The organism is Metapseudomonas cellulosilytica, assembly GCF_049334135.1.
In the GTDB taxonomy this organism is placed as follows: domain Bacteria; phylum Pseudomonadota; class Gammaproteobacteria; order Pseudomonadales; family Pseudomonadaceae; genus Metapseudomonas.
Genome location: NZ_JBHZGN010000022.1, coordinates 1 through 57,671, shown reverse-complemented (window position 1 = coordinate 57,671; position 57,671 = coordinate 1). Strand labels below are relative to the sequence as shown.

The window sequence follows — 57,671 nt, the reverse complement described above, 5'->3', positions numbered from 1 at the left end:
CTGATCGGCACCTTCTCCGCTGCCGTGGTCGCGGTGCTGGCCTCCAGCCTGTTCCCCTCGACCATCGCCCTGTCCACCGGCGCTGCCGACCTGGCGCCGCCCGGCAATATCTCCGAAGTCCTGCTCAGCCTGCTGGGCAGCGCCGTGGCCAACCCGGTGACCGCGCTGATGGAAGCCAACTTCATTGGCATCCTGGTCTGGGCCATTGGCCTGGGCATCGCCATTCGCCAGGGCAGCGAAACCACCCGCAACGTGTTCAGCGACCTGTCCCATGGCGTGTCCCTGATCGTTCGCGTGGTGATCAGCTTCGCCCCGCTGGGCATCTTCGGCCTGGTGGCGTCCACCCTCGCGGAGAACGGCGTCGGCGTACTGGCCGACTATGCCCACCTGCTGGCGGTGCTGCTGGGCTGCATGCTGTTCGTGGCCTTCGTGGTCAACCCGCTGATTGTGTTCTGGAAGATCCGCCGCAACCCCTATCCGCTGGTGCTGACCTGCCTGCGCGAGAGCGGCATCACCGCCTTCTTCACCCGCAGCTCGGCGGCCAACATCCCGGTCAACCTGCAACTGTCCGAGAAGCTCGGCCTGCACGAGGACACCTACTCGGTGTCCATTCCCCTGGGCGCCACCATCAACATGGCCGGTGCGGCCATCACCATCACCGTGCTGACCCTGGCGGCGGTGAAGACCCTCGGCATCGCCGTCGACATCCCCACCGCCATCCTGCTCAGCGTGGTGGCCTCGATCTGCGCCTGCGGCGCCTCTGGCGTTGCCGGTGGTTCGCTGCTGCTGATCCCGCTGGCGTGCAGCCTGTTCGGCATTCCCAGCGAAGTGGCGATGCAGGTGGTGGCCGTGGGTTTCATCATCGGCATCCTCCAGGACGCCGCCGAGACCGCGCTGAACTCCTCCACCGACGTGCTCTTCACCGCGGCCGCCTGCATGGCCAGCGGCGACGTCGACGAAGTGCGCGCCGAACAGCTCGGCTGATTCCCGCCCACAACGAAAAAGCCCGGCAGATGCCGGGCTTTTTCATGGGCGCACGCTTAGTCGTGGCGATGCTTGTGGTGACGATGACCGTCGCCCTTGCTCAGCTCGGTGGCGATAGCGCCACCGGCTGCACCGCCCAGGCCGGCGCCGATGGCCGAACCGGTGGAGCCACCCAGCGCGCGACCCGCTACGGAGCCACCTGCCGCACCCAGGCCACCGCCGATGGCGGCCTCGGTTTTGCGACCTTTCTTCGCGGTCATGGCGCTACCGGCCGCACCACCCAGGCCGGCGCCGATGGCCGCGCCAGTGCCGCCGCCAATGGCATTGCCGACGACGTTGCCCAGGGCACCGCCGATACCGCCGCCAATGGCGTTGTTGGTGGTCTCGCCGGCCACGACGGCCTGGGTCGCCAGCAGGCTGAGGGCGAGGGCGGTTACTGCTTTGCGCATCTTGCTAAGTCTCCATTTCAATAAGGAAGTCCATGGTCCCGCGGCTTCTCCGGGGCATCCATGACGCAGGTCGGATTATGGTTTCGGGAGGGGGGCGGCTGTCGCTCGACCAGGCCTCAGCCCGCAGAAAAAACCCGCTGGAAGCGGGCTTTTTCAGTTACTGGCGTTGATCAATCATCGTCATCGTCGTGCCAGCGGTGCTTGTGCTTGCGATGGCCCCAGGCATGGCCGCGGCCGGGGTGATCGCGGTAAGCGCGGCGGTAGTGGCGATGATCGTCATCGTAGTCGTCATCGTCGTAGCGATTCCTGTCGCCGTATTCATTGCCCAGCGCGCCGCCTGCGCCACCGCCCAGGGCTGCGCCGATCAGGCCGCCAGTGGTGCCGCCCATCTGCCGGCCGACGACCTGGCCGCCAGCAGCGCCCAAACCGCCGCCGATCGCGGCTTCAGTACGGTTGCGGCGCGAGGCACCTACTGCACCGCCAGCTGCGCCACCCACACCAGCGCCGATGGCTGCACCGGTGCTGCCGCCGACAGCATTGCCGACCACGGAACCCAGGACCCCGCCCAGCGCGCCGCCAACACCGGCTTCGGTATTGTTGCCTGCGAAGACGCTGCCACTGGCCAGGCCAAGAGACAGAAGAAGGATCGAGGTGTACTTCATGATGAGGATCGCCTCACTGGTTTTGGTGAGGCGATATTTACCGTAGGAATTAACTTACGCAAGTGTCTGGCGACGAAAAACACCAGCTTTTCACATTTTTTTCACTTTCGACTTTGAGGCCGGAACTTTTTTTTTGCTTCACAGTCTGAGCTCTGTTCCAGCCCTCTGCAGCCCTGCCTTTCGGGCTTTTTGCATGCTATCAAAGTGCCGTGAAAGTTTCGTTTTCGTTGGGACTTTATATAGCGTTTAAAGCGATGTTTCAAATTGTTTCGTGGAAATAAAGTTCCTCGAAACAAAGTTCCATTATTTCCATTAAAAGTTTATTGCCGTTGTTATTCATATGTAGGGTGCGCCGTGCGCACCGGATATCCGGTGCGCGCAGGCCGTAGGGTGGACCACGCTCCACCGGTCCACCTTTCGGGATTCGGCCGGGCCCTGTTGGTGGATGTAAAGAGCGACATCCACCCTACCGTTCGGTTCAGCGCGGTGGCGGGCCGCACCCTCAGAGGATGCGGCCGTTGTCGCGTGAGGCTTCGAGGCGGATGGCGACGAATTTCGAGGTGGGGGTGTAGCTGCCGTCGCCGTAGCTTTCCAGCGGCACCAGCGGGTTGGTTTCCGGGTAGTAGGCGGCGGCCTGGCCGGCGGGAATATCGAAGGCCAGCAGGCTGAAGCCCGATACGCGCCGCTCCACGCCATCGTCCCAGAGCGTCACCATGTCCACCTTCTGCCCCGGCTCGAAGCCCAGGCGGCGGATGTCCGCCTCGTTGGCGAAGACCACCTCGCGCTGGCCGCGCACGCCGCGGTAGCGATCGTCCAGGCCGTAGATGGTGGTGTTGTACTGGTCGTGGGAGCGCAGCGTCTGCAGGATCAGGTGCGGCGTTTCACCGGTGCTGCGAACCTTCTCGTGGAGCAGGTCCGCCGGCAGCGGGCTGGCCGTGAAGTTGGCGCGACCGCTCGCGGTGCTCCATTCCCGCGCGTTCGCGGTGTTGCCGAGGTAGAACCCCCCTGGATGCTGCACGCGGCGATTGAAATCGTCGAAGCCCGGGATGGTGTCGGCGATCAGCTCGCGGATGCGGTCGTAGTTGGCCACCATGGCGTCCCAATCCACTGGGTGATTGCCCAGGGTGGCCTTGGCGATGCCGGCGATGACCGCCGGTTCCGAACGCATTTCCCGGGAAGAGGGCTCCAGCTGGCCGTAGGACGCGTGGATCATGCTGAAGGAATCTTCCACCGTCACCGCCTGCGGCCCTTCGGCCTGGCGATCGATATCGGTGCGGCCGAGGCATGGCAGGATCAGCGCATCGTGGCCGACGGTCAGGTGGCTGCGGTTGAGCTTGGTGCTGATCTGCACCGTCAGCGCACAGTTCTGCAGCGCCGCGTGGGTGCGCGGGCTGTCCGGGGTGGCTTGGGCGAAGTTGCCGCCCAGACCGATGAAGACCTTGGCCTCGCCTTCCTGCATGGCGTTGATCGCTTCCACCGTGTTGTGGCCGTTCTCCCGTGGCACCTTGAAGCCGAAGCGCTTCTCCAGCGCATCCAGCAGCGCCGCCGGCGGGCGGTCGTTGATGCCCATGGTGCGGTCGCCCTGCACGTTGCTGTGGCCGCGCACCGGGCAGAGGCCGGCGCCGGGGCGGCCGACGTTGCCGCGCAGCAATTGCAGGTTGACGATTTCCTGGATGGTCGGCACCGAGTGGCGGTGCTGGGTGATGCCCATGGCCCAGCAGATGATCACGCTGCCGGCGTCGCGATAGATGCGCGCGGCGGTTTTTACCTCATCCAGGGTCAGGCCGGATTGCTCTTCGATCTGTGCCCAGGAAGTGGCATCCAGTTCTGCCAGGTAGGCGTCGACGCCGTCGGTGTGTTCGGCGATGAAGGCGTGGTCGAACACCGGCGCCTCGCCCTTGCCCTCCGCTTCCCGTTCCCACTGCAGGAGGAACTTGGCGATGCCGCGGATGGCCGCCATGTCGCCGCCCAGGGCCGGGCGGAAGAACGCGGTGTTCAGCGGACGCGAGCCGTTGCTGAGCATCTCCAGGGCGTGTTGCGGGTGCTGGAAACGCTCCAGGCCGCGTTCTTTCAATGGGTTGAAGCAGACCACCTGGGCACCGCGCTTCACCGCCTCGCGCAGCGGTTCGAGCATGCGCGGGTGGTTGGTGCCGGGATTCTGGCCGAGCACGAAGATGGCATCGGCGTGTTCGAAGTCGTGGAAGGTCACGCTGCCCTTGCCCACCCCCAGGCTCTGGCCCAGGGCCACGCCGCTGGCCTCGTGGCACATGTTCGAGCAGTCGGGGAAGTTGTTGGTGCCGAAGGCGCGGACGAACAACTGGTAGAGATAGGCCGCCTCGTTGCTGGCCCGGCCGGAGGTGTAGAACTCGGCCTGGTGCGGGCTTTCCAGGTTGCGCAGATGGCGCGCCACCGTGGCGAAGGCATGCTCCCAGCTGACCGGCACGTAGTGGTCGGTCTGGCGGTCATAGCGCATGGGCTGGGTCAGGCGTCCCTGGTATTCGAGCCAGTAGTCGCTCTGCTGGCGCAACTGGCTGACGCTGTAGCGGGCGAAGAAGGCGGCGTCCACCCGGCGTTTGGTGGCCTCCCAGTTGACCGCCTTGGCGCCGTTCTCGCAGAACTTGATGCGGCCGTCCTCGGGGGAGTCGCCCCAGGCGCAGCCGGGGCAGTCGAAGCCGCCGTTCTGGTTGGTCTTGAGCAGGGCGCGGAGGTTCTTGAACGGCTGTTTGCTGTCCAGCCAGAAGCGGGTGACGCTTTTCAGCGCACCCCAGCCGGCCGCGGCGCCCTTGTAGGGTTTGTAGCGGGGTTGTACGGGTTGCAGGCTCATTCGGTGGGGGCTTTCGGTTGCGGCGCCGGGCTGTAGACCCGTGGGGCGCTGTGGTGGGGCAGATGGATGAGGTTGAGGTGGTGCCGGCGCGCCCATTCCACCGTCAGGGTGGTGGGGGCGGAGAGGCTGACCAGGGTCGACAGGCCGGCGCGCACCGCCTTGTGGATAAGTTCCAGGCTGCAGCGGCTGGTGACCACGGCGAAACCTTCGCGCGGGTCCAGGCCTTGGCGCAGCAGGGCGCCGATCAGCTTGTCGAGGGCGTTGTGGCGGCCGATGTCTTCGCGGCACAGGCGCAGCTCGCCGCGGGCATCGACGAAGAGCGCGGCGTGCAGGGCGCCACTGCGCCGGGCCAGTTCCTGGGCTTCATTGATGCGCTGGCGCAGGTCGACGAAATGCTCGGCGGGCGGCAGCGGGGCCGGGGCCAGGGAACGCAGTTCCGGCAGCGCCTGTTCCAGCGCTTCCACGCCGCAGAGACCGCAGCCGGTGGTGCCGGCGAGGTTGCGGCGCTGCTCCTTGAAGGACCAGAAAGCGCGGTTGCCGATGTCCACTTCGGCATGCAGGGCGATGCCTTCGCCTTCGAGCTGGATGTCATAGATCTCGTCGATTGACTGCACCACGGCGCTGCTCAGGCTGAAGCCGGCGACGAAGTCTTCCAGGGCGCTGGGTGACACCATCATCACCGCGTAGCTGATGCCGTTGTAGGAAATGGCCAGGGCGCATTCTTCGGCCAGCACGGCGTCTTCCACGCGCGCACCGCCGTCCAGCTCGGCATAGGTGTAGCCGGCCGGTGCGGGTGGGTTATCCACAGATTCGAGATGGCGCTTGGCGTCTGGGCGTGACATGGAACTGCCCCTGCGACGGATTGACTCAGCCATCCTAGGCCCGCTTGGCACGGGCGTCTAATCGCTATTCCCGATGCACCGATCGAGCGCGTTTATCAAGAGGCCGAATCGCGCTCCAGCAGGGCCTTCGCCTCGGAAAAGCAGGCATCCGCCAGCGCCGAGCGGGGCGCACTGCGACGCAGGATCAGGCCCAGGGGAGCGAGGGTGCGGGCATCTTCGATGGGGGTAAGCGCCAGGTGCTCGGTGAAGTCATCGAGGCCGCTGTCCAGCGGCATGATGGCGCAGCACAGGCCGGCGCTGACGGCCCGCAGCAGCTGGTGCACGGCGTCGGTTTCCAGCCGTGGCTGGGGCGACAGGCCACGGCTGCGGAAGCCGTGGTCGATGGACTGGCGGAAATGCATGCCGCTGGAGAGCAGGCCCAGGGGCAGGTCCACCAGGCTTTCCCAGGACAGTGCCGGGGTGTCGAAGCTGAAGTGGCGGCGGTCGTGCAACAGGCCCATGCGCGTCTGCGCCAGTTTCAGGCTCTCGAAATGTTCGTGGTCGAGGCGGTCCAGGTAGGACAGGCCGAGGTCCAGCTGGTTGCGCGCCAGGCCTTCGAGGATCTGTTCGGAACTCAGCGAGAACAACTGGAAGCGCAGGTTCGGGTGGGGGATGGAAAAGGCTTCCACCAGGCGCATCGGGTCGAAGCCGGCGAGCGGCACCATCCCCAGGCGCAAGGTGCCCACCAACTGGCCGCGGCAGGCTGCCGCCTCGGCGTAGAGACCATCGTGGGCCGCCAGCAGAGTGCGGGCCCAGGCCAGCACGCGCTCACCGGCGTCGGTGAAACCCTCGAAGCGCTGGCCGCGGATCACCAGGTCCAGGCCCAGCTCCTCTTCCAGGCTGCGCAGGCGCATGGACAGCGTCGGCTGGGTGACGTGACAGCGCGCGGCGGCCTGGCCGAAGTGGCGTGTCTCTTCCAGCGCGAGGAGGAATTTCAGCTGCTTGATGTCCATGGTGGTTCCTCCGCAGGTAGGTTCAGAGTCCCTGGATCAGTGTGCGATAGCACTCCACCGCGGTGAAGTCCTCGGTGTCCTTCGGCCCCTTGCGGCTGTCCGGCTCGCGCACCGCCAGCAGTTGGGCGACGCCGTAACGCCGCGCACTGCGCAGGATCGGCAGGCTGTCGTCGATGAACAGGCTGCGTGCCGGGTCGAAGCCGAAGTCGTGCTGCAGTGCCTGCCAGAACTGCTGGTCTTCCTTGGGGTAGCCGTAGTCGTGGGAGCTGATCAGGCGGTCGAACCAGGGCGCCAGGTGGACCCGCTCCATCTTCAGCGACAGCGAGTCGCGGTGGGCGTTGGTGATCAGCGCCACGCGCTTGCCGGAGCGGCGCAGGGCGGCGAGGAAGAGGTCGGCGTCCGGGCGCAGGGCGATCAGGTGCGCCACCTCGCGCTTGAGATCGCGGATCGACAGGCGCAGTTCGCGGCTCCAGAAATCCGTGCAGTACCAGTTCAGTTGCCCGGCGTTGTCGCGGAACAGCGGCAGCAGCTCGGCGTCGGCCAGTTCGCGGCTGATACCGTGGTGCTCGGCGTAGCGCTGCGGCAGGTACTCCATCCAGAAGTGGTTGTCGAAGTGCAGGTCGAGCAGGGTACCGTCCATGTCGAGCAGGACGGTATCGATTTCGGTCCAGGGCAGTTGTGGCATGGGGCGGCGTCGGTCGTCTGGGGAGTGTTGTCGCCATTGCACTGTTGGTCGTCGCTGGCATGCAATCTCCAGCGGGGACATTCGGCAAAGGCGGGGTATGATAACCCGCCGGTCATGCCAAGGAGTCCGTTATGCGTCAGAAGCCCACGGTGCTCGCTCGCGAAATCGTCGCCAGCAGCCGCCTGTTCCGTGTCGAAGAGCTGCAGTTGCGCTTCGCCAATGGCGTCGAACGCACCTATGAACGTCTGGTGGGCAAGGGCTCCGGCTACGGCGCGGTGATGGTGGTGGCCATGGCCGACGCCGAGCATGTGCTGCTGGTGGAGGAATACTGCGCCGGCACCGACGACTACCAGCTGTCCCTGCCCAAGGGGCTGATCGAGCCGGGTGAAGATGTGCTCGCCGCCGCCAACCGCGAACTCAAGGAAGAGGCCGGGTTCGGGGCGCGTCAGTTGGAGCACCTCACCGAACTGTCCCTGTCCCCCGGCTACATGAGCCAGAAGATCCAGGTGGTGCTGGCCCGCGACCTCTATGAGGAGAGCCTGCCGGGCGATGAGCCCGAACCGCTGCGGGTCGACCGCATCAGCCTGCGCGAGCTGTCCAGCCTCGCCCAGCATCAGCAGTTCAGCGAGGGCCGTGCCCTGGCGGCGCTCTACCTGACCCGTGACCTCCTGACCCAGCGCGGGGAGTACCAACCGTGAGCCATCCCCTGCTACCCGCCGTGATCGACCTGGTGCACCAGGCCGGCGACGTGATCCTGCCCTTCTGGCGCGGCGAACTGACCGTCAACGAAAAGGCCGACGCCTCGCCGGTCACCGCCGCCGACCTGGCGGCGCACCAGGTGCTGGCCAGCGGACTGGCGGCCCTGGATGCGAGCATTCCGGTGCTGTCCGAGGAAGCCGCCGACATCCCGCTGGCCGAGCGCGCCGGCTGGCAGCGCTGGTGGCTGGTGGACCCGCTGGATGGCACCAAGGAGTTCATCGCCGGCAGCGAGGAGTTCACCGTCAACGTGGCGTTGGTGGAGGCCGGCCGCGTGGTGTTCGGCGTGGTCGGCATGCCGGTGGGCGGGCGCTGCTATTACGGCGGTACCGGCCTGGGCGGCTGGCGCCTGGACGTCGGCGGCGCCCCCGAGGAGATCAGTGTGCGCATCGCCCCGGACGAGGCCTTTACCGTAGTCGCCAGCAAGCGTCATACGAGCCCGGCCCAGGAGCGCCTGCTCGCCTGGCTGGGCGAGCGTTTCGGAGACCTGGACCTGGCCAACATCGGCAGCTCGCTGAAGTTCTGCCTGCTGGCCGAGGGTTCGGCCGATTGCTATCCGCGCCTGGCCCCCACTTCCCAGTGGGACACCGCTGCGGCCCAGGGCGTGCTCGAAGGCGCCGGCGGCGAGGTGCTGAGCCTCTCTGGCACGGCCCTGACCTACGAAGCCCGCGCGGACTTCCTCAACCCGTCCTTCCTCGCCTTGCCGGTGGCCGCCGAGTGGCGAGCGGAGCTGATCCAGCTGGCGCGCGCGTTGGACTGAACAACGAGCAATGAAAAAGGGCCCCGAGGGGCCCTTTTTCATGAGATCGACCTGGTGGGACCGCTGCGCGGTCCTTGGCGAATGAATTCGCCCCTACAGAGTTGCGGATCCTTGTAGGGGCGAATTCATTCGCCAAGCAGGCCGAAGGCCTGCCAATGGCTCAATCCAGCCTTGTAGGGTGGGCTTTAGCCCACGCTGACCTCCGATGGTGGGCTGAAGCCCACCCTACGGGCTACGAACTCAATCCAGATGTAGGGTGGAAATCGCGAAGCGATTTCCACCAGGCGGGGCCAGGCGCCGTGCCTGCGGTCAGGCCGTCCGGTGGACAGAAGAGCGTTGTCCACCCTACAGGGCCGTCGAGGATGGCCCCAAGCAGGCCGAAGGCCTGCCAATGGCTCAATCCAGCATATCGGCGAAGCGCTCGTCCTTCTTGTAGCGCAGTGTCTGGGCGAAGCCCGGCACCTGGATGCCTTCGGGGCTCAGCTCGATCTGCTGCTCGTCGATCAGGTCATTGCCGAAGTTGTAGATGATGTCGAACTCACCCAGGCGGGCACGGCGGTCGTATTCCTCGGCGTTGGCGCGGGTCTTCTCGCGCTTGGCGCTGTAGGCGGCGAAGGCCGCTTCGCCGTGGCGCTTCCTGAGCATCTTCTCCACCAGGCGCGGGGAAATCACCACGCCCGTGGCGTTGTTGCCGCCGAAGCCCTTGGAGTTGATGAAGCAGACGTCCAGATGGCGGTCGCCCAGCTCCACGTCGCGGGTCGAGATGGACAGGTGCTGGCGGTGTACGTCATCGGCCACCCGGTCGATGGTCTTGATGCCCGGCAGGATGCCGTACTTGAAGGTTCCCAGGGCGGCGATCACCTGGTCGCCGCTGGCGGTGGCCAGGGAGTGGCCGACGTAGGCCTTGACCGCGGCCACTGGCCAGTTCTCGATGCCGAAGGCGCCAGCGACGCGGTCCAGCAGCTCGGATTCGGTGACACGGTTGGCCGGGGTGCTGGAGCCGTGGGCATGGACGAAGCTGCGCTCGCGCACGCCGTCCGGGCCGATTAGCTGGGAAGCGGCGGCCACGGCCTTGGCCAGGGTCAGGTAGTTGCCCGGGCCGGGGGCGGAAATGGATTTCTTGAAGCCGTCGGCATTGATGAACACGTCGGTCACCGCACCATGGACATCGGCGCCCAGCTCCAGGGCCAGGGCGTCGTCCATCAGCACCACGTACTGGCTGGACTCGGCCAGGGTGAAGCCGCAGTTCTCGCCGAAGGGACGGCTGGCGCGGCGGAAGTCCACATCCTCATGGCCGCCCACCTGGCGCAGGCCTTCCTCGGTGGCCAGGGCGCCCATGGCACCGTAGCCGTCGATGCATTCCTGGGTGAGCGGCGCTTCGGCGTTGCCCACCAGGGCCACGCGGGCCTTGCCGCTGGCGATCAGCTCGATGGCCTTCTGCAGGTTGTAGAGGAAGGTGGCGCAGGCGCCGGTGACGCTGCCGGTGGTGCCGACGCTGCCCAGCACGTAGGCGTTGATGAAGTCGGCCGGCATGGTGTTGAGGCCCAGCGGGCACTGCTTGGCGGTGACGCGGCCGCCCTTGAGGCGCGACTGCATCATGCCGCCGAAGCCGTTCTCGTCGAGCTGGCTCATGATGCTGCCGGAGAACACGGCGATCTCGTCGGGTTGCACGCGGTCGACGATGTCCTTCCAGGGCATGCCGACGGAGCGGATGGCGTCGGTGGCGGCGACCACCGACATCTGCAGCCCGCGCGGGTGGAAGCGCGAGTTGTACAGCTCGCCCGGCTCGAAGCCGGTGGGCAGCTGGCCGGCGGATTTGACCGGCAGCTCGCGGTAGCTGTCCACCTTGAAGTCGCAGCTGCCGTGGATGGCGACGCGCACTTCACCGTTGTCCAGGGCTTCCACGGTCCAGTTGGCCGGCAGCGGCTCGGGCAGCTGCTTGCGCGAGGTGGTGAAGCTGATCGACTGGCCGTCAGCGACCGAGGCGCTGAGGTTCTTCTGCCAATGGGCGGCGTCCACGTCCAGGTGCTGCAGGCCGATGCGGCGCACCAGGGTGGAGTCGAGGATCTCGGCGGCGTAGCGGGTTTCGATCTCGGCCAGGGTCAGGGGCTGGCCCTCGGCGCTGCGGTACTGGCCGTCGACCACCGACACCCGCTTCGTCATGACGGCGAGGCCGGCCAGGGTCTCCTGGCGGGCCTGGGCGTCCAGGGTCTCGATCACGATGCGACGAAAGGCGTGGTGGAACGAGCTTCGCCCAGCCGCGTTGTAGCCGCCAAAACCCACAATCACTGGAAGTCGGGACATCTCTCGGAAACTCCTCAAAAAGGACCATCTCATGCGCTCTGGCGTGCTTGACGGCGGGGCGCCGCTCATCGAAGGCGGCTTTCTGCAGCGCAAGCATCAGGGGCCAGGTGGCATGAGCCAGGTGGCAGCTCGAATGTAATGGGATGTCTACCTGACGCGGTGGATGACTATCAAGTCACTCCGGCGGTCATTCGGCGGGAGATTGGAGACGGCAGATGAGAAGAGGGGCAGCAAATCCTGTAGGGGCGAATTCATTCGCCAAGCAGGCCGCAGGCCTGCCATGGTGGTTTGCCGGGGCAGCTGCGCTGCCCTTGGCGAATGAATTCGCCCCTACAGGGGAGGGTGCCGGTTGCTGCTCAGCGGAACTCGATACCCGCCTTCCGGGTACTCACGCGGGTGCCGGATTTGCCTTCGGTGATCGCCACGATGTTTTCCAGGGAGCCGATTACCGCGTCCTTGCCGGTATTGCGGGCGAACTCCATGGCGGCCTGGACCTTCGGCCCCATGGAGCCGGCGGCGAAGCCGAGGCGTTCCAGTTCGTCCGGGTGGGCCTGGGCGATGGCCTTCTGGGTCGGCTTGCCCCAGTCGACGTAGGCTGCGTCCACGTCCGTGGCGATGATCAGCACGTCGGCGCCCAGCTCTTCGGCCAGCAGCGAGGAGCAGAGGTCCTTGTCGATCACGGCTTCGACGCCCGAGAGCTTCTTGCCGGACTCGTCATACATGGTCGGGATGCCGCCACCGCCGGCGCAGATGACGATGGTGCCTTTCTCCAGCAGCCACTTGACCGGGCGAATCTCGAAGATGCGCTTGGGACGCGGGCTGGCCACCACGCGGCGGAACTTGTCGCCATCGGGGGCGATGCTCCAGCCTTTCTCCTTGGCCAGGGCTTCGGCCTCTTCCTTGGAGTAGACCGGGCCGATCGGCTTGGTCGGATTCTGGAAGGCTGGGTCCTTCGCGTCGACCTCGACCTGGGTGAGGATGGTGGCGAACGGCACTTCGAACGGCAGCAGGTTGCCCATTTCCTGTTCGATCATGTAGCCGATCATGCCTTCGGTCTCGGCGCCGAGAACGTCCAGCGGGTACGGGGAGACCTTTTCATAGGCCGCGCCTTGCAGTGCCAGCAGGCCGACCTGGGGGCCGTTGCCGTGGGCGATCACCAGTTCGTTGCCCGGTGCGACCTTGGCAATCTGCTCGGCGGCGATCTTCACGTTGGCGCGCTGGTTGTCGGCAGTCATGGGCTCGCCACGACGCAGCAGGGCGTTTCCGCCCAATGCGACGACGATACGCATAGTGATTTCCTCCTGATGGTGGAATGCGTCCCGGACCGGCGAGCGTGTCGCGGTCCGGGGCGTATCGGGACTTACATGTCGGCGAGGGTCGAAACGAGGATCGCCTTGATGGTGTGCATGCGGTTCTCCGCTTGCTCGAAGGCGATGTTGTACGGGGACTCGAAGACGTCTTCGGTAACCTCGATGCCGTTCTTCAGGGCCGGGTACTGTTCGGCGATCTGCTTGCCGACCTTGGTTTCGCTGTTGTGGAAGGCGGGCAGGCAGTGCATGAACTTCACGCGCGGGTTACCGGCGGCCTTCATCATGTCCATGTTGACCTGGTAGGGCAGCAGCTCCTTGATGCGTTCGCCCCAGGCTTCCACCGGCTCGCCCATGGATACCCAGACGTCGGTATGGATGAAGTCCACGCCCTTGACCGCTTCCTTCGGATCTTCGGTCAGGGTGAGGCGGGCGCCGCTTTCCTCGGCGAATTTCTTGCAGGCGGCGACATGTTCGTCGGACGGCCACAGGGTCTTGGGCGCGGCGATACGCACATCCATACCCAGCTTGGCGCCGATCAGCAGCAGGGAGTTGCCCATGTTGTTGCGGGCGTCGCCCAGGTAGGCGTAGGAGATCTCGTGCAGCGGCTTGTCGCTGTGCTCGCGCATGGTCAGCACGTCGGCGAGCATCTGGGTCGGGTGGTATTCGTCGGTCAGGCCGTTGAATACCGGTACGCCGGCAAACTTGGCCAGTTCTTCGACGATTTCCTGCTTGAAGCCACGGTACTCGATGGCGTCATACATGCGGCCGAGCACGCGGGCGGTGTCCTTCATGCTCTCCTTGTGGCCGATCTGCGAGGAGCCCGGGTCGATGTAGGTGACATTGGCGCCCTGGTCATAGGCGGCGACTTCGAAGGCGCAGCGGGTGCGGGTCGAGGTTTTCTCGAAGATCAGCGCAATGTTGTTGCCCTTGAGGTGTTGCTGCTCGGTGCCGGTGTACTTGGCGCGCTTCAGGTCGCGGGAAAGGTCCAGCAGGTAACGCAGCTCGCGGGTGCTGTGGTGCATCAGGCTGAGCAGGTTACGGTTGTGCATGTTGAAGGCCATGATTCTTTCTCCTTGATCGGAATGCATGAATGCTGTTCAGCCCTTCTCCCCCTGGGAGAAGGCAGCCAGCCGGGCTGGATGAGGGGCGGCGATTTCTGCGTCTGCCGATGCATCCCTCACCCCCGGCCCCTCTCCCAGAGGGAGAGGGGAGTGGATTGCTCAGTAATCGATCGGGTCGCGCAGGATCGGGCAGGTCATGCAGTGACCGCCGCCACGGCCGCGGCCCAGCTCGCTGGCGCTGATGGTGACCACCTCGACGCCAGCCTTGCGCAGCAGGGTATTGGTGTAGGTGTTGCGGTCGTAGCCGACCACCACACCGGGCTCCAGGCAGACCACGTTGTTGCCGTCGTCCCACTGCTCGCGCTCGGCTTCGAAGGCGTCGCCGCCGGTCTGCACCACGCGCAGCTGTTTCAGGTTGAGGGATTCGGCGACCACCGAGATGAAGTCCTTCTCTTCGCGGCGGATGTCGATGCCGTAGGGGCGGCTTTCATCCGGGCGCAGCACGAAGGGTACGATCTCGCGGACCACTTCCGGGAAGACGGTGACCAGGTCGCGGTCGCAGAAGGTGAACACCGTGTCCAGGTGCATGGCCGCGCGGGATTTCGGCAGGCCGGCGACCACCACTTTCTCTGCCGCGCCCTTGGCGAACAGGTTCTGCGCCAACTGGCCGATGGCCTGGCGGGAAGTCCGCTCGCCCATGCCGATCAGCACCACGCCGTTGCCGATGGGCATCACGTCGCCGCCCTCCAGGGTGGACATGGCGTGGTCCTTGTCCGGGTCGCCGTACCAGACCTCGAACTCGGCTTCGGTGAAGGTCGGGTGGAACTTGTAGATGGCGCTGGTCAGCAGGGTTTCCTGGCGACGGGCCGGCCAGTACATCGGGTTGAGGGTCACACCGCCGTAGATCCAGCAGGTGGTGTCGCGGGTGAACTGGGTGTTGGGCAGCGGCGGCAGGATGAAGCTGGAGTGGCCCAGGTAGTCGCGGTACATCTTGATGGCGCTGACGCCTTCGCTCTCCGGCAGGTCGGAACCGGCGACACCACCGATGAGGAATTCAGCGATCTTGCGCGGCTCCAGGCCTTCGATCCAGGAACGCACTTCATTGACCAGGCCGACGCCGACCTGGTCGTGGGTGATCTTGCGATCGAGGATCCACTTCAACGCTTCCTTGTTCTGCACGATGTCGGTGAGCAGGTTGTGCATCTCCAGGACATCAATGCCGCGCTCGCGCATCTTGGTGACGAAATCGAAATGATCGCGCTTGGCCTGGCTGACCCAGATCACGTCATCGAACAGCAGCTCGTCGCAATTGTTGGGGGTCAGGCGCATGTGTGCGAGCCCCGGCGAGCAGACCATTACCTTATGCAATTTACCGGCTTCGGAATGAACGCCGAGTTTGACTTTGGACATGGCAGGTCTCCTTACGGGTTACAGGGTCAGGAAGCCGTCGTAGAGGCCATAGGCCGCCACGATCGCGCCGATTACCACGGCTGCGAAGATCAGCTTCTCGACATTGGTGAAAACCGGTTGGCCAACTTCCCGTTTGGCCTTGGCGAACAGAATCACGCCCGGGGCGTACAGCAGGGCGGACAACAGCAGGTACTTCACGCCGCCGGCGTACAGCAGCCAGATGGCGTAGATCAGCGCGATGACGGCGATGACCAGGTCCTTCGTCCGATCCGCGGCGTCCTGCTCGTAGGTCTCGCCACGCAGGGGCAGCAGCACCGCGTAGGCGGCCGACCAGAGGTAGGGCACCAGGATCATGGAAGTCGCGAGGTAGATCAGCGACAGGTAGGTGCTGGCGCTGAACAGGGTGATGATCAGGAACAGCTGCACCATGGCATTGGTCAGCCAGAGCGCGTTGGCCGGCACCTGGTTGGCGTTCTCCTTGCGGATGAAGGCCGGCATGGTGTGGTCCTTGGCCGCGGCGAAGAGGATCTCGGCGCAGAGCAGCACCCAGGAGAGCAGGGCACCGACCAGGGAAATGATCAGGCCGACGCTGATCAGCACCGCGCCCCAGTGGCCAACCACGTGCTCGAGCACGGCCGCCATGGAGGGGTTCTGCAGCTTGGCCAGTTCCGGCTGGGTCATGATGCCCAGCGACAGCACGTTCACCAGCACCAGGAGCAGCAGCACGATGACGAAGCCGAGCACGGTGGCCTTGCCCACATCGCTGCGCTTTTCGGCGCGGGCGGAGAAGATGCTCGCGCCCTCGATGCCGATGAACACCCAGACGGTGACCAGCATCATGTTGCGCACCTGGTTCATCACGCTGCCCAGATCAGGATTGCTCGCGCCCCAGATGTCGGCGGAGAAGATGTCCAGCTTGAAGGCGAACAGGCAGATGAGGATGAACAGGAACAGCGGCACCACCTTGGCGATGGTGGTCACCAGGTTGATGAAGGTCGCTTCCTTGATCCCGCGCAGCACCAGGAAGTGCACGGCCCAGAGGACGATCGACGCGCCGATGATCGCCGCCAGCGTGTTGCCTTCGCCGAAGATCGGGAAGAAGTAGCCGAGGGTGCTGAACAGCAGCACGAAGTAACCGACGTTACCCAGCCAGGCACTGATCCAGTAGCCCCAGGCCGAGGAGAAACCCATGTAGTCGCCGAAACCCGCCTTGGCGTACGCGTAAACCCCGCCGTCGAGGTTCGGCTTGCGATTGGCCAGGGTCTGGAAGACGAATGCCAGGGTGAGCATGCCCACCGCGGTAATGGCCCAGCCAATGAGAATGGCGCCGACATCGGCACTCGCCGCCATGTTCTGCGGCAGTGAGAAAATGCCCCCGCCCACCATCGAACCGACAACCAGGGCGACCAGGGCACCTAATTTAAGTTTGTCGGATGAATCTGACATTTTGCACCTCCCTCTGGAGTAGGAACTGTGCTTATTGAGCGCTCGGTCCAGTGACTGCGTTCTGATCCAGATCAATAGCTGGCTAATGAAGTCGTACGGACAATTTCCTTTTTTGTCGTAGAGGGGGGATTACTGCAGATCGCCACCCGAAAGGAGCAAGATAGAGCGTTCAGCCCGCCATCCAGGGCAGCGCCTAATACACACTAGTCGGTTTTTCCGGGCCTTCAAGTTGCAACTTCCCACCCCTGCTTTGTATGACGCATCACCATAATCGTTGGTCGAAATGACGGATTTATGTCGGAAATTTCGCTATTAACGGGATGCTTTTCAGTAGGAAAGCTTTTAAAAATCAGGCAGTAAAAGCCTGTTCAAAACTGGGCAACTTGCCCTCGGGCGACACCCGTAGGGCGGGCTTCAGCCCACCACCGGGAGTGGTGGATAGAAAAGCGTTATCCACCCTACGGGGCTGAGCTTCCGCAGGATGGGGCGGAGCGGAGCGATACCCATCAATCCAGCGGGCAGGGCGCAAAGCCGGTGCGCGCAGCGCACCCTACGGGGTAGCGGGTGCCGGGTAGGGTGGGCTTCAGCCCACCGCCGTCGTGGTGGATAGGAAAAGCGCTATCCACCCTACTGGCTGTTTGGGGACTCTGTGTGGCCTGACGGACGAAGCGCAAAGCTTCCGTAGGATGGCGTAGAGCGGAGCGAAACCCATCACCGCGGATCGATGGGTTTCGCAGGCTCTACCCATCCTACGGTGTTCAATTTCCCCGCCCCAACCATGTGGGTGGGAATCCGCGGGCATGAAAAAGCCCGGCACGGGGCCGGGCTTTTTGGACACCCGGCGGGTAGCCAGGTGGTGCCTCGGGATGGTGCCCGATGGCGATCGATGGGTATGCCCCTTGGCTGGCTTGTGGCTAGCTCGGGGAGAGGCCGGGCGCTTGCGGGCCTGGCCTCCTGACCCTGCGCGAGCAGGGATTCTTTCCAAAGGGGCAAGCCTTGTGCCATTGCGCTGAAACCGCTCTGGCATGGGGCTTTTCGCTGGCCTCTGCTGGATGGGTGAGCGGATTCTTGCCGATCAATCCTGCTCATCGGCGGGATTTCCGCCACTGAAGCTGAGGTGGTGCTTGCGCAATTTGTCCGAGAGGGTCTTGCGCGGCAGGCCCAGGGCTTCGGCCACGCTGCGCAGCGAACCATGGGGACGGGTCAGTTCCGCGGCGATCAGCGCCCGCTCGAAGGCCTCCACATGCTCGCTGAGGCCGCCCTCCACCTTCGGCAGGTCCACCGGCGTGTTATCCAGGGCCAGGTCCAGGCCCAGGGCGAAGCGCTCGGCGGCGTTCTGCAACTCGCGCACATTGCCCGGCCAGCCGTGGGTCAGCAGCAGGGCGCGCTGGCTGCTGTCCAGGCTGCGCGGCGCCATGCCGTGGCGGCTTCTGGCGGAGTCGGCGAAGTGCTGGAACAGCAGCAGGGCATCCTCACCGCGTTCGCGCAGTGGTGGAATGCGCAGGCTGGCGACGTTCAGGCGGTAATAGAGGTCGGCGCGGAAGCGGCCCTGGTCGGCGGCATGGCGCAGGTCCTCCTTGGTCGCGGCGATCACGCGGATATCCAGCGGGATCAACTGGTTGGCGCCCAGGCGCTCCACCACCCGCTCCTGCAACAGGCGCAGCAGCTTGACCTGGACATCCAGGCTCATGCTCTCGATCTCATCGAGGAACACGGTGCCGCCGTTGGCGAACTCGAACTTGCCGATGCGGCGCTTCTGCGCGCCGGTGAAGGCGCCCTGCTCGTGGCCGAACAGCTCGCTTTCCACCACCGACTCGGCCAGGGCGCCGGCGTTGATGGCGACGAAGGGGCCGTCACGGCGGGCCGAGAGGTCGTGCAGCGCGCGGGCCACCACCTCCTTGCCGGCGCCTGTTTCGCCGAGGATCAGCACATCGGCATTGGTCCCGGCTAGGGCGCCGATCTGCTCGCGCAGGCGCTGCATGGCCGGCGACTGGCCCACCAGGCGCCCACTGAGCTGCTGGCGATCGGAAAGGGCCAGGCGCAGGCTGCGGTTTTCCAGCACCAGGCGGCGCAGGTCGAGGGCGCGGCGCACGCTGTCCAGCAACTGGTCGCTGGGGAAGGGTTTCTCCAGGAAGTCATAAGCCCCGGCACGCATGGCCTGCACGGCCAGGGGCACGTCACCGTGGCCGGTGATCAGCAGCACCGGCAGGTCGGGGTCGCGTTCGCGCAGCTGGCCGAGCAGCTGCAGGCCGTCGATGCCGGGCATGCGGATATCGGTGACCACCACGCCGGGCCAATCCTTGTCGATCCTGTCCGCCACGCCCTGCGCATCGCCCAGCACCTGCACCTTGAGGCCGGCCAGGTCGAGGGTCTGGCTGAGGGCCTGGCGCAGGTGCGGGTCGTCGTCGATCAGCAGCACCTGGGTGAGGGCATCGAGGGTGTTGGTCATGCGGAGAGGTCCTCGGGAGGCTGTGGGATGACGCCGGGTGCGGCATTGCGCAGGCGCAGGGTGAGCAGGGCGCCGCCGTCGGGGTGGTTGGCGAGCAGCAGCTCACCGCCCAGGGCGCGCATCAGGCTATCGCAGATGGCCAGGCCGAGGCCAAGCCCCTGGGCGCTGGTCTTGGTGGTGAAGAAGGGTTCGCGGGCATGGCGCAGGGCGTCTTCGGAGAAGCCGGGCCCATTGTCGCGCAGGTACAGCTCGACACCATCGGCACCGCACTCGGCGCTGAGCCAGATGCGCCGTGGATGGGGCTTCTCCGCCAGGGCGTCGAGGGCATTGGCCAGCAGATTGCCGAGCACCTGGCGCAGGCGGGTCTCACCGGCCTGGACCCAGAGCGGGGCGTCCGGCAGGTCGCGGATCAGCTCCACATCCATGGCCCGTCGGCGCTTGGCCAGCAACGCCAGGGCGTCATCCAGGGCCGGTTGCAGGGCGACGCTCTCCGGGGCGTGGCGGTCGCGACGGGCGAAGGCGCGCAGATGGGCGATGATCGAGGCCATGCGGCCGGTCAGTTCGCTGATCTGGCGCAGGTTGCCACGGGCGTCGTCCAGGCGGTTGTGGTCCAGCAACACGCCGGCGTTATCGGCATAGCTGCGGATGGCCGCCAGGGGCTGGTTGAGTTCATGGCTGATGCTCGCCGACATGGTGCCCAGAGCGGACAGCTTGCTCGCCTGCACCAGCTCGTCCTGGGCGCGCACCAGCTCCTGCTGGGCCTGTTCGCGCTCCAGCACTTCGTCCTTCAGGCGGCTGTTCAGCGCTTCGAGGTCCTGGGTGCGCTCCAGCACGCGCATTTCCAGCTCGCGGCGGGCGCGGGCGTCGAGGGCGATGCGGTCGAGGTAGTGGCGGCGGCGCTGCATCATCAGGCCGAGCAGCAGCAACAAGGCCAGCAGGGTCGCGCCGCCGATGGCCACGGTGGTGGTCACCTGGCGGTCGATGAGCTGGCGCGGGGCGAGGATGCTGGCGGTCAGGCCGGTTTGGCTGAGCTCGCGGCTCTGGGTGAGCCAGGCCTGGTCGTCCAGCATCAGCGGTGGCGGCGCCTGGGTCGGGTAGGGCTGGTTGGCGACGATGGCGGCGCGCTCGGCGTTGTCCAGCGGCCGGGTGGCATGGAAGCGCCAGTCGCTGCGCGAGGAGATGATCACCACGCCGTTGGCATCGGTCACCATCAGTTGCTCGGGCGTCTTGCCCCAGAGGGTCTCGGCGTCGTCCAGGTCCACCTTCACCACCAGGATGCCGATGATCTGCTGGCCGTCGCGCACCGGGCTGGCGAAGAAGTAGCCGCGCTTGCGCGACGTGGTGCCGAGGCCGAAGAAACGTCCCTGCTTGCCGGCCAGGGCCTCGCGGAAATAGGGGCGGAAGGTGAAGTTGCGGCCGACGAAGCTGTCCGGCTGGTCCCAGTTGGAGGAGCTGAGGGTCAGGCCGGCCGGGTTCATCAGGTAGATCACATCGGCGCCGGTATCCCGGCGCACCTCGGCCAGCACCCGGTTGGCCTCGGCCTGGAGCCCGGTGTTGCCGGAGTCGGCCAGCAGGTTACGCAGTGGGTGCAGGTCGGCCAGGATCGGCGGCAGCACCTCGTAGCGATGCAGCGTGCCCAACAGGTTGGCGACGTAGAGGTCCAGGGTCTGGCGATTCTGCTCAGCCAGGGACTCGCTGTAGTAGCGCTCGCTGACATACTGCAGCGGCCAGAGCAGCGGCGTCAGCAGCAGGGCCAGCAGCACCAGGCTGCGCCAGCGCGGGCGGTGGGGAGTGGGGGAGGCGGTCATGCTGTCACTGTGCGCAGGGCGATGAGGCGCATTATGGCATCAGCCGCGCGTGTCTTCGCCCCGCAGGGACGTGCAGGCCCAAGGATGGTGTGACCTGTGGGGGCGAATTCATTCGCCAAAGGGCGGCGCAGCCGCCCCATGGGGTACGAGGCCCAACCTCCGAACTAACCTCTGTTGCTCGGATCCGTAGGATGGGTCGGGCGGCGCTCCGCGAGCCTGCGATACCCATCAATCCCGCGTGATGAGCACGTAGCCCGGATGCAATCCGGGAACGGCCAGGCAGTACTCCGAAATCCATCCGCGCCACCGACCTCACTCATGGCACGGAGAGCCCCCTCTCCCTTCAGGGAGAGGGCTGGGGAGAGGGCTGGGGAGAGGGCTGGGGAGAGGGCAGTTGTGCGTTGCAGGGAGTCCAAGAGGGAGACCTGCGGCCTCCTTGGCGAATGAATTCGCCCCCACAATAAAGGCCCCGCCACTCTTCGTAGCCCGGATGCAATCCGGGAATGGCCCGGCAATACCCCGAAATCCATCCACGCCACCGACCTCACCCATGGCACGGAGAGCCCCCTCTCCCTTCAGGGGCGAAGAGGCACGTTTTTGGAGGCATTGCCTCCAGTGCCAATGAGCGCCTGAGCGCGAAGCGATCAGGCCGGGGCGCAGGGCGGGGCTGGGGAGAGGGCAGTTGGGCGTCGCAGGGTGCCGAAGGAAGGAGACCTGCGTCCTCCCTGGCGAATGAATTCGCCCCTACAGGGTTTGTGCAAAGGCCCGTAGCGTGGGCCGGGCATTTGTGGGAGCGAATTCATTCGCGAACCGGACCGCAGGTTCGGCCCGGGAGTTAGCCGGACACTCCGATCGATGGGTATCGCAGGCTCCACCCATCCTACGAACTGCCGCATGGCTCCCCCGTAGGATGGGTGGAGCGGAGCGATACCCATGCGGACAGGGCTGATGGGTTTCGCTTCGCTCTACGCCATCCTACGAACTGGTGCGCGCGGCGCACCCTACGGGACCTCTGTCCCCGGATTGCATTCGGGCTGCACGCTGGCGCATGGCTCCCCCGTAGGATGGGTCGGGCGGCGTTCCGCGAGCGGAGCGATACCCATGCGGACAGGGCTGATGGGTTTCGCTTCGCTCTACGCCATCCTACGAACTGGTGCGCGCGGCGCACCCTACGGGACCTCCGTTCCCGGATTGCATCCGGGCTACACACTGTCAGCGCGGTTGCTTGAGGCACTCCACCAGGGCGCTGCGCCAGTCCGGCAGGGTCACCTGCCAGTCCCGCGCCAGCTTGCTGCCATCCATGCGGGAGTTGAGCGGCCGCTTGGTCGGCGTCGGGTACTCGCTGGAAGGAATGGCCACCAGACGCCCACAAGGCTTGCCCGCAGCTTTCAGCTGTTCCGCGATGGCGCTGGCAAAGCCGAACCAGGAAGTCTCGCCCTGGTTGGTCAGGTGGTACACGCCCCAATGACCGTTGCCCGCCTGCCACTTCTCCACCAGCTGGGCCGTGGCCTGGGCGATGCTGCCGGCCCAGGTCGGCGCACCGATCTGGTCGTCCACCACGCGCAGCTCCTCGCGCTCCTGCAGCAGGCGCTGCATGGTGAGCAGGAAGTTGCGCCCGTGCAGCGAATAGACCCAGCTGGTGCGCAGGATCAGGTGCTCACCGCCAACGGCCTGGATCGCCTGTTCGCCGGCAAGCTTGCTGCGGCCATAGGCGCCCAGGGGGTTGGTCGGGTCGTCTTCGCGGTAGGGTTCAGCCTTGTCGCCGTCGTAGACATAGTCCGTGGAGTAGTGGAACAGCGGAATGCCCAGCGCCGCCGCTTCCTCGGCGAGTACGCCGGGAGCCGTGGCATTGATCGCGAAGGCCGCTTCTGGCTCGCTTTCCGCCTGGTCCACCGCCGTGTAGGCGGCAGCGTTGATCAGCAGGTCGGGCGACTCGGCTCGCACTTGCTGGCGGATCAGCTCGGGCTGGGCCAGATCGAGCCGGTCACGCCCCAGGGCGACCACCTCGGCCTTGCCGGCGAGGATCAGCTGCAGCTCCCGCGCCACCTGGCCGTTGTTGCCGGTGATGAGGATCTTCATTCGAAAACGTCCGCATCCTTGAAGTTGACCCCGGCCTTGTCCTTGGCGGACAGCTGCGGTGCCTCTGCGAGCGGCCAGTCGATGGCGAGATCCGGGTCATCCCAGCGGATGCTGCGCTCGTGCTCGGGCGCGTAGTAGTCGGTGGTCTTGTAGAGGAACTCGGCGTAGTCGCTCAGCACCAGGAAGCCATGGGCGAAACCCTCGGGCACCCAGAGCTGGCGCTTGTTCTCGGCGGAGAGATGCACCCCCACCCAGCGGCCGAAAGTAGGCGAGCTGCGGCGCACGTCCACCGCGACGTCGAACACCTCCCCCTGGACCACGCGCACCAGCTTGCCCTGTGCCTGTTGCAGCTGATAGTGCAGGCCGCGCAGGACGCCGCGCTGCGAGCGCGAATGGTTGTCCTGGACGAACTCACGCTTGAGGCCGGTAGCGGCCTCGAAGGCGCGGGCATTGAAGCTTTCGAAGAAGAAGCCGCGCTCGTCGCCGAATACGGTGGGCTCGAGGATCAGGACTTCAGGAAGGGCGGTAGGTTTGGCAATCACGGGGTTTCACCTGCGATCTTGAACAGGTACTGGCCGTAGCCGGTCTTGCCGAAGGCCTTGGCCCGGAGCAGCAACTGCTCCTTGTCGATCCAGCCGTTCTGGAAGGCGATCTCCTCCAGGCAGGCGATCTTCAGGCCCTGGCGATGCTCGATGGTCTGCACGTACTGGGAGGCTTCCAGCAGGCTGTCATGGGTGCCGGTATCCAGCCAGGCGAAGCCACGACCGAAACGCTCCACGCGCAGGTCGCCGCGCTGGAGGTAGGCATTGTGGATATCGGTGATTTCCAGCTCGCCCCGCGCCGAGGGTTTGATGCCCTTGGCGATGCCGATCACGTCGTTGTCGTAGAAGTAGAGGCCGGTGACCGCGTAGCTGGATTTCGGCCTGGACGGTTTTTCCTCGATGGAGACCGCGCGGCCCTGTTCGTCGAACTCCACCACGCCGAAGCGCTCCGGGTCGCTCACCCAGTAGCCGAAGATGGTGGCGCCGCCAGGAGCACGGGCGGCGCGCTGGAGTTTCTCGGTGAAGTGCTGGCCGTGGAAGACGTTGTCGCCGAGGATCAGGCACACCGGGTCGCTGCCGATGAACGCCTCGCCAATCAGGAAGGCCTGGGCCAGGCCATCCGGCGACGGTTGCACCGCATAGCTGAACTGCAGGCCGAACTGGCTGCCGTCCCCCAGCAGGTTGCGAAACTGCGGCAGGTCCTGGGGGGTGACGATGATCAGAATTTCCCGAATACCGGCGAGCATGAGCACCGAGATCGGGTAGTAGATCATCGGCTTGTCGTAGATCGGCAGCAGCTGCTTGGACACGCCCAGGGTGAGGGGATGCAGGCGGGTGCCGGTGCCGCCGGCGAGGACTATGCCTTTCATGCCGATGCTCCAAGGCGTTCGCGTTGGTAGCGGCCATCCTGCACACGGCGGCACCACTCCAGATTATCGAGGTACCAGCGCACGGTCTTGCGCAGGCCGCTGGCAAAGGTTTCCTGCGGCACCCAGCCGAGTTCCCGCTCGATCTTGCCGGCGTCGATGGCGTAGCGCCGGTCGTGGCCCGGGCGATCCCTGACGAAGGTGATCAGGTCATCAAAGCGGTCGATGCCGGCCGGCTTCTGCGGCGCCAGCTCTTCCAGCAGGGTGCAGATAGTGCGCACCACATCGAGGTTCTTCTGCTCGTTATGGCCGCCAATGTTGTAGGTCGCGCCTACTTCTCCGCGCATAACCACTTCCACCAGGGCGCGGGCATGGTCCTCGACGAACAGCCAGTCGCGGATCTGCTGGCCATCGCCGTACACCGGCAACGGCTTGCCTTCCAGGGCGTTGAGGATCATCAGCGGGATCAGCTTTTCGGGGAACTGGCAGGGGCCGTAGTTGTTCGAGCAGTTGCTCAGCAGCACCGGCAGGCCGTAGGTGCGGTGCCAGGCACGCACCAGGTGGTCGGATGCGGCCTTGCTCGCGGCGTAGGGCGAGCTGGGGGCGTAGGGGGTGTTTTCGGTAAAGAGGTCGTCCGCGCCGTGCAGGTCGCCATACACCTCGTCAGTCGAAATGTGGTGGAAGCGGAAGGCGGCCTTGCGCCCCGCGTCCAGCCCCAGCCAATAGGCGCGCACGCTTTCCAGCAGGCTGCAGGTGCCGACCACGTTGGTCTGGATGAAGGCGGCAGGGCCGTCGATGGAGCGATCGACATGGGATTCGGCGGCCAGGTGCATCACGGCATCGGGCTGGAAAACATCCAGCGCGGCACTCACGGCCTGGCCGTCGGCGATATCGGCCTGGAGGAACTGGTAGCGCGGGCTCCCGGCAACCGAGGCCAGGGATTCGAGGTTGCCGGCGTAGGTCAGCTTGTCGAGGTTGAACACCTCGTGCCCAGTCTCGGTCAGCAGGTAGCGAATCAGCGCCGAGCCGATGAAGCCGGCTCCGCCGGTGACCAGGAGTCGCATGTGCATTCCCAGCGTTGAAGAGTGTGCCTGTGGGGCGGGTAGGCCCGCGTCCCGTTACCCTGGCTGCACGTTCAAGGCCGAGGACCCGGCCCGGCTCATTCAGCCTGAGCGGGTACCCAGTGCCTGCGCATCACCAGGATTGCAAGGATACCGCTGAGGACGCCCACCCCGTTAGCCAGCATGTCGCCCCAGGACGCGGTGCGCAGCGGCTCCAGCCCCTGGACCAGCTCGATCCCCACCGAGGTTGCCAGTGGGCCCAGCATCAACCAGAGAAACGGCGTGCGGGGAAAGGCCAACCAGGCGCTGACCGTCAGGCAGGCGAAGCCGGCCCAGTGGTGCAGCTTGTCCTGGTTGCTGAAGGCCTCGGGCACCGGATTGCTGCGCAGCCCGGCCACCAGGATCACCAGCAGCACGGCGCAGAATGCCAGGCGGGCGAGGCGGGTGGTCCAAACCGGATTCATTCCACCACCTTGTCGAAGTTGCTGTGGAACATGTCGATGTTGCGCCCCTCGGTCAGGCTGTAGAGCGAGTAGCTGCGGCCCAGCGCCGCACCGCCGTCACGGGTCAGCGGCGACCACACCAGGTTGGCACGGCGCATGGTGGAGCTGGCCATCAGCTCGTCGAAGGGAATCGAGAAGTAGATGCCCTTGGTGAAGCTACCCTCGCCGTATTCTTCTTTGGTGACATTGGTGAGGGTCATGTAGCCGCCGAAGCGCACGCCATTGCGGAATTCACGCGAGACGTCGAAGGTCACGCCGTAGTCCCGGGCCAGGTAGCGGCCCACGCTGACAGCAGCGAGGATGTCCTCGAAAGGCATGCGGTAGTAGCCGGTCACATGGCCGGTCATCACGTTGTAGTCGCGCAGGCCGAAGTCCTGCTCGAAGTCACGCTGTTGCACCCAGTTCCAGTTAGCACCAACGGCCCAGCGTTCTCCCATGGGGCGATACAGCAATTCCCCACCCACGCCTGCGAACATGGATTCCAGATAGCCGCCGTAGGCCATGCCGTAGAGGTCCTCGTCCAGCTGCTTCACCTTATTCAGCTGGAAGACCGGCAAGGTCACGTCCGAGGTGGTCATGTACTCGCGGATAAAGGTGCGCACCCGCGGCAGGTTGCTCGGCGCGGTGAACTTGAACTTGTCGAAGTTGTTGACCAGGTCGGTGCTGAGCATTCCGTTCCACCAGAGGTCACGCTGGAAGCGGTATTCGGCGGTCAAGTCGGCGCTGAACTGGTAGAGGATGAAACCGTCGGGGCCACCGACGTTCTGCTTGTAGCCCAGGCCCAGGCCGTAGGTGAAGGGCGACAGCTCCTGAGCGAACAGCTCCTTCTCCTGATGCGGCACGGGGGCGTTCTGTTCGGTGACGCGACGCAGGTCCTCGATGGGACGGTCCTTGTTCGCCACTTCGCGGAAGGTTTCGCGGGGCAGGCTGATTTCCTGTACCGGCAGGCCATTGCGGCTGTCGACCACAGTGAACCAGTCGATCTCGTCGTTCACGCTGTTGTCGAGAATGCGCGCGGCACGGCCCACGGCCTTGGGCTGGTGGAAGTAGCGCGTCTGCTCGCCGTAGACGATCAGCTCCGAGTCGCGCTGGGCGATGCGCTCCACCCGGTAACCCGCATTGTTATTCAGCCGCTGGGCCACATTGGCCCACTTCACATCTTGTGGCGCCACATTGGGGCTGCTGGCCGGCACCGGCTCGGCCGGTGGGTCGAAGCTCTTGGTCGGTGCCTTGCGGGTGGCGAAGTTGGTGTGCAGGGTGATGCCGAACATCGCGGTGTTGCCGCGTTCCCAGGCGGCGTGCAGGTCCACCCAGTCGCTGGCCTTGAACACCAGGCCCAGGTTGATGGGGGAGTCCTGTACCTGATTGTTGTTCAGCGGCTCGTTCTGGTAGTCGTTGCCCTCGTACTCGATCTTGATCGAGAGCGGTTCCCAAGGTGTCTGGTAGTTCACACCGCCGAAGAAGGACGGGCTGCCACGGAAGTACTGGTTGCCGTTGAATTCACCAGCGTTCGAAACGCCTGCGTCTGGTCCGGGGCGCTCATCGAACTTGCTATTCAGCGCTCCGAACGGATTGTCGATATCCCCTCGGTTACCGAGATAACCCCAGGCCAAACCCAGGCTGAAGTCGAAGTCGCCTAAGCGCTTGTTGCCGACGAAATATTCGCTGGAGAAAAGGCCCGTACCACCAATATCCCGACCGCCTACGGCCACTTCCGGTAACCAGTGACTTTCCTTGAGCAGGCGCAGCTTGGCATCGATGGCTTTGTCTTTGGCACTCTGATTGCCGCTTAGCTCTTCGGGGCCGTACTTGCGGTTGCTGATGGCGGTATAGCGGAAACTGCCCTCCAGCCAGTCGAAGGGCTGGAAGGACACGCTGTAGCGGCTGTACGGATCGGTGCGGTTGGCGTTCACCGACAACTCGCCGGCCTGGGCCATGCGCGCGGTGGGGGTCTGCAGTAGTCCCACGCCACCGAAGTCGCTCTGGGTATAGCGCGGTTCGGCCTGGGCGCAGGTGGCGCAGCCCAGCAGTAAGCAGGGGAGGAAGTGGCGCTTCACGGGGCCACCTCCAGCGGTTGGGTGCCGATCAGGGTGGCAAATTCCGCGTTCAGGTCCGGCGTCGGGTCACCCAAGCCGGCGCTGCGCACCGGCACAAAGATGCGGGCACCGGGCGCTGGTGGCGGCGCCTCCTGGCGATTCCACAGGGCGATCCCCTGGCGCTGCACGCGGCCATCGGGCTGCACCACGAAGAGCTCGTCCAGATCGGCCTCGGCATGCCGGGGGCAGGCATCCATATAGTCGCGGGCGGCTTGCATTGGCACGAAGGGCAATTCGCACTCCGCCAGCACCGCCCCCTCCACGCGCACGTACGCGGGCCGCGCGGGGTAGATCAGGCGGTCACCCGGACTGAGCTTAGGGTTGTGCTCGCGGTTCAGCTCCACGGTTACCGGATCGAGTTCCGCCACGCTTCGGCCGGTCACAGGCATCGCCTGCACCTTTTCGGTCAGGCGTTTGGCCAGCTCCGCCAGGGCTGGTCGGTTGTCCAGCAGTGCGTTGCGCTCCAGGGTGGCCAGGTCGAACAGGACTCCCAGTTTCAGACGTGTTTGTTCCTCGCGCAGGGGGCGATGCAGCCAGGCGGCACCCAGCATGTAGGCCGTGGGGCGCACCTGTGCGGGCAGCAGGACATCATTCAGGCGGGTGTTCGCCGTCACGGGGTATTGGCCGGGCGCGGCGGCATCGCCCTCGACCGTCACGGTCGGCGCGGCACTCACTGCGCAAGCGAAAAGGGCGCTGCACAACAGCAGCCAGGAAGCGGGAAAGCTCATGTTGAAATCGGTTTAACCATCTGTAGGAGCTAGCCTGCTGGCGAATTCTTTCGCCGCACCTATAAGGCTTGCCTCCAGGTTTATGCGTTTACAGGTTGACCATCGCTCACTCGCCCGCATGCCCCGGCCGTAACGGGCGCACCTGCACGATGCGCAAGGGCAGTTCGGGGGTGACATGCTGGATGCTGGCCATGATGAAACCGTCTGCCGGGTCGACCCAGTACTGGTTACGGGCCGAGAAGCCCAGCTCCGGCGCCTCGATATGCTCATCCACCCGCAGCAGCTCCAGGTCGCGGTCCAGGATGCGTATGGTTTCCAGGCCCTGCTTCTCGAAACGGCTGAGCAGGCGTACCCCCACCTGGTAGCGGCTGTTGAAGTCCAGGGTGCGCTCGGTAGTCAACCCATCCGGAATGCGGTGCAAGCCGGTGCGGAAGGGCGACTCGCCGACGAAGCGGGTGCCGTCGAGGTTGTCATTGAACCCCACGGAGCGGATGGCCAGGCCATCCTCCATCATCAACACCTGCTGGGTGGAGGCCAGCCAGAACTGGACACCTTCCTGCCGGCGCACCAGCGCCATTACCGCTTCCCCGGTGGGGGCGGTAATCACGATCTGGTAATAGGGAACGGCTTCAACCTGTTCGCGGGTCAGCTCCAGGGGCTGGGGCCCCTGGGTGGCGGCCTTGAGGGTGTCCCAGCTTGCCCTCATCAGGGGGTTGCAGGCACTCAGCAGCAGGACGGCAAGCGGCAGCAGGGCCAGGCGTGCAATCTTCACGTCGTTGGCTCTCAGTTGCTGTTGTCGCCTAAGTCATCCTGAATGGCGACCCCGGTGCGCAGCAGGTTGGCGGTGGGGAACACCTGGCTGATAAAGCGATTCCAGCGTGTGACATCCGCCGGGCCCACATAGACGATGTCCTGCGGTTGAAGCTTGAAGTGCTCGGCCACAATAAAGGCGGACGGCGACTTGAGGTTGAGCTGGTAGACCTTGGCGACATCGCGCTGCAGGTCGTCCACCCCACGGATCACATACACCTCCTTGCCGCTGGAGGTTTCCTGGCGCAGGCCTCCAATGCTGCCCAGCGCTTCGGTGAGGCTCATATTGGAGCCCTTGAAGGTAAGGGGCCGGGCACTGTTCACCTCACCCAACAGATAAACCTTCTTGTTGTCGTTATAGGGCAGGTGCAGTTGGTCGCCTTCTTTCAGATAGATGTTGTGCAGGATGGAGTCCTTGCGGTTCAGCGTATCGAGGTCGATCACGTATTCGCGGCCATCACGCTTAAGCACCAGGCCGGCAATATCTGCAGCACCGGCTTGTATGCCTCCCTGACCCACGGCATCCAACAGGCTGAGTGGGGTGTTGGTGACCGGTACGGGGCCGGTCTTGCCAAAGGCACCGGAGAGAATCACCTTCTGGCTGGCAAAACGCAGCACGCTCACATCCACCTGCGGCTCGGTTACCACGCTGGTGAGGCTTGAGGCGATCAGGGCGCGCAGCTCTTCGATGGTTTTTCCCGCGGCTTCCACATTGCCCACATAGGGGTAGAACAGGGTGCCATCAGGTCTTACCAGTCGACCGTTGGCCTCGATCTGCTGCTGGGGGCCGGAGGGCGCAGTGAGCTCCGGGTGGTCCCACACGGTGATGTAGATCAGGTCGCCGGCCCCGATGCGGTATTCGCCGGGCTGATAGCTCAGCAGCTCGGGTGCCACCTTCGCACCATTCATGCCGTTCTCGATGGCCACCAGCTTCGGCGTGATGGGCACCAGCTCGATACGGCTGCTCTCTGGCGAGCCCTCGCGCACCAGGTTGCCGGAATCCATGTGTTGGCCGGGGGAGAACATACAGCCTTGCAGGGTGAGGCCAAGCAGCATGGCCAGGGGAAGTGCGCGGTTCATGTCGGGTGGTCTTGTGCGTGGACCCAGGCGATGCCGGCAGCGGCAGGGCCTGACTCGGATTCAGGGTCAAGGGTTACAGAGTTGATGTCCTGGCCAGCGTGGGCGTGCCTGGAGGCTGCATACAGAAGCGCAGACAGGTTTGGCAGATGTGACGATCAACCAGGGCCGGAAGTTACTGGCCCAATGCGAAACCTCCCGGCAGTGCCGGGAGGTTTCAGGGTGCAGCTACCAAGCGCAAGGCTTAGTTGGTGGTGCCGGAAGTACCGCTGGTGCCGCTGGTACCGGTGGTGCCGCCAGCGCCCGGGGTGCTGTCGTTGCCGCCACCGCTGCTGTTGGAGGCGGCAACACCGGCCGCGATGGCTGCAGCGCCAATGGCCAGGCCAGTTCCCACGGTCACGCCACCGGCGATCGGGGTGGAGAGGGTCAGGCCAGAGGTGGAGCCAGGAGTGCCGGCAGAGGCTTCTTTGGCAGTTTCTTTGCCAGCGCCCTTGGTGGCAGGTTCAGCGGCCATCAGGGGAGTACTGATTGCGGCGATGATTGCCAAGGTCAGAAGTTTTTTCACGTTCTTGCTCCTGTGTTTGAGCGGTTTGTCCCTAAGGAACGGTTGGTGTCGAAGGTTATGGGTAAAGTGCTATCAATGCAAGCTGAAACAGATCTGCGGCTAGTTCACGGAGTATGTCTTGGGATACCGGCATTAGTCATTCTCCAACGTGCCAAGTGAGCTAGTTTGTTCTCGACTTCGTCGAATCTGGCGTTGCCTGGGGCAAACAGGTCGAGTAGCCACTGGGATTGGACGACTGCCATCTCCAAGCATCAGCCATCATTTGCTGCAGGCCCCGTTTTGCGCGCCAGCCAAGCTCTTTTTCTGCACGCATTGGATCAGCCCAACTCTCGCCAATATCGCCCGGTCTGCGGTCGACTATCTGGTAGGGCACTTTGCGCCCACTCACTTGCTCGAATGCTCGGATCATCTCCAGGACGCTGTAACCCTGACCCGTGCCCAAGTTCCAGATATTGACACCAGCCTTTGTACTTATTTTTTCGAGGGCTTTCAGGTGTCCTTCTGCAAGATCGACGACATGGATGTAGTCGCGCACGCCGGTTCCATCTACGGTAGGGTAGTCACCTCCGTATACAGATAGTTGCTTTAGCTTTCCAATTGCCACTTGGCTTATGTAAGGAAGCAGATTGCTTGGTATCCCGTTGGGGTCTTCGCCTATCAAGCCGCTAGAGTGCGCACCAACTGGATTGAAGTAGCGCAATAGGGCGATGCTCCAGCGCGAGTCGGCCATCGCCAAGTCTTGCAGAATCTGCTCAACCATGAATTTGGAGCGACCGTAGGGATTGGTAAGAGCACCTGTCGGGAAGTCTTCCCGGACTGGTACCTGCGCAGGCTCACCGTAAACGTTTGCGGTAGAACTGAACACAAGGCGAAATATCCCAGCACTGGCCATGGCTTGGCATAGCGTAACGGTGCCAGCGACATTGTTTTCGTAATAGGACAAGGGATTGCTAACGCTTTCATTCACTACCTTGAGTCCAGCGAAGTGCATCACCGCGGAGATACGGTAGGAAGAAAATAACTCATCCAACAAGCCTCGGTCACGGATGTCGCCTTGGATGAATTGAGGCGATTTTCCGCATATCCCCTCAATCCGCAGCAGAGACTCAACTGAGCTGTTGCAGAGGTTATCCAGAACCACTACCTCGAAACCAGCCTGAAGTAGGGCCAATGTGGCGTGAGAGCCAATATAGCCGGCGCCGCCGGTTACCAGGATTTTACTAGTCACTAATCAACGTCCTTTGTTATTGCCTGTTACTTGGGCGAGCTTTTCTTTGAATAGCAACCAGGCAAACTGACTATTGGTTGTCAGGTAGCGTTTCCACATCCGCCCAGGCTCCTGAATAACTCGGTACAGCCACTCTAATCCCCAATTTTGCATCCATAAGGGAGCACGCTTTACCTTTCCGGCAACAACATCAAAGGTACCCCCTACGCCCATCACAAAGGTGACGCCCAACTGATCACGCCACCGATTGATGAAGTTTTCCTTCTTGGGAGAGGTAATCGCCACAAACAGCAACTGAGCTCCTGAGGCTCGGATCTTATCCACCATGGCCGCTTCGTCATCCCAGAAATAGCCATTGTGGTAACCCGCAATCTTCAGACCCGGATAGAGTGCTTGTACCTTGGACGCAGTTGTGGCGACCACTTCATCCCGCGCGCCTAGCAGATACACAGAGAGACCTTCCTTGGCGCTCATGGCCAATAGCTCATGGAAAAGGTCAACTCCAGCGACCCTTTCGCGCACCTTGTGGCCCAGGAAGCGAGCACCAACGACCACGCCCATACCATCAATGTTGATGATGTCGCAGGAGCGTACCGACTCACTAAGCTGTGCATCTCGGCGCATATTCACCAACTTGGCCACGTTGACCACAACGTGTTGGGTGAAACGACCGGCAACGACTGCGGTACGAATTGCCTGAACGGTCTCTGCCATGCTGGCCTCGTCCATCGGGCAGCCCATTACTTCAATTCTTCGCATGATCCAACTCGGCGCGGTAACGGTTGTAGAACGCCAGGGAATAGTAAGCCCAGGCCTGAGTCCAGCGGGTGTAGTTGATGCTGTTGGTTAGCCACCGGGTCTTCTGATAAATGAATTGCCCTTTTTGAGGTAGGTAAAGAAGGCTGATCGCTCGTTTCACCACTTTGTCGCATAGCGCTAGATCAGCGGGCGTTCCCCCAACTTTTAGCAATGTGAAGATGGCCTGGGCAAAACTATGCATGTCGATAGGGTACACGCCGTTGTTGTAGTACTTAGCCGTACCATCCTCTGTGAAGAAGGTATCGACGTAGTAGCGATATCCTTTGGCGATGCAACCATCGAACTCGGACGTGCCCAGTGCATCACGCAAGAGGCAGAGGGCTTCAAGGTTGTAACCAGTATGGAAACCGTCGATGAACTGATGATGGTGGCGGGCACCATACACCCACGAGCCGTCTGCAGCTTGTTCCTGTACTGATTGGCGGGCAACGCGCATTGCTTGCTCAATCAACGCCGAATCACCCAACTGCTTCCCAGCAAATGCACACCAGGCCGCACCCCAGAGGCTGGCGTTGTGCACGAATGCCCGTTCCCCAGGGATGTAGGCATAGAAACAGCGGCCATCGGCTTCGGTGTAAAGGTGGGTAGTGATGAAGCGCGCGGCATCCAGCGCTGTCTCAATCAATGCGTTATTGCCATCAACCTTGCCAAGTTCGAAGAGCGCCCGTGCGGCGTAGCAGGTTGTGATGATGTTTGGCTTACCTACCGGTACATAAAATGCGCGTGCTTGCCAATCGAAGTGATAGCCCCAGCAACTGTGCTTCCACTCTTGGGAGGAACTACGCTGAGCCAGTAGCCATGAGGCCAAGTCGCGAGCTTCCTGCAGGAAGGGCTCTTCGGCGGTACGTTGATAGTCTTGCAATAAGCCGGAGATGAACAGACCAACACCTTTCGGATTTCGTCTCTTGGGCACGCATAGCAGGGGGCGAAGGTTCACCGGGGACCGTTTACCCAACTGCAGCCATGCGAGCCTCACCCACTCACTGCGATAGAGTGGTGTGGCTTGCAGCAAGCGACTGTTCAACGAATCGAATGGGTCGTAGCCGGCAAATTGCTCAGCGCGAATGGAGTCCAGTAACTTTGAGTTGAGCGAAATTAGCTTGTCCATAGCGAACAAGGGGGTATTGCTACCCCCGTTACTCTCCTGCTTATTCAGCGGCCAGCACGGCACGATCTACAGACAGCGGCATGCCGACACCCATAGATTCGACAGCCATCACCGTGGCCAGGCTGGTTGCCATCAGGCACTCATAATCGACACATGCTTTGCCACTTTGGAGGCCTGCCAGCCAGGCCGCGATCATGTGCTTCTGTCCTTTGTCCTGTACCCCGAGTTTGTTACGCGCAACGTTACTGTCTCCGCTGTACAGCAAGACTTCCTTGAAGTCCTGAATTTGCGCAGAGCGACCTCCACCAAATACTTCGATGTATTCCTTTGCCATGGCCTTGGAGCCGTCGGCGGTGTAAGTGATGTTTGCCACACTGCCATTTTCGAATGTCAGTGCCAGGCAAAGGTTGTCGTTAAGCAATGCAGATTTTTCTGCTTTGCTGCTACCTACGGCATAAACAGTTTTGACATTGCTGCTCACCAGAGCCGAAGCCAAGTCGATGAAGTGGCAACCCTCGCCAATCATTCGTCCACCACCAACTTGTGGGTCCTGAATCCAGTGATTGGCGGGGATGAATCCAGCATTGATGCGGATATTCACAATCAACGGGCTCTTCACACTGGAGAAGTGCTCGATGACTTGGCGCGTGGCGGGAGCAAAGCGGCGGTTGAATCCGACCATCACTTGGGCTTTACCGCAACCAGCGTAGGCTTGATGGATTTCCGCAAGCTCCGCCACCGACATGGCAAGAGGTTTCTCCACGTACACATGCTTACCGGCATTCAGCGCGTCCCGCACCGCGACGCCATGGGTGTCATGTCTCGTGGTAACAACAATGGCATCTGTATCGCTTTGGAGTAGCTCCGCAAAATTGCTGGCGCAGAATTCGAAGCCGAATTGCTTGGCTACGCCTTGTGCAGAACGGCCGCTGGCGGTAACCAGTCCGGTGAAAGTAACTTTGTTGCTGACCTGCATGGGGGGCAGCAGACTGGCCGTGGCGTAGTTGCCTGCACCGTAAAAGGACAGCTTTACTTTTTCTCTGGCTACCTGGGTAGGGGTCACCTTGATGCGCGAAGAATCGTCCGCCCTGTACTGTTGTGGGTTGTACTTCAGCAGAATCCCCAGATAGGGCTCGGTCTTGTTCCCTTCAATGAGCTGATAAGCCTTGACTGCTTCATCCACCGAGAATCGGTGAGTAATCAGGCTCTTAATATCCAACTTGCCTTGTGAGACTAGGCTAAGGAAGGTCTCCATGTTGCGCTGCTCAGTGAAGCGCACATAGGCGTACGGGTAGTCATTGCCGTTCTCTTCGTAGAACGGATCGTAGCGCCCGGGCCCGTAAGAGCGAGAAATGACGACGCTGATCTCTTTCTTAAAATAGTCTTCGCGCGGGATATCCATCCTTACGGCGCCAACAACGACTACTCGGCCTTTCTCGCGGGTGACTGCACCGCACATTTCAATAATGGTATTGCTGGAGCTACCGGCGCAAACGAGCACGCCGTCGACGCCGTGTCCACCTGTCAAGGCATTACAAATACCGACTGCATCCGCGCCTGGAGGGACACCAATAGCGCCATAGCTTTCGGCCCGGGATACAAGAGATGGGTCAAGGTCCGTACCAATTACATTGCAGCCGTTAGCCTTTAGTAACTGCACGGCAATTTGTCCAAGGAGTCCGAGGCCGACCACGAGGAAGGTTTCACCGAGCATGGGCTCTGCAAGGCGAACGCCTTGTAGTGCAATCGAGCCTACAGTTGTAAAGGCAGCCTCTTCATCGGAAACGTTTTCCGGAATTTTTACTACGAGGTTGCGTGGAACTGCGACAAACTCTGCATGGTTGGCATAGTCCGCTCCGCCGCAGGCAACACGATCACCGGGCTGTATACCTTCGACAAGTCCTCCTGCGGCGACCACAGTACCGGCGCAGCTGTAGCCTAAAGGAGAAGGGGAGTCCAGGCGCGAGTTGACTGTTTGTAGCGTTTTTTTCAGGCCTTCGGTTTTGATCTTATTGAGTACCTGTTTGACTAGGTCAGGACGAGCTTTGGCCTTCTGGAGAAGGTTCTTTTTCCCCATGTCAATTTTGGTTTTTTCGGTTCCAGCACTTATCACTGAAGCGCTATTGCAAACCAATACGAATTTATCTGAAAGCGATGGTATGGGAACATTATTAATGTCGATTGTTCCCGTTCGAAGTGTCTGGGTAACTTGCTTCATTGTGGTCTCGTGTAATTGTACTAGTCTCTGGTTTTTATTACCTTGGCTGGCGTGCCGGCAGCAATGCTGTATGCAGGTATGTCTTTTGTAACAATACTTCCTGCTGCAATTACTGACCCTTCGCCTATGGTGACGCCGGGTAGGATTATAGAATTAGCGCCAATCCAGACGTCATCCTTGATTGTGACCTTTTTATTTGTGTGGCCCGACCCAAAAATACGCCCTTTGTTATTGGGGATGTTGTGATTGGCGGAAATAATTTGTGCTCGATATCCAATTAGTGTTCTATTTCCAATCTCCACGCCGCCGTTCGTCGTAATGATCACGCCGAGTGCGATATCCACATCGTCCCCGAGAACTAGATTTTTTCCGGGAAAGATCCAGACGTTAGGGTAGATCGTCGGTCTTTTGCCTATTTTTGCTCCAACCATTTTTAGTATTAGAGCTTTTATTTTGCTAAAAAAAAGAACCCTGGGTAGATTGAAGACTGTGACAAGGAGGAGTTCGTATAGTGCTACAAATATTTTTTTGGTCATAATCTGATGAGTTTTCTGGAGTTGGCGCTTATTTTTCCTGTTTCTTTTGTGTTGTTTAGAATTTCAAGGTATTTCTGTGTCTTTTCGGCCGCAGACGGGTATTCTCTCAAGAGCGATTTTCCATTTAAAACTTTCTCGGCAAGAAGTTTTTTATTGTTCACGGCGTCGAATATGGTCTTTGCGGCGTTATTTATGTTGTTGAAATCTACATAAACAGCTGAGTCTTTACAGGACTCTCTTGACCAGTCCGCATCAGTTACGAAAAGTGGTTTTTCCATTGCCCAGGCCTCAACGAAATTATTGCTGAAGCTCTCTAATACACTGAATGTGCATACGTAGTCACATGCATCAATGACGCCAGCGACCTCATCTGCACTTACGGATTGAATGTTCATGAAGTGATCTAGAACATTCAGTTTCTTTGCTTTGTCGAATACTGATTCTAAGTACCCATTATCAGGCGCTGTGAGTACTATCTTAAGATCAAGGCCCTTGTCGCACAATTCTTTTGCAAGGTCCGGAAGGATGTGTAAACGCTTGTTTGGGTGCGCGCCCGAAAGAAACAGAAATTTATGCTGAGATTGGATGGAGTTGATTTTCTGAGACTTTTCTGAAGGCTTTGAATTCTGTTTGCTTACAAGGAGGCTAGGAGCCATTTTTACGACAAAGCATCTCTCGCTTGGGAAATTGAAATCCAAAATGGCTTTTCTTTTTAGAAGTTCCGTCTCAAATATCCAGTAGTCAAGCTTTACGTAACGATTAATTCTGTATATGTCTTTGAGCTTTTTTATGGCTTTCGGTATTGCTCCGAGATGCCCCCAAAAATCTACTTCCTTGTGAAGTACATTGGATATCGCCATTCCGCCAATATTTAAAGTTTTGTTTTTGCTAAATGGAAGTGGTGGTCCAAATAGGGCGAAAACGATGTCTCCTTTCTTAATCATTTTCCATGCAAATAATTCAAAATATAGCTTCGAAAGTAGCGACATTTTTATAGCTATATGTGGAATTTTGTTTTCAATGCATAGCTTGTGTATTCCAGTGTTCTTGAAGATTAGAAGTCTTGAGTTGGAGAAATCGAATTTCATGTCGATCAGCGAGCTTATGAAACTGATCGAATTTTGATATCCTCCACCATTAGGCGCATGTAGGAAGTTCATGTATATCATTGTTTTTAAAGCTCGCGTCAAGAAATATATAGGCTAGGAGGATGCAAATTTTAGGTACTTTTTTGTCACTGAGGACCAATCTTGTTGTAGTGCAGTCTCATATGCTGCCTGGCGTATTCTATCGTAGGCTTCGCCTAGGCCCTCTATGCTCTCCAGTATCTCAGTACAATCTTCCAAAAGGCTTGCTGAGTTGATGTCGACTATAAAACCATTTTTCGAGTGATTTAATAGTTCGCTTACGCCTGCTTGGTGGGAGCAAAGACAAGGAACACCTAAATTCATTGCTTGAATCACTGCGAGGTTGAACGTATCCCACTTGCTGATTGCAATGTATAAATCGGAGTTTGATATCTCTTTGTGAAGTTTTTCTTGGCTAATGGGGCCGTGGTATCTGATCTTTCCATTGGAGTTATCAATTAACTCGAGAAGTTTCTGGGAAAGATGTCGATCTATCTCTGGACCATAAATATCAAGGTCCCACGCTCTTCCGCCGTTGCGGTTCTTCGCGTTTATTAACTCAGCTGTTTCAATGGTTGATTTTCTAGCAGATAGCCCCCCCGCCATCACCGCCCTGAATGCGTTGGAAGGCCCTCTCTGACGTGGGGTTGGAAAGTGTTTGTTTGTGGCAACTCCATTGTGAATTGCGGTTGTCATTGCGTTTATTGGGTAATTTTTTTCAATGTGATGAAGTTGCCTATTGGAAACAAACACAATCTTTTTGGCTAGTGCCAAAATTAACCGGAATCCTACCTCTTGCGCCCTGGCGGATAACGAAGGTTTGCAATTGTTGGATATGCTTTCCTCGAGCGGTAGACCGTGGACTGTATAAATAATACTGTGGGACGGGCGAATGTATCGCAATGCACAAAATAGTAGGGGGCTAATGAACCCTGGGGCGTGAACAAAAACTGTTGCTCTTTTATAAAAGACAAGTTTTGTGAAGAAAAGAGCGTATTTGGCAAAGGAGCCAAATTTTATTGTGCTGTAGGTATCGACTAGGCTGCAGGATTTTCCGCTCCGTCGAAGCTCGCCAAATAGTTCTGTTGCTACTAATGCGGGGCCAAGTAAGTACTTATGCCTCTTTGAGATTGAGGTTAAAATAAATATCTTTTCCACTTGATGGCTCTTTATTTGTTTCTTTATTTGGGATGAAAAGGATGAGTGCTATGAAAAAGGCTATGGGGGAGTGCACTGATATTGAATTGTAAGATGATAGCATTATGAAAAGGACTGCGAAGAATGTTAGATTGCTCCGCCATAAACCATAAGAGGAGATAATTTTGTAGGCTGCTAGGAATGATATTAGTAGCCCTGCGATTCCAATTTCTATCGCAAGCGCAATCCAAGGTATCTCAATCGCATTAAAAAATCCGATGTTGTATGCGATCTCTCCGGACGAGCCTATTCCTCTCCCCCAAAGACTTACTTTTAGCATCTCCGGAATATATTCGATTAAGGCTAACCTGACGTGATCCGAGCCGCTGCTATTGTTAAATCTATAAATTATTTGATCAAAAAAACCTAGGATGTAACTCGCAACAACAAATGTGGTGACGCCACTTATTGCTATTATGTCCTTGTTGGAAGGGGAGTTTTGCACGGTTCGTAAGATAATTGATGCTGCAAGCAGAACAAGTGCGGTTCTTGACCCTGTGCTAAGAATTCCAAGGCTGAGGATAAATAGGTAAGGCCAATAGTTTCTTTGCTTCCTATTTAGAAGAAGTACTGCGGATAGATAAATCGTTGCGGCAAGAAGTGGGTGTCCAATCGTCGAAGTGCTTCGATGGGTGGTTGCACTCCATTGAGTGCTTACCCAATCAGCTTGTGAGAAAATTGAGTTGTAAATAATGTTGTGCTTCAGTGCGAACTCAAGAACTCCATAAAGAGCGGCGAGGCATATCAGTTTTTGTATTTTGTATTTTGTGTTTGTTTTTATGTTGTGCCTTTCGTTTGTAAGTATGACAAGCGCTAGGAGTGGGGCTAGATAGTTGTCAAGAATTGTTCCGAAGCCGCGAATTCCAGAATTGTAAAATGTTATGCAAATTACGAAAGCCACATAGGCCGCGGCTGTAACTATTGCCCCATTTGTTTTCAGGGCTCTCCTTGCCGCGAGAGATTTTGCGAGGTAAAGAGAGAAGATTAATATGCAATAGAGCGCGAATGGCGAGTGCTGGGAAGCTAGCGTTCCTGCAAAGGAAACTTTGAATAATTCGTATGGAAGGGTGAGAAGAATTAGTGTCCCGCAAACGACGAATCGGTTTCCGGTGTCTCTTGCGGCAGTCCAGATTGATGTCAACGCGACGATTATTGCGACAGCTATTCCCGTCAACATTTTTACCTCAATGATCTTCTAATCACGTAATATTTTATGAGCAATATTGATGCCACTTGGAGTGCAAGGGAGTAAATTATTCCTTGCATTTGGTAGGTGGGTACTAGAATTGCTGCGCCAATTAGAAAGATCGCATTGGACACTAGTGTTGCACATAAAGCTGCTTTGAGCTTTCTTAGTGCATAAAGTAAAGAGTGCAATCCGATGAATGCAGAGGCGATGCAGTAAATTATTAGGACGTGTGAGAGTAAAGTCACTTCTAATTCTGCACCTGGTAAAAACCTTGGGAGCCAGATCTCTTTCGTTTGCGATAGCGCCAGTGAAAATGTTGTGGTAGCAATAAAAAAAGGTGCGAGAGATAGATGAAATAGTCTTATTGCTTTTTGTGGTGCACCTGAATTTACTAGTTTCGAGTATTCGTGAAATAGGGAGTTTGCAAACGGAGAGGTCACCATTGATATGATTAGACCTACTCTCTTAATGCTTTGGTATATTCCGACATTTGCGATCCCGATAAAGGGAAGTAATATTATTTTGTCTAGCTGCTGAGCGGGGAGATCTGCCGCAGCAGTTATATTCATGGTGATCGAGAATTTTAGGATTTTCCATCTTTCCGATTTTGGTAAATCACTTAAGCTTTTTTGGGGTCTCGATCTCCAGTGGAGTATCATGATTTTAATGAGGTCTGGCGCTAAGAATGCGGCCATCGAAATGAACCATATCCCTAGTCCACTTTGTGCTGCTATATATATTATAAGTAGTCTTGCAGTGGCTGTTACTAGCTGGTAAAGCATGAATTCTTGATATCTATTTTCTATTCTATAAATTGCTCCAAGTAAAGGTGAGTTGGCTATTATTGTTGATATGGCGAGAGGAATAATTGTTAACGCGTCTGATTTTGAGGTTGGCAGTATAGAATCGTTAATGTTGTAGATTGCACTCCCGGCCACAAGGGCCAGGAGTGCAGTCGATACAATAAAATTTACGATAGATGCCCGAATTGACCACGAAATAATCGAGGCGGACTTCGAGTTGTTTGGGGCAAAGCTTAGAAGCCCTTGATGTAGTTGCGCTATCGTGAATGTGCCCCAAATAGCGCCTACAGTCTGAGCCAGGACTATGTAGCCGAAGCCGGACAAGCTTAAAGAGTTTATTAATAGCGGAATTTGTATGAATGCTAATAGTGAGGCTGATGTGCTCAGGATGAATTGTAGTGCGCTATCTTTTATTAATTGGCTTTTAAGCTTATTTGCGAGTGCTGATACTTGCATAATCATTAATGTTGTTAATTCGCAAGCACGCCGCGAGTGTCAATTATTTTCATCTTTTCTGGTTTTATTGAGGAGACGTTGCGAAACTCTTTGTGATCTACAAGCAGCAAAATGATGTCCGCCTCGGCTTGTGCTGCTTCGATAGTAGAAAGTTGCAGTGTGTTTCGGAGCTTTTCGGGAAGGGCAACTATGTTGGGCTCTACCGCTGTTACGGGGCCGGGATGGAATTGGCCTAGCCGAAGGGCAATAGATAGAGCGGGACTTTCCCGTAGATCGTCGATGTCTGCTTTGAATGCCAAACCGAAGCAGGCGATGGTCACGTCACGCGCCGTCTTCTCGGGATTGGCTTGCAGGAAATCTGCAACTGCCAGCTTGACCTTTTCGATTACCCACTCCGGTTTGCCATCGTTCACTTCGCGGGCGGTGCGAATCAGTTTGGCTTCATTCGGCGTTTTGCTGACGATAAACCAGGGGTCGACCGCAATGCAGTGACCGCCAACACCCGGGCCGGGCTGCAGGATGTTCACGCGCGGGTGACGATTGGCGAGACGAATCAGTTCCCACACATTGATATCCAGCTTGTCGCAGATGATGGACAGTTCATTAGCGAAGGCGATGTTCACGTCGCGGAAGCTGTTCTCGGTGAGCTTGCACATCTCGGCGGTGCGGGCATTGGTGATGACGCAGTCGCCTTCTACAAAGGCTTTGTACAGCGCCACGGCAGCGTCGGAGCACTTGGGTGTCATGCCGCCGATTACGCGGTCGTTCTGGACCAGTTCGCGGAGTACATGGCCAGGGAGTACGCGCTCAGGGCAATGGGCGACTCGAATGTCTGACGCTTCACCATGAGTTTGCGGGAAGGTCAGGTCCGGCCGAGCGTCGGCCAGCCAGGCGGCCATTTGCTCGGTGGCACCCACGGGGGAGGTGGACTCCAGGATGACCAGGTCACCCTTCTTCAGTACCGGAGCAATGGATTTGCTGGCGGACTCGATGTAGCCCAGGTCGGGTTCATAGTCCCCTTTGAAAGGGGTCGGCACCGCAATCAGGAAGGCGTCGGCCGGCTCCGGCACGGTGGTGGCGCGCAGGTAACCTTCGACCACGGCCGCGTGAACCACCATGTCCAGATCGGGTTCGACGATATGGATCTCACCGCGGTTGATGGTATCGACGGCGTGCTGGTTCACGTCGACGCCGATGACTTTCTTTTTGCGCGAGGCAAAAACGGCGGCGGTCGGCAGGCCGATGTAACCCAGGCCAACTACGGAAATCGTCTGGTAAGGCATTTTGCTTCCCTTTTTAAAGCCAAAGTTCAGAGTAGAAACGGTAAGTCCCGGTGCCTTGGATTGAGGCTCATCGGGTGGCGCGCAGAGCGCCGAGGATGCGGTTGCAGGCTTCGCCATCGCCGTACGGGTTGTGGGCGAAGCTCATGGCGCGGTAGGCGTCGGAGTCCGTCAGCAAAGTGTTGAGCGCGCGGACAATGTTCGAGGTATCGGTGCCCACCAGTTTGACTGTGCCAGCGGCTACGGCCTCGGGGCGTTCGGTGGAGTCCCGCATGACCAGAACCGGCTTGCCCAGTGAGGGGGCCTCCTCCTGGATGCCGCCAGAGTCGGTCAGGATGATGTGCGAGCGGCTCATCAGGTACACGAACGGCAGGTAGTCCAGCGGTTCGATCAGGTGGACGTTGGGAATGCCGGTCAGCAGGCGGTTCACCGGTTCGCGCACGTTAGGGTTGAGGTGGACGGGGTAGACGATGTCGACATCGGGATGCTGCTGGGCCACTTCCATGAGTGCCTGGCAGATGCGTTCGAAACCGCCTCCGAAGCTCTCGCGACGATGACCCGTCACCAGGATGATCTTGCGATTCAGATTGAGGAACTCGAAGGGCTTGGCCGCCTGGGCCTGGAGCTCAGCGTCCTTGTCGAGGCGGGCCACCACGTCCAGCAGGGCATCGATCACGGTGTTGCCGGTGACGATGATGGACTCGGGGGCGATGCCTTCACGCAGCAGGTTGTCCTGGGAAGTGTTGGTTGGCGCGAAGTGCAGATTGGCCAGGGCGCCGGTCAGCTTGCGATTGGCTTCTTCCGGCCAGGGCGAATAGATGTTGCCGGTGCGCAGGCCCGCTTCGACGTGGGCGACCGGAATCTGCTGGTAGTAGGCAGCCAGGCTGGCAGCGAAGGTGGTGGCGGTGTCGCCGTGGACCAGCACCACATCCGGCTTGTAGGCAGAGAAGATGCCTTTCATTCCCTGGAGTATGGCAGTGGTGACATCCGTGAGGTCCTGGCCGGGCTTCATGATGTTGAGGTCGAAGTCCGGCTCGATGCCGAACAGGCCCAGTACCTGGTCCAGCATTTCCCGGTGCTGTCCGGTCACGCAAACCTTGGCGTCGAAGTTCTCGTCAGCGGCCAGGGCCAGGGCGAGCGGGGCCATTTTGATGGCCTCGGGGCGGGTGCCGAAAACACAAAGGGTCTTGATCGTCATTGCTTACTCCACACGTCCTTGTGGACTGCGTTCTTGAAGTTGCTTAAGGGATGCGTATGTCGGCGGCTTGGTCTTGCTGCCGGTAATGCGCTTTGAGTTGTTTGCTCAGGGCAGCCTTGGCGTCTTGCTCGCCATGCACCAGGCGGATTTGGTCAGGCCAATGCCGCATGCGTGTCACGAAGTTCACCAGCCCCTGCTGGTCGGCATGGGCTGAGTAACCCCCAACCGTTTGGATGCCGGCGCGGATCTCGAAGCGCTCGTTATCGAGGTCGACATAACCGCCTTTGGGGCCGAACTGCTGAATCACCTGGCCGGGTGTGCCGCGTGCCTGGTAGCCCACGAACAGCACGTTATGGCGCTTGTCGCCCAGCATCGCCTTCAGGTAGTTGACGACGCGTCCGCCGCTGCACATGCCGTTGCCGGCAATGACGATGGCGGGGCGGGCCGTGGTGGCCAGGTGGCGCACCATGCGCAGGTGCGCGTCGTGGCTCTCCACCGTTAGCAGTTGCTCGAAGCCCAGCGGCGTACGGCCGACCTTGATGCGCTTTTGGGCTTCCGCGTCCCAGAAGTGCTGGAGGTCGCGGTAGGCCTGGGTGAAGCGTGTTGCCAGGGGCGAGTCGAGGATGACGGGGAGGGTGGGCCAGTGGGTGGTGGCCGGGCCCATTCCGTCCTCCTCGGTGGAGCTGCTGCGCGCGTTGGTTTCCCTCTCGCCCGGCTCGTCTCCTGGGGGAAGAGAGGAGCACTCGTCTGCCAGGTTGGCGCGGGGCTGGGCTTCCCTCACCCCCGGCCCCTCTCCCGGGGGGAGAGGGGAGGAAGAGCGAGGGAGAGTGGAGTTCTTGGTTGCCTGGTGGATGATGTCTTCCAGCTCGTAGAGCAGTTCCTGGGTGCGGCCGATGCTGAAGGCGGGGATCAGCACGGTGCCGTTGTCGGCCAGGGCTTGTTCGATGATGGCCTTCAGGCGTTGTTTGCGCGTGCGGCGGTCTTCGTGCATGCGGTCGCCGTAGGTGCTTTCCAATACCAGGATGTCGGCTTTCCAGGGGGACTTCGGTGCCGGCAGCAGGGGCGTGTGGGTCGCACCCAGGTCGCCGGAGAAGACGATGCGCTTCTGAGTTGCCTGCCTCGGATAGCGGAGGTCGCACTCGATGTAGGCGGAACCCAGGATATGACCGGCCCGCTGCAGGCGGATGCGCGCTTGCAGGTCGGGGGTGTCGATCAGGCTATGCCAGGTGCGGTAGGGGAGCGGCATAAGGCGTTGGCGAATCAGCTTGAGGTATTTCTGCAACTGCTGCGGATCGCGCCCGAAGGTGAACTGGAATGCATCTTCCAGTACCAGCGGTAGCAGGTGCGCCGATGGCTGGCTGCAGTAGATCGGGCCTTGGTATCCGGCCGCCAGGAGATAAGGCAGCCTACCTACGTGGTCCATGTGTACATGGGTCAGCACCAGTGCTTTCAGGGTGGAGATGTCGAAGTCGATGCCGAGTCGGCCGGCATCGGCTCGCCCCTCGGCAGAGGTTTCCGCGCCCTGGAAAAGGCCGCAATCCACCAGCAGGCTGTGCTGGGAATCCATCAATAACTGATGGCAGGAACCAGTCACGCCGTTGACGGCGCCGTGGTGCTGGATGTCCGGGTAAAGCATGGGGTAGTCCTTTAGCTCGTTCCTGAGCCCGCTCCGATCCTGGGGCGGGGGTAGCACGCCATGCTAGCGAGCCGGGGATTTGTAAGGCAGGCCCGGCCTGCTGATATGGGGCAGGAAACGATTTATTCGCACGCTGGCTCGCTCCTACGGAGTCGAGCAGGCGTTCAGGATCAGTAGATGTCCTTGGAGAGCAGGGTGAAGGGCGTTTTGATCAGGATCTTGATGTCCAGCCAGATGGACCAGTGGTTGATGTAGGCCAGGTCCATTTCTACGCGCCGTTCCATCTTGTCGATGGTTTCGGTCTCGCCCCGGCTGCCACTGATCTGCGCCAGGCCGGTAATGCCGGGTTTGATGCGGTGGCGGGCCATGTAGGCGTCGATCTTGCCGGTGTAGTAGTCGTTATGGGCAACGGCATGGGGGCGTGGGCCCACCAGGGACATGCGGCCCTGCAGAACGTTGAACAGTTGCGGCAACTCGTCGATGGAGGTGCGGCGGATAAAGGCGCCGACCCTGGTAATGCGGGGATCGCCACGGGTGGCCTGCTTGACCTGGGCATCGGCATGCACGCGCATGGAGCGGAATTTCCAGACCTTGATTACCTTGCCGTTCCAACCGTGGCGCTTCTGCTTGAACAGCACCGGGCCGGGCGAAGACAGCTTCACCGCCAGTGCGGTGCCCAGCAGCAGCGGGCTGAGCAGGATGATGGCGAGCAGCGCGACGCTGCGGTCCAGCGCGGCCTTGGTCAGCGCTGCGGTGGGGTAGCTGGTGAGGGGGCTTTCATTGAGGTTGATGGCTGCCAGGCCATCGATATCCGTTACTGAATGGTTGAGCAGCTTCAGGCTTTGCAGGTCGGGGATCCACACCACGTCGACGTTGGCGTCGAGCAGGTCGATGTAGAGGCCTTCGATCTGGTCGGCAGCGGAAAGGGGCAAGGCGATATAGAGGCGGCGAATCCGGTGCTCGGCGATCAGGTCTCGCAGGCCGGCCAGGTTGCCGACTATGGGGTAGAGGCTGTCGTCCAGGTGGGGTTCGTCATCGGCGGTGACCAGGCCCACCAGGGGTTCCTGACGAACGCGGATCAGCTTGTCCGCCAGTTCCAGCGCCAGGTTGCTGTTGCCGATGATGAGCGAGGTTCGGGCCGACTGCAGGTTGCGGTGGTGGCGGCGCGAGAACGCGTGCAGTGGCAGGAAGAGGCAGGCCTGGACGGCGAAGCCAAGGCTGCCCCAGAGGATCATGACTTCACGCGAGAACAGCTCGGTGGTCTTGGTGAGGAAGGCTACGACCGTCAGGCCGGACAGCAGCACCATCCAGCCCGCCAGCAGCCGTGCCAGGCCGGCGATGTAACCGTGGTGCTTGTGATAGACGCTTACCAGCGAGTAGGCCGGCACCGAGCCCAACAGGGCGAACAGCGCGAGCATGCGGTATTGCGTTTCGAACTGGCCGGTCTTGTACAGCGCCAGGGCGCAGAGCAGCAGGCTCACCATGCCCATGGCCGCAGCCCATTGCCCCCAGAATGTCAGGCCACGGCTGGCAGGCGTATTGGGCTCGCGTTTGCCGATCAGGTTAAGGTGCGGCGGCTGCCGGAGTTGGGCAGTGGCCGTGGCCTGGTCGGCGCGCGTGGCCCTGCGGTGCTTGCGTTGTTGCGAGTTCGGCATGGTCTGGGCTCGGCTGCTATGTGGCACGACGGTAACGGTCCTTGTTCGAGTCGACCCCGGAGAGGGTTGCCTATTGCGATGGCAACTATCAGGGGAGAGTCACGGCAATGTGCGCTGGCTAAGTTGCACCGCGAAGAACCCTGGGGGTTCGTGCGGAGGTCTTCCATTCTCTGACTACCAGGTCGTGGCCTGGTCCTGATGCTGCGCTGTCGGCGCTGTACGCCGGGCACCTTCAGGCACGCTACCGCCCCAGGGTTTGGCGTCGATCCCTGAAAACGTCGGCATTGGCACGCCAATGCGCCAGGCCATGGCCCGGTGCTTACGGCAGGTAAGGTGGATGCGGTGAGCAGTCGGATCTGTGTCCGGCTTGTGCCCATCAGGGGGGCGTTCCCTGGCGGATTGGCTGCGGGGTGGCAACCTTCCTTACATCCTGTAGGACTCGGTTTATTCCTTGTAGGAACGACAAAACCGAATTCGCGAGAGCATTCTACGTATTCGGTCACAGTTTGGAAGTCCGATATCCGTTCTCATTTGATGCAGGTGACGAGCGGAAGGGCCGGGACGTGGGCTTGGCAACGGGCCGCTCTAGCATGGGCGCTGGGCCGGAATGGTGATGCACTACTTGAGGGTGAGCGGGAACTGGTTTCTCGATTGTCTGAAAGCTCCTACGTTTTTTATGGGTAATTTCCTACATCAAGATCGTGGCCTACCCGTCAGTGAATGTTGCTTTCGTCTTGGCAGTGCTGCGCGGTGAGCGTCTCTTCGAATGGGGCCGAGATAGTTCGTCAGTGGTTTGCCTCAGCCCACTCTGAACTCCGTTTGTGGGCTGAAGCCCACCCTACGAGGCTACGAGGCTACGAGGCTACGAGGCTACGAGGCTGAAGCGGAGCGCCGCCCGGCACACCCTACGGGGCGTTGCAAGATGCCCAAGCATGTAATGCAGACAGAATCGAGGTGTTTGCTCGCAGCCGGAAAGGAGGCGGGTGCTGGTTCGCAGTCAGAGTTTGTCGATGCTGCGCAGGGGCACGCTGATGGTGTGTTCGCGTTGCAGCAGTTGCAGGAGGATCAGCGCGCGCTTGTTGCCATCCTGGGCCAGGAAGATGGCTTCCAGATCCTTGAAGTTACAGCCGGTCAGGCGTACTCGGTCGCCGGGTGCGAGGTCAGAGGTGGGTTCTGGTGGAGCGGCGAGACGCTGCCTGATTTCGTCGACCAATTCGTCCGGCACTATGGCGGGCTGATCGCCGAAGCGAACCAGTTGACTGACGCCACGCGTGGAGCGGATCGGGTGCCAGTTATCCGTGACGCGGTCGAGTTGTATGAACAGGTAACCGGGAAACAGCGATTCGAGGCATTGCTGCTCGCCGTTGGCGCGTCGGCGGGTCACTGTGCAGATGGGGCGGAAGCAGGTGTAGGACTGGCGTGCCAAGTTTTCCTCGGCCCGGGCGTCCTGCCTGGGTTTGCACTGGATCAGATACCAGTGGGGAAGTGCGTGCTTGCCCGCCATGCGCTCTCTCCTTCTTGGCGCGTGCCAGGAGGCCTGGCGAAATGGTAGCCGCTTAGTGGCACGAGAGCCGGGGAAGTTCCCTTCCCCCGGCTCTTTGCTTCGCTTCTCTCCCGCAGCGGAAGAGGGGCGTTGATTACGCCTTGTCCGATTTGTACTCGTATTGATAGTAGGCGTAATTGCCGTAGTAACCGTAGGCCGAGGCTTTGCGCTCCACGGCGTTGAAGATGGCGCCCTTGAGGTTGATGCCGTTCTGCTCGAAGCGGCGCTTGGTCAGCAGGATTTCCTTGGCGGCGTTCATGCCGTAGCGGGTCACGATCAGGCTTGTGCCGGCCTGGCGGCCCACCAGTGCGGCATCGGTAACTGCCAGGATCGGCGGGGTGTCGACGATGACCAGGTCGTAACGGCTGCTCACCTGTTCGAGGAACTTGGTGAAGTTGGCGTGCATCAGCAGTTCCGAAGGGTTCGGCGGAACCTGGCCACGGGTGATCAGGTCAAGGTTTTCGACTTCGGTACGGGTGATGGCCGTGTCCAGCTCAATGCGCGCAGCCAGCAGCTCGGAAAGGCCGCTTTCCGCCTCGTCGCGGAACATCTTGTGCAAGTAGCCCTTGCGCATGTCGGCGTCCACCAGCAGCACGCGCTGGCCGGTCTGGGCGACGATGGTGGCGAGGTTGGCGGAGACGAAGGACTTGCCCACGGCCGGGCTGGGGCCGGAGATCATCATGATGTTGTTCTTCGCCTCCAGGGTGGCGAAGTGCAGGCTGGTGCGCAGGCTGCGCAGGGATTCCACCGCCAGGTCCGCCGGGTTGGTCACGGCCAGCAGATGGGAGCCGGTGCTGGCGTGCGACTTGCCCCTGAAGCTCTGCTCGTGGACCGCTTGCTCCTTGCTGTGGGGGATGGCGGCGTACACCGGCAGGCCCATCTGCTCGATCACGTCTGGGTCTTCCACGCCACGATTCAGTGCCTTGCGCACCAGCACATAGGCCATGGCGATCAGGCCGCCCAGCAGGGTGGCAATCAGCACGATCAGCGGCTTCTTCGGCTTGACCGGTTTCTCGATGTTGGCATCGGCCGCGTCGATGATGCGCACGTTACCCACGGTGCCGGCGCGGAGGATGTCCAGCTCCTGGGATTTGTTCAGTAGTTGGGTGTAGATCTCGGTGCCGACTTGCACGTCGCGGGTCAGGCGCAGCAGTTCCTGCTGGGTTTCTGGCAGGTGCTCGACCTTTTTCATCAGATCCCGCTTGGTTTGCTCCAGCTGGCCCATCTGGGTGATCAGCGCCTGGTAGCTGGGGTGCTGGCGGGTGAAGCGGCGCTCCATTTCGGCGCGCTTGAGCTTCTGCTCGGAAATCAGGGTTTCCAGCTGGACGATCTGGTCCAGCACAGCCTTGGTCTCGATGGTGATATCCACCGAGCGGGCGCTGGTCTGGTAGGCGTTCAGCTTGGCTTCCGCTTCTTCCAGTTGCTTGCGCACTTCTGGCAGTTGGCCTTGGAGGAATTCCAGGCTCTGCGCGGCTTCGGCGGAGTTGCGTTGCACGTTCTGCAGCACGTAGAGCCGGCTCACTTCATCCAGCACGCGGGTGGCTTGGGCCGGGTCCTCGCTTTCCAGCGACAGGGCGATGATGCCGGATTCCTTCCCGCGCTCGCCTGCCCCCAAGTCTTCCTGGTACTGCAGGATGGTGGTCAGGCGGCGTTGCTTGATGACACTGAACTCGGCGCCGGCATTGGCGCGCAGCTCGGCGACCTGCAGTTTGAAGCCATCCTGTTCGATCTGGGCGCCGACACTGCCGGTCAGCAGGGCCTCATCGTCTTCATTCAGCAGGGTGAAGGTGCCATTGCCTTCTGCGCGCAGGGTCAACTCCTTGCCCAGGTAGCTGTCCGGTACTTCCAGTTGGAAGATATCCAGCTTTTCACCGCCCCAGGCAAAGCCACTGAAGCCAAAGAGCGGCCCTGCAAGCTCCTGACCGGGTTCGGGTTGGAAGCGCCGCGCCAGGAATCGGCCGAACAGCGGAAAGTAATGGGGCTCGACAATCACATCCAGCTTGAGGTTTTCCACCGCCTGGCCCAGTACAGCGCGGGACTTCAGCAATTCGATTTCAGTGACCGCCGCCGAGGTGCCGCCGAACATCTCGGTCATTTCCGACATGCCGGTCATGGCTGCCAGGCCGCCCTTTTTCTCCTCCACCTGCACCAGGGCGTTGGCCTGGTACACGGGCGGGGTCAGCACGGCATAAGCGACGCCCATTACGGTAAAGAAGGCAGTGATGCCGACGATCAGCCACTTGGCGTCCAGCAGGGTGCCGGCCAGCGCGAGCAGGTCGATATCGTCGTCGTCATGGGAATCCTGCACGGGCAGGCTGTTTTGGCTGGTCATCTGGAGCGCTTCTTCAAGGGGTCAGAGTTTTTGCGACCAGCTTTCGACGCCCTGCGCCATCAGCTGGTAGACATGTTCGAAGGCCGGCTTCTGCTGGCGGTAGGGGTCAGGTATTTCCTGATTGCCCTGCCATTTGCCGAGGAGGAAGGTCTTGCCGCGGGCCTCGGGCGCCATCTGGATGATGCGCTGGATATGGCCCTGCTCCATGGTGAGCACCAGGTCGTACCGGGTCAGCATGTCGCGGGTCAGTTGGCGGCCCTGGTGGTCGGGGTGGTCCCCGCCATGCTCACGCAGCACTTCGAGTGCGGTGGCATCCATGGGCTTGCCCTCAAGGGCGTGGATGCCCGCGGAGGCGACAGTGATCCCACGGGGGGAGAGCCTGGATATGAGCAGGGCTTCGGCGGTTGGACTGCGGCAAATATTGCCAACGCAGACGACCAGGATGTTCTTGAACATAAGGGCCAGCACGGGTTGCAGGGTCGGTTTTTTAGCCGCGCGGGTGTGCTGCGAAGGAGGAAAGCGGATTCCATTCCAGCATCCCGATACGGCATCCCCAGGGTTTCGCAACATCTGGAGAGCGTGAAGGGGCGCAACTTTAGGTGGGGGCCGGGGTGGGGGTCAAGACTCCTTGGTCGCTTTCTGCCATCGGGGCGGGCGTTGGTCTGATTTTTTGCTTGGGCAAGAGTGGCTCTGCTCGAACTGGTGTCAAACGCGGCCTCAATTAAGTGCGGGAATCCACTTTGTAGGGTGCGCCGTGCGCACCGGCGGTCGGATTTGGCGCATGGGTTAAGCCTGCAAACGGTGTGCGTGGGGTGCCCTGCAGAGTTGCCCCCTGGAAGATCCAAGGGCAGACCTGCGGTCTGCTTGGCGAATGAATTCGCCCCTACAAAGTCGCTGCCAAGTAGGGTGCGCCGTGCGCACCGGCGGTTGGGCTTGGTGCATGGGGTGAGCCTGCGATCGGTGCGCGTGGGGTGCCTTACGGAGTTGCCCCTGGAAGTTCCAAGGGCAGACCTGCGGTCTGCTTGGCGAATGAATTCGCCCCCACAAAGTTACTGCCAGGTAGCCGTGTAGGGTGGATAGCGCTTTTCTATCCACCAGCGAGGCAGGGCGGGACACCGGGGGGTGGCAGCCCCGAAAGGGATTTCCACCGCGCTGCTTGGTGAATGAATTGGCGATGTCCACCGTAGGAGCGAGCTCTGCTCGCGAACGGGGCCACTTCGCGAGCAGAGCTCGCTCCTACGTGGTTGTCAGGGTGGGCTTGGTGCATGGAGTGAGCTGCGTAGGATGGGTGGAGCGGAGCGATACCCATGCGGACAAGGTTGATGGGTATCGCAAGTTCGCGGAGCGCCGCCCGGCCCACCCTACAAAGTTACGGCGCCTCCCGGAGGTGGGCGGCACTGTCACTGATGGCGGCGAAGCGTCGTTCATCCGTTGGCTGCAGCTTTGCCTGCAGCAACATCCATTCCCGCTGGATGACCGAGTAGGGAATGAACACGCTGATTCGCTCGGCCCCTTGCAAGCCAGGGTGGTGGCTTATGTCGTTGAGGTTTACCGAGTAAATGCCCATGTTGATGCCGACAACGCTGCCGTCTACGGCCATCACCGGGCCACCCGACATGCCTTTGACGATGGGGGCGTCATGAATGGCGTAGAGCTCGCCGCTGTTTTCATTGGTATTGATGAAGGGCGCCGGATAAACCTTGCCATGGCTGCTGCCGCCAACCAGGTAAGGGCTGGAGCCTGCGGCGGTGATGCTTTCGCCCGGTTGTGCGGTGCGCCAGGCCGGTATCTTGCCGTTGGCCTTGTGCCGTATGAACACCAGGTCGCAGCCCGTGCTGCAGCGGTACTTCTCGTACGGAATCAGCGGCGTGTGAGCGGTGGTGACGGCATATTCCTCATTCCACTGCACGGCCGACGCCATATAGAAGTAGGGAAGCGGAAAGCCCGAGAAAACCGAGAAGTACGTGTCAGTGGCGGGGCCTGAAACATCAGGTTTGACCAGTCCGTTGCATCCTGCACACAAGGCTCCTGCCATGAAGATGGCGGCAATCTTGCGCATGGTGACTCACCGAAGTTCGGCTTGAAGGGGCGCCTCTCCTGGCTGGGTTATGTCCGCCGGCGCCCCTGTACTGCGTCATCAGCTTGAGCCCGTTGCCAACACTTATGGGTGACGAGCGGTCGCCCTGTTGGACCGCCTCGCAATAGGTCAAATAGCGTTTGACGATATGACCGCTGGTCCGTATTGCCCGGATGCCGGGGTGGGATGCGCGGCTGGCTAAATGATGCTACGGCCGCAAAATTGGCCTCGCTCCAAGGGCTTGCGTAGTGGCTAATTCTCTTGCAAATCAATCAAGAGGGTGCGCCGAGCCAATACGCCGTTCCCGCTAGTCGTTATTTTGACAGGGCTTGTCGGCCAGCCCGTCATTTGCCCTGGCATGGCTTTTCGACGGAAGGACATGTGCTGGTCGTGTGCAGCTGGGCTGCAGCTGAATCGAACATGTCGTTTTGCCGATGGGGTTGGCGGTGAGCCGCTTTACCGGCCCGCTCCACGGGTTGGACGGGCCACCCCCCTGGCCAGGGATGCCGAAGTTTTGTCGCCCTGCGAGTCGGAAATCCGTCACCCATTTCCGGCTAACAAAGCTTCACGTCCCGCTAGTCGTTATTTTGACAGGCCCTGTCGGCCAGCCTTTTACACATCCCGGCTTCGTTTCTAGACAGTAAGGCACGCGATGGCAATTTGCTGTTTCGCCAAACGTTCTTCGTAGCCATTTACCTAGGAGCCAAAGGATGCGGGCTCGTCGTCTAAGTTGCTGTATGGCTGGTGTCAGCCATTCTGCCTGCGCTCAGGCTCTGCCTGGCCGCGCTCGGCGCGGAGCCCGGCTGGAGCAGTCGGCGGCCCGGCCTGTCGAGCGTTGCCATTCGTTTTCGCTTCCCTCTGCTGAATTCTTGGGCCCACGCCCGGTGCTCGACGCATTCGCGCGTCGCGTGCTCTCAACCGGCCGTTCCCGGCCGGATCGCTCTCGCTCCACCAAGGTTTCGAATCCCACGACAGCCTGGAACGCTGCCTGCGTTTCCCGTGCGGCCTAGCCACCCCTTCAGGAAGGACATGAGATGACTAGCATCACTGGCACCAAATCCGATGACACCATCACCACCGGCACGGGCAACGACATCATCGACGGCGGGAACGGCAACGACACCATCAGCTCCGGCGCAGGCGATGACACTGTCGATGGTGGAAACGGCAATGACACCATCGATGCCGGCTCAGGCAACGACACTGTCGATGGCGGTAGCGGCAATGACACGATCAACGCGGGCACGGGGAACGACACCGTCGACGGCGGCAGCGGCAACGACATCATCGACGCGGGCGACGGCAATGACACGGTGCTGGGCGACAGCGGCGATGACGTGATCAGGGGCGGCATCGGTGACGACAGGCTGTATGGCGACAGCGGCAATGACTCCATCGACGGCGGTGCCGGCAACGACTATATCGATGGCGGTTCCGGTCAGGACAGGCTCTATGGGGGCGCCGGCAACGACATCATCATCGGCTCGACTGGCGCCGATACGATTTACGGTGGCGAGGGTGACGACGTCATCGGCCGCATGGACGACGAATCGCGGTGCAGTTCGGGCGGTGAGAATGGCACTGACGTCATCTATGGCGATGGCTACAACAGCGCAGCGAATGCCGGCCTGGCTGCCGCCCTGGGCAACGACACCATCTATGCCGGCAACGGCAACGACATCATCTACGGTGACAACGGCAACAACCTGAGCGGTGCCGGCGCCGGCGGCAACGACCGGATCTACGCCGGCAGCGGCAATGACCAGGTGTACGGCGAAGGCGGCGATGACACGCTCTACGGCGAAGGCGGAGACGACGTGCTCGACGGCGGGGCGGGCAACGACACGCTCAACGGTGGCGATGGCCGCGACACTGTCTACGGTGGCCTGGGCAACGACACCATCAGCGGTGCCGACGGTCGCGACCTGCTTTACGGTGGTTCGGGCGACGACCGCATCGGCAGCAATGGCGACAGCGGATGGCGCCATGGCGATCAATTCGAAAGTGGCGGCGACACCATCTATGGCGACGGCAAGGACTCGGCCACCGGGCCAGCCGCCGCGACAGGTGCCGATCTCATCTACTCCGGCCGCGGCAACGACCTGATCTACGGCGACAACGGCGATAACCTGAGCGGCACTGGCGTCGGCGGCAACGACATCATCTACGCCGGCAGTGGCAACGACGTGGTCTATGGCGAGGGCGGCGACGACCAGCTGTTCGGCGAGAAAGGCCAGGACAGGCTCCACGGCGGAGCCGGCGCCGATGAGCTCGCCGGCGGGCTCGGTGCGGATACGCTGACCGGTGGCAGCGGGGCGGATACCTTCGTCTTCACCGCCGCGATCAACCAGAACGACACTCACGGCGTTCACCATCACAATCTTCACGGCTACGGGCACCAGCGGGGACACGACCATGACAACCTGCTGAACTGGTCGGATTCCACGATCGGTTCGATGGACGTCATCACCGATTTTCAGGGCATCAAGGACCTGAGCGCCCAGGGCTTCACTTCCGGCGCGGACAAGATCGACCTCGTGCAACTGCTTGGCGACAGCGTCGACCTCAAATGGGGCGGCACGACGCCCATCGCCAATGGCGTGTGGTTCAAGCACATCGACGGCGACACCTACGTTTATGCCGACATCAACGGCAACACCACGCCTGAACTGGCGGTCAGGCTGACCGGCATACACCACCTGGTGGTGGGGGATTTCCTGGGGGTGGAAAGTCGTGGTCCGGTGGCCAGTAACGATGGCAATGGTTCGGACCTGGTCATCGAGGCCGGTGGCCTGGCCAACGCCCTCGCAGGCGACAGCGCGGCGACCGGCAACGTGCTCGCCAACGATACCGACCCCGACCTGCCCTTCGACACGCTGGCAGTGTCCGCCGTCAATGGCGCGGCCGCGCTGGTCGGGGCGCTGGTCGTCGGCACCTACGGCTCCCTGACGCTGAATGCCGACGGCAGCTACAGCTACCAGCTCGACAACGACGACCTGCAAACCCAGGGCCTCGCCCAGGGCGTGGCGGCGACGGATGTCTTCACCTACACCGTGACTGACTCCGCGGGCGTCACTGCCGTCGCCACGCTGACCATCAACATCACGGGCAGCAACGACTACGCCAGCATCAGCGACTATGAGGCTGGCGCGGTCGTCGAGGACGTCACCCTGATGGCCTCCGGCACTGTGCTGGTGACGGACGTGGACAGCGGCGAGGCCGAACTGCAGCCGGTGGCGGCGGGTACCGCCGGCACCAATGGCTACGGCACCTTCGAGGTGCTGGCCGACGGCAGCTGGACCTACAGCCTGAACAACGGCCATGCGGCCGTGCAGGCCTTGCCGGCGGGGGTGACCCTGAGCGACAGCCTGACGGTGCTGTCCGAAGATGGCACCGCCAGCCAGGTAATCAGCATCACCATCACCGGCACCAACGGCGCGGCCAGCATCAGCGGCGACGTGGCTGGCGCGGTGGTCGAGGAGGACAGCCTCAGCGTGTCCGGCGTGCTCACGGTCAGCGACGAGGACAGCGGCGAGGCCGAACTGCAGCCGGTGGCGGCGGGTACCGCCGGCGCCAATGGCTACGGCACCTTCGAGGTGCTGGCCGACGGCAGCTGGACCTACAGCCTGAACAACGACCATGCGGCCGTGCAGGCCTTGCCGGCGGGGGTGACCCTGAGCGACAGCCTGACGGTGCTGTCCGAAGATGGCACCGCCAGCCAGGTGATCAGCATCACCATCACCGGCACCAACGGTGCGGCCAGCATCAGCGGCGACGTGGCTGGCGCGGTGGTCGAGGAGGACAGCCTCAGCGTGTCCGGCGTGCTCACGGTCAGCGACGAGGACAGCGGCGAGGCCGAACTGCAGCCGGTGACGGCGGGTACCGCCGGCGCCAATGGCTACGGCACCTTCGAGGTGCTGGCCGACGGCAGCTGGACCTACAGCCTGAACAACGGCCATGCGGCCGTGCAGGCCTTGCCGGAGGGGGTGACCCTGAGCGACAGCCTGACCGTGCATTCGGCCGACGGCACCGCCAGCCAGGTGATCAGCATCACCATTACTGGCACCAACGGTGCGGCCAGCATCAGCGGCGACGTGGCTGGCGCGGTGGTCGAGGAGGACAGCCTCAGCGTGTCCGGCGTGCTCACGGTCAGCGACGAGGACAGCGGCGAGGCCGAACTGCAGCCGGTGACGGCGGGTA

The 57,671-nt window shown here is 61.2% G+C and carries 44 protein-coding genes (1 of these 44 running past the window's edge); 4 read left to right on the top strand and 40 right to left on the bottom strand.

The genetic code is table 11. The features are described 5' to 3' along the window. Positions 1–984, top strand: the 3' portion of a protein-coding gene (gene sstT / locus ACFW0H_RS23285; protein WP_422916219.1) for a serine/threonine transporter SstT. The gene continues 261 nt to the left of window position 1, outside the view; 984 of the gene's 1,245 nt are visible here — the last part of the coding sequence; its start codon lies off the left edge, out of view; its stop codon occupies positions 982–984. Between the two features lie 56 nt (positions 985–1,040). Here sstT and ACFW0H_RS23280 read toward each other — a convergent pair whose 3' ends face one another. The 6 genes from ACFW0H_RS23280 to yrfG form a co-directional block, all read right to left on the bottom strand. Beyond that, a complete protein-coding gene (locus ACFW0H_RS23280) occupies positions 1,041–1,433 on the bottom strand; it encodes a hypothetical protein (protein WP_422916218.1) in 393 nt (130 codons plus the stop codon). Positions 1,434–1,603: 170 nt separating this feature from the next. Then, positions 1,604–2,095: a hypothetical protein gene (locus ACFW0H_RS23275; RefSeq protein ID WP_422916217.1), complete on the bottom strand. Its 492-nt coding sequence runs from the start codon at positions 2,093–2,095 to the stop codon at positions 1,604–1,606. Between the two features lie 502 nt (positions 2,096–2,597). Beyond that, a complete protein-coding gene (locus ACFW0H_RS23270; RefSeq protein WP_422916216.1) occupies positions 2,598–4,919 on the bottom strand; it encodes an FdhF/YdeP family oxidoreductase in 2,322 nt (773 codons plus the stop codon). After that, positions 4,916–5,761 (bottom strand): formate dehydrogenase accessory sulfurtransferase FdhD, encoded by an 846-nt coding sequence (gene fdhD, locus ACFW0H_RS23265; protein ID WP_422916215.1) that lies wholly within the window; start codon positions 5,759–5,761, stop codon positions 4,916–4,918. The genes ACFW0H_RS23270 and fdhD overlap by 4 nt, the downstream gene beginning before the upstream one ends. Positions 5,762–5,856: 95 nt before the next feature. Next, positions 5,857–6,753: a LysR family transcriptional regulator gene (locus ACFW0H_RS23260; protein WP_422916214.1), complete on the bottom strand. Its 897-nt coding sequence runs from the start codon at positions 6,751–6,753 to the stop codon at positions 5,857–5,859. Positions 6,754–6,775: 22 nt separating this feature from the next. Continuing rightward, positions 6,776–7,438, bottom strand: a complete 663-nt coding sequence (yrfG, locus tag ACFW0H_RS23255) for a GMP/IMP nucleotidase (RefSeq protein ID WP_422916213.1) — start codon at positions 7,436–7,438, stop codon at positions 6,776–6,778. 131 nt (positions 7,439–7,569) lie between these two features. Here yrfG and nudE point away from each other — a divergent pair, with 131 nt between their 5' ends. Then, complete coding sequence (gene nudE / locus ACFW0H_RS23250) at positions 7,570–8,136, top strand: ADP compounds hydrolase NudE (RefSeq protein WP_280377098.1); 567 nt, start codon at positions 7,570–7,572, stop codon at positions 8,134–8,136. Continuing rightward, positions 8,133–8,954, top strand: coding sequence for a 3'(2'),5'-bisphosphate nucleotidase CysQ (gene cysQ / locus ACFW0H_RS23245; RefSeq protein WP_422916212.1), 822 nt, complete (start codon positions 8,133–8,135; stop codon positions 8,952–8,954). Before nudE ends, cysQ begins: the two co-directional genes overlap by 4 nt. 396 nt (positions 8,955–9,350) lie before the next feature. Here cysQ and ACFW0H_RS23240 read toward each other — a convergent pair whose 3' ends face one another. From ACFW0H_RS23240 to ACFW0H_RS23075, 34 genes are all read right to left on the bottom strand, one after another. Beyond that, positions 9,351–11,258 carry a beta-ketoacyl synthase gene (locus tag ACFW0H_RS23240; RefSeq protein ID WP_422916211.1) on the bottom strand — a complete coding sequence of 636 codons (1,908 nt, stop codon included), beginning with the start codon at positions 11,256–11,258 and terminating at the stop codon, positions 9,351–9,353. A gap of 356 nt (positions 11,259–11,614) precedes the next feature. Next, a complete protein-coding gene (gene arcC / locus ACFW0H_RS23235; protein ID WP_422916210.1) occupies positions 11,615–12,547 on the bottom strand; it encodes a carbamate kinase in 933 nt (310 codons plus the stop codon). A gap of 71 nt (positions 12,548–12,618) precedes the next feature. Then, positions 12,619–13,629, bottom strand: coding sequence for an ornithine carbamoyltransferase (locus tag ACFW0H_RS23230; protein WP_044873083.1), 1,011 nt, complete (start codon positions 13,627–13,629; stop codon positions 12,619–12,621). A gap of 159 nt (positions 13,630–13,788) precedes the next feature. Beyond that, positions 13,789–15,039, bottom strand: a complete 1,251-nt coding sequence (gene arcA / locus ACFW0H_RS23225; RefSeq protein ID WP_422916209.1) for an arginine deiminase — start codon at positions 15,037–15,039, stop codon at positions 13,789–13,791. 18 nt (positions 15,040–15,057) lie between these two features. Beyond that, the gene (gene arcD, locus ACFW0H_RS23220) at positions 15,058–16,485 is read right to left on the bottom strand and encodes an arginine-ornithine antiporter (RefSeq protein WP_422916208.1); all 1,428 of its coding nucleotides are present in this window, start codon (positions 16,483–16,485) and stop codon (positions 15,058–15,060) included. A gap of 1,075 nt (positions 16,486–17,560) precedes the next feature. Further along, complete coding sequence (locus ACFW0H_RS23215) at positions 17,561–18,934, bottom strand: sigma-54-dependent transcriptional regulator (protein ID WP_422916207.1); 1,374 nt, start codon at positions 18,932–18,934, stop codon at positions 17,561–17,563. Beyond that, positions 18,931–20,742, bottom strand: coding sequence for a sensor histidine kinase (locus ACFW0H_RS23210; protein WP_422916206.1), 1,812 nt, complete (start codon positions 20,740–20,742; stop codon positions 18,931–18,933). Before ACFW0H_RS23210 ends, ACFW0H_RS23215 begins: the two co-directional genes overlap by 4 nt. A gap of 1,212 nt (positions 20,743–21,954) precedes the next feature. Beyond that, positions 21,955–22,821, bottom strand: a complete 867-nt coding sequence (gene rfbD, locus ACFW0H_RS23205) for a dTDP-4-dehydrorhamnose reductase (RefSeq protein ID WP_422916205.1) — start codon at positions 22,819–22,821, stop codon at positions 21,955–21,957. Beyond that, a complete protein-coding gene (gene rfbC, locus ACFW0H_RS23200; protein WP_422916204.1) occupies positions 22,818–23,363 on the bottom strand; it encodes a dTDP-4-dehydrorhamnose 3,5-epimerase in 546 nt (181 codons plus the stop codon). The genes rfbD and rfbC overlap by 4 nt, the downstream gene beginning before the upstream one ends. Further along, a complete protein-coding gene (rfbA, locus tag ACFW0H_RS23195; RefSeq protein ID WP_422916203.1) occupies positions 23,360–24,232 on the bottom strand; it encodes a glucose-1-phosphate thymidylyltransferase RfbA in 873 nt (290 codons plus the stop codon). Before rfbA ends, rfbC begins: the two co-directional genes overlap by 4 nt. Beyond that, entirely contained in the window at positions 24,229–25,293 is a 1,065-nt protein-coding gene (gene rfbB, locus ACFW0H_RS23190) for a dTDP-glucose 4,6-dehydratase (RefSeq protein ID WP_422916202.1), read from the bottom strand. The genes rfbA and rfbB overlap by 4 nt, the downstream gene beginning before the upstream one ends. 95 nt (positions 25,294–25,388) lie before the next feature. Then, positions 25,389–25,754: a VanZ family protein gene (locus ACFW0H_RS23185; protein WP_422916201.1), complete on the bottom strand. Its 366-nt coding sequence runs from the start codon at positions 25,752–25,754 to the stop codon at positions 25,389–25,391. Continuing rightward, positions 25,751–27,850, bottom strand: a complete 2,100-nt coding sequence (locus ACFW0H_RS23180) for a YjbH domain-containing protein (RefSeq protein WP_422916200.1) — start codon at positions 27,848–27,850, stop codon at positions 25,751–25,753. The genes ACFW0H_RS23185 and ACFW0H_RS23180 overlap by 4 nt, the downstream gene beginning before the upstream one ends. Further along, entirely contained in the window at positions 27,847–28,617 is a 771-nt protein-coding gene (locus ACFW0H_RS23175; RefSeq protein ID WP_422916199.1) for a capsule biosynthesis GfcC family protein, read from the bottom strand. Before ACFW0H_RS23175 ends, ACFW0H_RS23180 begins: the two co-directional genes overlap by 4 nt. Before the next feature lie 106 nt (positions 28,618–28,723). Then, a complete protein-coding gene (locus tag ACFW0H_RS23170) occupies positions 28,724–29,389 on the bottom strand; it encodes a YjbF family lipoprotein (RefSeq protein ID WP_422916198.1) in 666 nt (221 codons plus the stop codon). A gap of 11 nt (positions 29,390–29,400) precedes the next feature. Continuing rightward, a complete protein-coding gene (locus ACFW0H_RS23165) occupies positions 29,401–30,507 on the bottom strand; it encodes a polysaccharide biosynthesis/export family protein (protein ID WP_422916197.1) in 1,107 nt (368 codons plus the stop codon). Positions 30,508–30,748: 241 nt separating this feature from the next. Continuing rightward, the gene (locus ACFW0H_RS23160; protein WP_422916196.1) at positions 30,749–31,069 is read right to left on the bottom strand and encodes a hypothetical protein; all 321 of its coding nucleotides are present in this window, start codon (positions 31,067–31,069) and stop codon (positions 30,749–30,751) included. Positions 31,070–31,229: 160 nt separating this feature from the next. Next, positions 31,230–32,297 (bottom strand): UDP-glucose 4-epimerase GalE, encoded by a 1,068-nt coding sequence (gene galE / locus ACFW0H_RS23155; protein WP_422916195.1) that lies wholly within the window; start codon positions 32,295–32,297, stop codon positions 31,230–31,232. Positions 32,298–32,300: 3 nt separating this feature from the next. Then, entirely contained in the window at positions 32,301–33,056 is a 756-nt protein-coding gene (locus tag ACFW0H_RS23150) for a WecB/TagA/CpsF family glycosyltransferase (protein ID WP_422916194.1), read from the bottom strand. Then, positions 33,043–34,233 carry a prenyltransferase/squalene oxidase repeat-containing protein gene (locus ACFW0H_RS23145; RefSeq protein WP_422916193.1) on the bottom strand — a complete coding sequence of 397 codons (1,191 nt, stop codon included), beginning with the start codon at positions 34,231–34,233 and terminating at the stop codon, positions 33,043–33,045. The genes ACFW0H_RS23150 and ACFW0H_RS23145 overlap by 14 nt, the downstream gene beginning before the upstream one ends. Before the next feature lie 31 nt (positions 34,234–34,264). Then, positions 34,265–36,442, bottom strand: coding sequence for a bi-domain-containing oxidoreductase (locus ACFW0H_RS23140; protein WP_422916192.1), 2,178 nt, complete (start codon positions 36,440–36,442; stop codon positions 34,265–34,267). A gap of 20 nt (positions 36,443–36,462) precedes the next feature. Continuing rightward, positions 36,463–36,978, bottom strand: coding sequence for an acyltransferase (locus ACFW0H_RS23135; protein WP_422916191.1), 516 nt, complete (start codon positions 36,976–36,978; stop codon positions 36,463–36,465). Beyond that, positions 36,975–38,138 carry a glycosyltransferase gene (locus ACFW0H_RS23130; RefSeq protein WP_422916190.1) on the bottom strand — a complete coding sequence of 388 codons (1,164 nt, stop codon included), beginning with the start codon at positions 38,136–38,138 and terminating at the stop codon, positions 36,975–36,977. Before ACFW0H_RS23130 ends, ACFW0H_RS23135 begins: the two co-directional genes overlap by 4 nt. Positions 38,139–38,180: 42 nt before the next feature. Further along, the gene (locus ACFW0H_RS23125; protein ID WP_422916189.1) at positions 38,181–39,263 is read right to left on the bottom strand and encodes a glycosyltransferase family 4 protein; all 1,083 of its coding nucleotides are present in this window, start codon (positions 39,261–39,263) and stop codon (positions 38,181–38,183) included. Further along, complete coding sequence (locus ACFW0H_RS23120) at positions 39,220–40,479, bottom strand: hypothetical protein (protein ID WP_422916188.1); 1,260 nt, start codon at positions 40,477–40,479, stop codon at positions 39,220–39,222. The genes ACFW0H_RS23125 and ACFW0H_RS23120 overlap by 44 nt, the downstream gene beginning before the upstream one ends. A 2-nt stretch (positions 40,480–40,481) precedes the next feature. After that, positions 40,482–41,756 carry a lipopolysaccharide biosynthesis protein gene (locus ACFW0H_RS23115; RefSeq protein ID WP_422916187.1) on the bottom strand — a complete coding sequence of 425 codons (1,275 nt, stop codon included), beginning with the start codon at positions 41,754–41,756 and terminating at the stop codon, positions 40,482–40,484. A gap of 8 nt (positions 41,757–41,764) precedes the next feature. Continuing rightward, positions 41,765–43,033, bottom strand: a complete 1,269-nt coding sequence (gene wecC / locus ACFW0H_RS23110; protein WP_422916186.1) for a UDP-N-acetyl-D-mannosamine dehydrogenase — start codon at positions 43,031–43,033, stop codon at positions 41,765–41,767. Positions 43,034–43,100: 67 nt separating this feature from the next. Beyond that, positions 43,101–44,228 carry a non-hydrolyzing UDP-N-acetylglucosamine 2-epimerase gene (gene wecB, locus ACFW0H_RS23105; RefSeq protein WP_422916185.1) on the bottom strand — a complete coding sequence of 376 codons (1,128 nt, stop codon included), beginning with the start codon at positions 44,226–44,228 and terminating at the stop codon, positions 43,101–43,103. 43 nt (positions 44,229–44,271) lie between these two features. Then, a complete protein-coding gene (locus ACFW0H_RS23100; protein WP_422916184.1) occupies positions 44,272–45,864 on the bottom strand; it encodes an MBL fold metallo-hydrolase RNA specificity domain-containing protein in 1,593 nt (530 codons plus the stop codon). Positions 45,865–46,034: 170 nt separating this feature from the next. Then, positions 46,035–47,426: an undecaprenyl-phosphate glucose phosphotransferase gene (locus ACFW0H_RS23095; protein WP_422916260.1), complete on the bottom strand. Its 1,392-nt coding sequence runs from the start codon at positions 47,424–47,426 to the stop codon at positions 46,035–46,037. Positions 47,427–48,516: 1,090 nt separating this feature from the next. Then, a complete protein-coding gene (rfaH, locus tag ACFW0H_RS23090) occupies positions 48,517–49,023 on the bottom strand; it encodes a transcription/translation regulatory transformer protein RfaH (protein WP_422916183.1) in 507 nt (168 codons plus the stop codon). A gap of 133 nt (positions 49,024–49,156) precedes the next feature. After that, positions 49,157–51,394 carry a polysaccharide biosynthesis tyrosine autokinase gene (locus tag ACFW0H_RS23085; RefSeq protein WP_422916182.1) on the bottom strand — a complete coding sequence of 746 codons (2,238 nt, stop codon included), beginning with the start codon at positions 51,392–51,394 and terminating at the stop codon, positions 49,157–49,159. Positions 51,395–51,415: 21 nt separating this feature from the next. Beyond that, on the bottom strand, positions 51,416–51,850 hold the full coding sequence (locus ACFW0H_RS23080; RefSeq protein ID WP_422916181.1) for a low molecular weight protein-tyrosine-phosphatase: 435 nt from the start codon (positions 51,848–51,850) through the stop codon (positions 51,416–51,418). A 913-nt stretch (positions 51,851–52,763) separates the two neighbouring features. Next, entirely contained in the window at positions 52,764–53,453 is a 690-nt protein-coding gene (locus ACFW0H_RS23075) for a serine protease (RefSeq protein ID WP_422916180.1), read from the bottom strand. Positions 53,454–54,505: 1,052 nt separating this feature from the next. On the opposite strand from ACFW0H_RS23075, the gene ACFW0H_RS23070 reads away from it, so the two are divergent. Next, the coding region (locus ACFW0H_RS23070) for a VCBS domain-containing protein (RefSeq protein ID WP_422916179.1) at positions 54,506–57,671 on the top strand (3,166 nt) is incomplete at its 3' end.

Bases quoted from the DNA above. Each gene is read 5' to 3' on its own strand.
- ACFW0H_RS23280 (WP_422916218.1), bottom strand. From the start codon at position 1,433: ATGCGCAAAGCAGTAACCGCCCTCGCCCTCAGCCTGCTGGCGACCCAG.
- ACFW0H_RS23275 (WP_422916217.1), bottom strand. From the start codon at position 2,095: ATGAAGTACACCTCGATCCTTCTTCTGTCTCTTGGCCTGGCCAGTGGC.
- ACFW0H_RS23270 (WP_422916216.1), bottom strand. From the start codon at position 4,919: ATGAGCCTGCAACCCGTACAACCCCGCTACAAACCCTACAAGGGCGCC.
- fdhD (WP_422916215.1), bottom strand. From the start codon at position 5,761: ATGTCACGCCCAGACGCCAAGCGCCATCTCGAATCTGTGGATAACCCA.
- ACFW0H_RS23260 (WP_422916214.1), bottom strand. From the start codon at position 6,753: ATGGACATCAAGCAGCTGAAATTCCTCCTCGCGCTGGAAGAGACACGC.
- yrfG (WP_422916213.1), bottom strand. From the start codon at position 7,438: ATGCCACAACTGCCCTGGACCGAAATCGATACCGTCCTGCTCGACATG.
- nudE (WP_280377098.1), top strand. From the start codon at position 7,570: ATGCGTCAGAAGCCCACGGTGCTCGCTCGCGAAATCGTCGCCAGCAGC.
- ACFW0H_RS23240 (WP_422916211.1), bottom strand. From the start codon at position 11,258: ATGTCCCGACTTCCAGTGATTGTGGGTTTTGGCGGCTACAACGCGGCT.
- arcC (WP_422916210.1), bottom strand. From the start codon at position 12,547: ATGCGTATCGTCGTCGCATTGGGCGGAAACGCCCTGCTGCGTCGTGGC.
- ACFW0H_RS23230 (WP_044873083.1), bottom strand. From the start codon at position 13,629: ATGGCCTTCAACATGCACAACCGTAACCTGCTCAGCCTGATGCACCAC.
- arcA (WP_422916209.1), bottom strand. From the start codon at position 15,039: ATGTCCAAAGTCAAACTCGGCGTTCATTCCGAAGCCGGTAAATTGCAT.
- arcD (WP_422916208.1), bottom strand. From the start codon at position 16,485: ATGTCAGATTCATCCGACAAACTTAAATTAGGTGCCCTGGTCGCCCTG.
- ACFW0H_RS23215 (WP_422916207.1), bottom strand. From the start codon at position 18,934: ATGACCAACACCCTCGATGCCCTCACCCAGGTGCTGCTGATCGACGAC.
- ACFW0H_RS23210 (WP_422916206.1), bottom strand. From the start codon at position 20,742: ATGACCGCCTCCCCCACTCCCCACCGCCCGCGCTGGCGCAGCCTGGTG.
- rfbD (WP_422916205.1), bottom strand. From the start codon at position 22,821: ATGAAGATCCTCATCACCGGCAACAACGGCCAGGTGGCGCGGGAGCTG.
- rfbA (WP_422916203.1), bottom strand. From the start codon at position 24,232: ATGAAAGGCATAGTCCTCGCCGGCGGCACCGGCACCCGCCTGCATCCC.
- rfbB (WP_422916202.1), bottom strand. From the start codon at position 25,293: ATGCGACTCCTGGTCACCGGCGGAGCCGGCTTCATCGGCTCGGCGCTG.
- ACFW0H_RS23185 (WP_422916201.1), bottom strand. From the start codon at position 25,754: ATGAATCCGGTTTGGACCACCCGCCTCGCCCGCCTGGCATTCTGCGCC.
- ACFW0H_RS23175 (WP_422916199.1), bottom strand. From the start codon at position 28,617: ATGAGCTTTCCCGCTTCCTGGCTGCTGTTGTGCAGCGCCCTTTTCGCT.
- ACFW0H_RS23165 (WP_422916197.1), bottom strand. From the start codon at position 30,507: ATGAACCGCGCACTTCCCCTGGCCATGCTGCTTGGCCTCACCCTGCAA.
- ACFW0H_RS23150 (WP_422916194.1), bottom strand. From the start codon at position 33,056: ATGCGAAGAATTGAAGTAATGGGCTGCCCGATGGACGAGGCCAGCATG.
- ACFW0H_RS23140 (WP_422916192.1), bottom strand. From the start codon at position 36,442: ATGAAGCAAGTTACCCAGACACTTCGAACGGGAACAATCGACATTAAT.
- ACFW0H_RS23135 (WP_422916191.1), bottom strand. From the start codon at position 36,978: ATGACCAAAAAAATATTTGTAGCACTATACGAACTCCTCCTTGTCACA.
- ACFW0H_RS23130 (WP_422916190.1), bottom strand. From the start codon at position 38,138: ATGAACTTCCTACATGCGCCTAATGGTGGAGGATATCAAAATTCGATC.
- ACFW0H_RS23120 (WP_422916188.1), bottom strand. From the start codon at position 40,479: ATGTTGACGGGAATAGCTGTCGCAATAATCGTCGCGTTGACATCAATC.
- ACFW0H_RS23115 (WP_422916187.1), bottom strand. From the start codon at position 41,756: ATGATTATGCAAGTATCAGCACTCGCAAATAAGCTTAAAAGCCAATTA.
- wecC (WP_422916186.1), bottom strand. From the start codon at position 43,033: ATGCCTTACCAGACGATTTCCGTAGTTGGCCTGGGTTACATCGGCCTG.
- wecB (WP_422916185.1), bottom strand. From the start codon at position 44,228: ATGACGATCAAGACCCTTTGTGTTTTCGGCACCCGCCCCGAGGCCATC.
- ACFW0H_RS23100 (WP_422916184.1), bottom strand. From the start codon at position 45,864: ATGCTTTACCCGGACATCCAGCACCACGGCGCCGTCAACGGCGTGACT.
- rfaH (WP_422916183.1), bottom strand. From the start codon at position 49,023: ATGGCGGGCAAGCACGCACTTCCCCACTGGTATCTGATCCAGTGCAAA.
- ACFW0H_RS23085 (WP_422916182.1), bottom strand. From the start codon at position 51,394: ATGACCAGCCAAAACAGCCTGCCCGTGCAGGATTCCCATGACGACGAC.
- ACFW0H_RS23080 (WP_422916181.1), bottom strand. From the start codon at position 51,850: ATGTTCAAGAACATCCTGGTCGTCTGCGTTGGCAATATTTGCCGCAGT.
- ACFW0H_RS23075 (WP_422916180.1), bottom strand. From the start codon at position 53,453: ATGCGCAAGATTGCCGCCATCTTCATGGCAGGAGCCTTGTGTGCAGGA.